The organism is Nodularia sp. LEGE 04288 (genome assembly GCF_963896525.1).
GTDB lineage: Bacteria > Cyanobacteriota > Cyanobacteriia > Cyanobacteriales > Nostocaceae > Nodularia.
This window is the reverse complement of record NZ_CAWQOY010000103.1, coordinates 1-57,671: the sequence shown is the minus strand read 5'-3', so window position 1 is coordinate 57,671 and position 57,671 is coordinate 1. Positions and strand designations below refer to the sequence as shown.

The following is a 57,671-nucleotide window of genomic DNA, read 5'->3' as shown; positions in this document are numbered from 1 at the left end:
AAACTCAAGGGCGGATTATGGCTCGGTTTCATTTTGCTCTTAATGATACAGGGTATCTGTTTTTGGGCAAGGCAGAGATGCTATTAATACATTCCAATTTATTCACCCCCGTAGACTTAAAAAATCGCATATTTAGCAAAGTCACCGTGGGGAATTTACGCGATCGCCTGCTAGTTATGGCAAATACAGTAGACGAAGAATCTAGCCACCGTTTATCTCGGTATATGCGGCTGCGAGAGATGGCTTTTGATTCAGCAACCATCGCCCAAGTCGTAGTGGATATCAATGGGACATTAGTGCTGATGAACTCCCAGGCGCGCACTGTGTTTGGTCTTTCACTCAAGGATTTAAGTCGTCCTTTTCAAGATTTAGAACTTTCCTACCGACCACTAGAATTGCGATCGCTCATTGAACGGGCTTATGCGGAACGCCGGACGATCACCTTGACAAATGTAGAGCGCTATTTATCCAATGCCGAAATGCAATATTTGGATGTGCGAATCATCCCTTTGGAAGATGTTGATAATTCTCTGTTAGGTGTAAGCATTGTTTTTCATGATGTGACTCGTTTTATTCAACTCCAAGAAGCTTTGCAACGCTCTCGACAAGATTTGGAGACTACTAACGAGGAACTCCAGTCTACTAATGAAGAATTGGAGACTACCAATGAGGAACTCCAGTCTACCAATGAAGAATTGGAGACTACCAACGAGGAACTCCAGTCTACCAATGAAGAATTGGAGACCATGAACGAAGAACTCCAGTCTACCAATGAAGAATTACAAACCATTAATAACGAACTCAGCGAACGCACCACAGAACTTAACCGCACTAATGTTTTCTTGGTCTGCATTCTCAAAAGTCTGCAAACAGGCATAGTGGTGATTGATAACAGCTTTAATATCTTAGTTTGGAATTACATGGTAGAGGATTTGTGGGGTTTAAGAACAGACGAAGTATTAGGAAAATCCTTATTTAGTCTAGATGTGGGTCTGCCTCTGGAGCAACTGCGATCGCCTATCCGGGATTCCCTCTCTGGGAAGCAGCAGTTCCAAGAAATGATTTTAGATGCTACCAATCGCCGGGGAAGACAAATAAAATGTTATCTGGCTATTACTCCCTTATTTGGCACAGTCATGGAAGGTGCTGTATTAATGATGACAGATGTAGATCGAGTCAAAAGTATGATTTCTAGCAAAGAAATTGTCCAAAGACGACAGCAACAACAATAGGAGTAATCACAGGAGAAGAAGGTAAATGATCAGAGAAAATTTAGAACAAGCGATCGCCGGGGCGCATCAGCGACTAGATAATTTATCTGAGCGTGCTAGTCAAATCGTACAGCCGAATGCTTCTCTGGAATTGTTGCAAGAAGCGATCGCCGAAACTGCCATTTCTTTAGAAGAGTTACACGTATTGGCTGAAGAGCTAACACAGCAAAACCAGGAATTAGTGGCTACCCGCCATCTTGTAGAAGCAGAACGCCAGTCTTATCAGGATTTATTTAATTTTGCCCCCGATGGATATTTAGTTACTGATGTGACTGGGGTGATTCAAGAAGCTAACTATGCTGCGGCCAAGTTACTGAATGTCCGCCAATCTTACTTGATCGGCAAACCGTTGGCTGTGTTTGTCCATCCGACAGAACTGCCAAAATTTCGCTCCTTGATGGGAAAATTACAAGAGCAGCAAGATCACAAAAGCACCCAAGAGTTACGGATATTTCACAATGAGGGGAAAATAGACTTTCCGGCGGAAGTGACAGTTGTCCTGAATGAAGGTAATTCTGAGGGAAAAAAAGCGGGCTTGAGATGGCTATTTCGGGATATTAGCGATCGCCTCCAAGCACAGCAAAAAATCCGCGAACAGGCGGCGCTGCTAGATATCACCACAGATGCCATTCTGGTGAGAGACTTGCAAAACCAAGTTTTATATTGGAATAAAGGCGCAGAAAATATTTATGGCTGGCGCGCCGTGGAAGCGATCGGCAGAAATACCTGGGAACTGTTAACACCAGAAGCTTCACCTCAACTGGCTGAAGCGCTGAAAAGTGTTTTGGAGAATGGTTCATGGTTGGGGGAGTTACGCAAAGTCACCAGGAAAGGCCAGCCCGTGATTATTAACAGCCGTTGGATACTCATGTATGATGCCGCAGGTGCGCCCAAATCGATCATGACTGTGGACACTGATATCACCAAGAAAAAACAAGTAGAAATGCAGCTGCTACGCGCCCAGCGATTGGAAAGCCTCGGTACTCTCACCAGTGCGATCGCCAATGACCTGAATAATATCCTTTCTCCGATGATGACAGTCGCTCAACTTCTACCCCTAAAACATCCCCAGTTGGGTGAAAGTTCGCTACAGATGCTCAATTTATTGGAAACTAATACCAAACGGGGGACTGATTTAGTCCAACAAATGCAGTCATTTACCCGCAACTTTCAAAGCCAAAGCCCAATTGTGTTAGTTTCACAACTCATCCAAGAAGTTGAGCAAACAATCAAAGGCATATTTCCTAAATCTATCGAAATTGCCACAGATATAGCATCAGACATCGAATTGGTTCTGAAAGATCAAGCCCAACTGCAAGAAGTATTGATCAACTTATTAGTGAATGCTCGTGATGCCATGCCTCAAGGTGGTAAAGTGCGAATTTCCGCGAATAAAGCCGTAATGGATCAAAGCTTTACGAAAACGCATATCGGCGCAAAAGTTGGTAACTACATAGTGATTACAGTTAGTGATACCAGAGATGGCATTGTTTCAGACAACAGCGCTGACGCATTTTTAACTACCAAAGAAAAGCGTAAACATACTGCTTTGAGTTTATCTATAATTATTGATATCATCAACAGCTATGGTGGTTTTGTGGAAGTCTCCAGTCAAGTAGGAGTGGGTAGCCAATTTCAAATTTACTTACCCAGTAGTGACCGCACTCCCCCCACAGTGGATGAAATCAAACTGCCCACAGGCAACGGAGAATTAATTTTAGTTGTAGATCAGGAAGCGGCAATTACTCAAATTACCAAAACCACATTAGAGATTCATAACTACAGGGTATTAATTGCCAACAATGGCATTGAAGCCCTCAGCCTCTATACCCAGCATCAAAAGGACATTCAACTAGTGTTGATAGATATGATGATGTCATCAATGACTGGGGGAACTGCTATTCGCACTTTGCAAATCATCAACCCGCAGGTACAAATTCTGGCTATGAGTGGATTTGCGGCGGCTGAGGCCTTAGTACAAACTACTGTGACGGGAATTCAAGGATTTTTAGCAAAACCTTTTACTGCGGATGAATTATTGAATTGCATCAGTAATGTACTTATGGCGAAAATGACTTCGAGTTAATCAAACAAACCCACCCAGCGATCAGATAAATTTTGGGTTAAAAATGAAACATGAAGATAATCAAGCCGATCACCAACTGGTTAGAAACCCGTGCTATTGCTCCTACATATACTGGGTGGGTGTTAGCAGGAATTGCTATTTGTTTTTTTGGGGCTGCCGTGAATACTATGGCTGGCTGGCTGTATGCCATTAGTGGCATTAGTTTTGCCATTTTAGGTATCTCCGCTTTTTTACCTCCGCGATCGCTAGTGGGTTTAGTTGTAAAACGTCGCCCGATGCAACCTGTCTCAGCAGGCGATGAGTTGACTGTGGAATTAGAAATCTGCAATCAGACGCGGCACGCTGTCAGCTTGTTACAAGCAGAGGATTTATTACCATTTGTCTTGGGTAAACCAGTTAAAACCGCCATTGAGACGATTAACAGTCAAGGCAGTTACCATTGGGTATACTATCAACCAACTTCCCAACGGGGAGTCTATCGCTGGCAGACAGTCGAACTGGCCACTGGTGCGCCTTTAGGATTGTTTTGGTGTCGCCGTCGGCGTGAGTGTACAGCCACAGCCATTGTTTATCCGACTGTGTTACCTTTGACCACTTGCCCCCTAGTGGATGAAATTGGGCAAGAAGAAAGCAAAAGAGGTGATCCCCGTGGAAGACCTTTGCAAACAGCGACTTCGGGGTTAGTGCGATCGCTACGTCCATACCGCATGGGCGATCCCACACGCCTGATCCACTGGCGAACCAGCGCCCGCTACGGGGAATTACGGGTGAGAGAGTTAGAAATAGTTACCGATGGGCAAGATATCGTCATTGCCCTTGACAGTGCCGGTAATTGGAACTCAGAGCAATTTGAGCAAGCAGTAATTGCCGCAGCATCCTTGTACTTTTATGCACAACGCCAACAAATGCAAGTGCAACTATGGACAGCATCCACAGGTTTAGTTCAAGGCGAGCGTGTGGTTTTAGAAACTTTAGCCGCAACCAGATATCAAGAAGAGATTAGCACCAGCGACCAAAGCAATGCCTTAATTTGGCTAACTCAAAACCCCTTAAGCCTGACTTCCCTACCCAAAGGTAGTCGTTGGGTATTGTGGCAAAATCTCACCTCACCAGATGAAGCAGCGGTAGTTAATTGGGATCACCCTGGTATTGTTGTGCAGAACGAACAAGACCTGCAACCGCAACTGCAAAAACTATTACCTTGATCCTGATCTCAAATCAGACTTCAATACTCATCAGTTCAAAAAAGAGGAAAGGGAGGTAATTTCCCACCCCCTGCTCCCTGCTCCCCTGCTCCCTGCTCCCTGCCTTTTCCGTCAGATTGGGGAAATCTCCCCAGTAATAGCCCCGTGAGGCTGAGGTACAATGCAAAGAAATATTTAAATTATGAGCGCCGATATGATCTCATCAGAAAATAACACAACATCCACCGATAAAAGCCTAGAGGCAATGCGGCATTTTTCCGAACAGTACGCAAAACGGACTGGAACATACTTCTGTTCTGAACCTTCTGTCACCGCAGTCGTAATTGAAGGACTAGCCAAACATAAAGACGATTTAGGTGCGCCATTGTGTCCCTGTCGCCACTACGAAGACAAAGAAGCGGAAGTCCATGCTACATATTGGAACTGTCCCTGCGTACCCATGAGAGAACGCAAAGAATGCCACTGTATGCTGTTTCTGACCCCAGATAACGAATTTGCGGGAGAAAAACAAGAAATTACTCTAGAAACCATCAAAGAAGTTCGAGAAAGTATGGGATGAGCGAAATTATCCCCCAAGAGTTTTGGCAAGGGGTAGAACAGTTTAACTCTGGACAGTTCTACGCCTGTCATGACACTTTAGAGGCTTTGTGGATAGAAGCCAGCGAACCAGAAAAAACCTTTTATCAAGGCGTTCTCCAAATTGCTGTAGCGTTGTATCATTTAGGTAATGATAACTGGCGAGGTGCAGTAATTTTACTGGGAGAAGGCAGCAATCGCCTGCGACGTTACCCATCTGTTTACAGCCGCATTGATGTAGACGAGTTATTGAGTCAGAGTGCAGGATTGTTGTCAGCATTACAACAAATGGGAGCAGAAAAGTTTAGTGCTGGTGACTTGAGCGATCGTCATGCTTTGCCTTCACCAAAAATAGTGCTAATCAACGAGTAATATCATGTCCGCCTAATTAATTATCATTGCCGCATCTGTGCAAAAACTGCCAAATCCTCTTTCCCCCTGCTCCCTGCTCCCCTGCGGCCTTCGTCACCGGACACGATATAAAACTACCCCCCTCATGGACTCGTTCCCAGCCCCAAACTGGGAATGCAGGCTTCGGGGCTGCTGTCTCCAAAATAGTCCATTAGTTAAGAGTCTTCCTATTCAAATCAATAGCGGGCTGCTATAAATGTGGATATTGGCGAAACCTTGAGGCTTGACAAAGCGTCAATATTCCCAGCGACCATCTCAACTTACTCCAGAATGTAGATTTTATATCTGGACAAAGAAATTGAGATAATTAGTATACAAGCTGATATCCTAAATCTGTAATTAAAACATCATGTCCTGCTATCAATTACCAGTATCACAAATGCGTCGCGTGGGATTAGCCTTGATGCTACCAGCTGCACTCTTAGGTACATTGACATTTCCTTCTCGGATGCAAACTGCTACTGCACAAACATCTCAGCAAAATACTCCCCTCACAATCAGCGCTGATGTGCAAGAATATAACGCCAACACACAAGTAGCAACGGCTCGCGGTAACGTGCAGATGTTGTATCCGGCTCGCCAGATTAAAGCCACAGCTGCTCAAGCACAATTCTTTAGCAAGGAACGCCGCATTGATTTGATGGGCGGTGTCTATATTTTGCAAGAGGGAGTTAATAGTATCCGTGCAGAGAAAGTGACTTATCTGATTGACGAAGGACGTTTTGTGGCTTTACCTCAATCCAACCGTCAAGTAGAGTCTACCTACATGGTGAATGATTCTGAAGTTGGCGGACAATCTAATTAGCATCAATTACCAACACAGGCGCGACTCGTGAAAATTGTTTTAGAGAATATTCACAAATCTTACGGTAAGCGAAATATCGTCAATCGCGTCAACCTTTCCATTTCTCAGGGTGAAGTCGTCGGGTTACTAGGTCCCAATGGTGCGGGTAAAACGACGACCTTTTACATTGCTACAGGCTTAGAAAAACCCAATCAAGGAAAAGTTTGGCTCGATGGTATAGAAATAACTGGAATGCCTATGCACAAAAGAGCGCAATTAGGCATTGGTTATTTAGCTCAGGAACCAAGTGTTTTTCGCCAACTCTCAGTCCAGGAGAATATTCTCTTAGTCCTAGAGCAAACTAATGTGCCACGATGGGAGTGGTCAAAACGAATTCAAGCTTTACTACACGAGTTTCGTTTGGAAAAAGTAGCGAATAGCAAAGGAATTCAACTTTCTGGTGGGGAAAGACGGCGAACAGAATTAGCGAGGGCTTTAGCTGCGGGACGAGAAGGCCCGAAATTTTTACTTTTGGATGAACCATTCGCCGGAGTTGATCCCATTGCTGTTTCCGAGATTCAGCATATTGTCGCCCAATTAAGCGATCGCGGCATGGGCATATTAATTACAGATCACAATGTCCGCGAAACCTTAGCCATTACAGACCGCGCCTATATTATGCGTGAGGGGCAAATTCTCGCCTTTGGTAATCCTGAAGAACTCTATAATAATCCCCTGGTACGGCAATACTATTTGGGTGATAACTTTCAAGCTTAAATTAGTAATTGAGCATTTATAGCAATTCCCATTCAAGTGAGGTACAAGCAGTAATAATTAAACGCAGATGGACGCAGATAAACGCAGATAATTTTGTACTGTATTAGACTAGGAAATGCTATAACTGTTGATTTTTAGAGATAATTGGTATGACTGAAAATTAGCGGCTTTTGCCATTGATTGAAGTAGCACAAGAAGACAGGAACGACCACAAAATTGTGATATTTATCTAATTTTAAAGCAAATACTCGTGTTTTGCTGGTACTGGGGTGTTTATACTTTATTTTAATAATTCCTTATGATATCAAAGAAGCTCAATTCTTTATACAGCCTCAATTCGCTGTTGCCTTTTACGCTCATGGACCGCTACCTGACCAAGGAATTGGTCGCACCATTTTTATTTGGTGTGGGAGCATTTTCATCACTGGGTGTCACTATTGATGCTGTGTTTGAGCTAGTGAGGAAAATTGTTGAGTCTGGATTGCCAATTAGTATTGCAATTCAGGTTTTCTTGTTGAAATTTCCCAATTTTGTGGTCTTAGCTTTCCCCATGTCTACCCTGCTGGCTACTTTGATGACTTATAGTCGTCTTTCCAGCGAGAGCGAACTAATTGCTATGCGTGGCTGTGGGGTAAGTGTCTATCGCATGGTGCTAACGGCTGTGATGTTGAGTCTGCTGGTGACAGGGATGACATTTATCTTTAATGAGCAAATAGCACCAGCCGCAAATTACCAAGCAACTATGACTCTGGAAAAAGCCCTCAAGTCAGACAGACCGACTTTTCAGCAGTCAAATATCTTCTATCCGGAATATCGAGACATTGAACAGCCAGATGGTAGCAAAAACCGGATACTGGCACGCTTATTTTATGCTGACCAGTTTGATGGTAAGCAGATGAAGGGTTTAACAATTATTGACCGCTCCACGGAAGGTTTAAATCAAATTGTGGTTTCAGACTCTGCGGAGTGGAATGCTTCTGATAACGTTTGGGATTTTTACAACGGTACGGTTTATTTAGTAGCTCCAGATCGCTCCTATCGCAACATTTTACGGTTTGAACATCAACAACTGCAACTGCCGCGCACACCATTAAACTTAGCCGAGAGAAGCCGAGACTATGGCGAAATGAATATTGCTGAATCTTTAGAACAATTAGAAATAGAACGTATTGGTGGCGACAGGCAAAAAATTCGCAAACTGCAAGTCCGGATTCAACAAAAATTTTCTTTGCCATTTGTCTGTGTAGTCTTTGGCTTGGTGGGTGCATCGATGGGAACCAGACCCCAGCGTAGCGGCAAAGGTACAAGTTTTGGTGTGAGTGTCATCGTAATTTTTACCTATTATTTAATTTTCTTTATTAGTGGTGCAATGGGACAAGCTGGTGTGTTCTCTCCCTTCATCGGAGCTTGGCTACCCAATTTCTTGTTTTTAGGAATAGGTTTATTCTTATTGATGCGGGTAGCTGAACGTTGAGGATTACTGGCAAACTGCTGTAAGTTGCATCTTTCTTGCTTTACCCAGAGGGAGTGTCAATATAGAGTATAGATAAATGTTGGCGCGGGTCAATTTTAATCCCACATTTCCTTTTCAGAAAAGCTAAAAACCTGGACAGTTTTTCCAGTAATTTTTAGGAGATTTTAGTCCTCTATGATACATATTTATGTCACATCGTGATTATCCCCCCGCCTATTTACGTTATCTCAAAGCTAGGTTATGGAATTTAGGTAAACCGAGTTTTTGGGTAACAGCAATTTTCTTATCGGTGATTGGACTGGTAATTCGGGAATATTGGTCTAACCCCAATGTGTTTACTTACAAGCAAAACCCAGAAGTTAGTTCCTCTCTTTCGCCAGAAGAAAGAGCGATCGCGGCAGATGTTGATAATTTACCAGCCTTGTTTCGGGATTTTCAACGGGCAAATATGCCTGTGGTCGGTAATATCTCTCGGAGAAAATCTCCTGAGAATAATAATGATAATTTACTCCAGGAACTTAACAAACCAGATTCTGCTAACAGTGACGCACCCATTTCGGAAATAGGCACATTTAATAGCGTTTCCCCAGATCCAGGGAAGAATCCCTTTGTTTCAGAAGCTGAAAATTTATTGCAGTCGGGGGCGTTTAATATTGGTAATCAGTCTTTGGGTATCAGCTCTTTAGCAGGTTCATCTCAACCAATAGAAACAGCAGCAAAATCTGATTTACCGACTATTGGCGTTAATCAAACTAAGAATGGTCAAAATCCTGACTCAATTGGTTCCTCACAAACACCACTTAACCAATCAAGCAACCAAAGTTTGTCTGGTTTAAATGGTGAGACAGCAAATCAATTTAATTATTTAGGACAACCTGCTGCTGCTGGAGTAATGCAGACCCCGCTGAACAACGGTTCACTGCGCCAAAGTTTTTCACCCAATGGGTTAAATACTGCGACTGGTATTCCACCAACTGTAGCTGTACCAAATAACTTACCGCCAAATTCCTGGGATAGTGTCGATAGCATCCAGGGTTTACCTAGCCCCATAGACCCAGTAAACCTGACTTCACCTGTGAACTATGGTGGGGAAACTGGGATACAAAGTAATATGACACCCAATTCTGTCCAGACTCCAGCTGCCAATACAATGACACAGATGTCCCCAGTGGTAGCTGATCAAAATGGTAATTTAATTTGGCGATCGCCTAGTCAACAGATGGAGTCTAATTCCTTAAATTCTCGTCAGATACCAGGACAGAATACAGGTGGAGTTCAGAACAATAATTTTGATTTATCCAATTTTGAATTTTAGGCCTAGCCGCAGATAGCCGGAAAAGTTGGGGGATATCTGGTTTTATCCCCCTCATCCCTAAATAAATATACTTAAAGTTTGCAGACTACATTTTCAACACCCTCACCATCTTTATCTAGAACCGCTCAACTGTGCCTCAGAAACCCAAGTACCGTGGAAGCCATAGGGTACTCTTTGGGGAATTAGTACCCGCGCTACAGGTGCGGCGGTGACATCTTGGGCGTTTACCACTACAAGTTCCGACGTTTCTGCACTCTCATCGTAAACAAAAGTCACCAGCCAGCCATCATCTTCATCTGTAGCACCAAGACTGGGCGCAAACACAGCTTCGCCGCCATAACGTCCTTTGCCAAATTCATGAGTTTGGGATTTCTGATCACTCAGGTCGTACTTAATTAATCCGTCAAACAGTGGTAGGGAACCGTTGCCCATTTTGCCAGCATAACCGTATCGTGTTGGTTGTCCCACCAGGTTTTCGTTAATGCGGGGAAATTCCGCAGGTACATCGTCTAGCATTTCTTCACGCACTTTTCCTGTGCTGAGGTTAAATCGCCAAGAATGTAAACGGGGAATATCTGCATCTGGATCAATTTGGGAATTATCAGCCTTTAAGACTGTGGTGGAACTCATGCGACAAGCTATGAGTACTACTTCATCTTGATCTTCGTAAGCGTTGAGAGTATGGAAGACGTAGCAAGGAGAACTTTCAAACCAACGGATATTACTGTTGTCGCCATGACGTGGAATAATCCCAAAGCGACTGGGGCGATCGCTTTCAAACATGATCAGAGGTTCTCCCCGTTCTAATCTTTCGGCGTTCAAAGTCAAGGGCAGATCCATAAAAATTGTATAGTTTTCAGTGATGGCAAAATCATGCATCATCACCCCCATTGGCAGATCAATTGGCACTGTCCGGACTATTTCACCAGCGGCTGAGACTATGCTGTATTGCAGGTATGGTGGGGTTAATGAGTAACCAAAAAATCTCATCTCACCGTTCTTGGGGTCTACCTTGGGATGGGCTGTAAAGGCAGAAACTAATTGGTTATTATAGGTGTATTCACCTTTTGTCGTTAAATCAGGAAGTTTGATAGCGTGAGGCGCACCGCCTTCATTCAAGGCTAACATTTGACCAGCGTGCCAAACGAGGGCTGTATTTGCAGTGTTTTTGTATCCACCATGAGGATTATCCATCTGCGGCGGTTCAAATATCCCAGACCAGACAGCTTTACCTGCTTTTTGTTCTATTTTCCATCCTCTGGTTTGCACATAGCGATTGCAATAAGTGGCTTGACCGTTGCTAATTCTGACACCGTGTAACATTCCATCGCCGTCAAACCAGTGATACTGACCAATCGGTGACCATTGGGGATTAGGACCATTGCGGACAAACATCCCTGATAAGTTGGCGGGTAATTCACCTATGACTTTGAGGGTATCGGTGGTGATTTCTTCCCGGATTGGCTCAAAGTTGCTATTGAGATAGGGATTGATTGCTGTGATTGTCATTATAATAATAATAGCCTTGCCTTAATTGTGCTTGGCAATATAGATGAGCTTTTCCAATTTAATTTAACACCAAATTCTTTGCTTGTGTATGATTTAGATTTGTATAATATCTAATTAAATCATCAGCAATTTTTTGATAATTCCTGCTATTGAAACAATAGTTAAATTAGGTAGTATCGTTCAATTTGGAGAAATATTGGATCAAATTATTTAATAAACAAAGAAAATTATCAACTGTGATTGATAGCGATGGGGAATAAAATGGATTAGTAGATGATATTTCCATTAATCAAGGTGAATTTGACTGGGGAATTGTGCCATGAATTCTCTTGTATACTTAGAGGCAGATTCACAAAATATTACTTAATCAACTTGACTCACAGAGTAGCAATCCACTTGTGATACTTCCTAATCTTTCTCGGTGCGCCATTAGTAGATTAAACTTGTATCAGGGCAGTGCCTCAAAATGCCAGGGTTAAATTATGTTTGTTGCGTATTTAAGACAAGAATCAACTCATCTGATCTGTAATATATGACGGTGGAGCTAAAGGTGACTAGTATTGATCATAACATCTTCTCTTTTTCAGGAGAAGCATCTATCCCCCAGGCTCCTCCTGAATTTAAATCAGGTTTTGTCGGCATTATTGGTCGCCCAAATGTCGGTAAATCTACTTTAATGAATCAATTAGTAGGGCAAAAAATTGCGATTACATCCTCTGTAGCACAAACTACACGCAATCGTTTACGAGGGATTTTAACTACGCCAGAGGCGCAGTTGATTTTTGTAGATACACCAGGAATTCATAAACCCCATCATCAATTAGGGGAAGTGCTGGTCAGAAATGCCAAAAATGCCATTAATGCAGTAGATGTTGTACTGTTTGTGGTGGATGGATCAGTAGCTTGTGGTTCTGGCGATCGCTTTATTGTTGATTTGCTGACTCGGACTGAAACTCCAGTAATATTGGGTTTGAATAAAATTGACCAACAACCTGCAAATTTTGAGGTAATTGATCATACTTACCGAGCTGTAGCTGAAGCCAATAAATGGCCGATAGTCAAATTCTCCGCCCAGACTAGTTCAGGATTACCAGAACTGCAAGAGTTATTAATCGAACATTTAGAAACGGGGCCGTTTTACTATCCCCCCGATTTGGTAACCGACCAACCGGAACGTTTTATCATGGGTGAATTGATTCGCGAACAGATTTTACTATTGACTCGTGAAGAAGTTCCTCATTCAGTAGCGATCGCTATTGATAGAGTCGATGAAGCGCCGACTATTACCCGTATACTTGCAACCATACACGTAGAACGAGATTCCCAAAAAGGTATTCTCATTGGTAAAGGTGGCTCAATGCTCAAAGCCATTGGTAGCGAAGCTCGCGAACAAATTCAAAAGCTAATTGCTGGTAAAGTTTACCTAGAACTGTTCGTGAAAGTGCAACCAAAATGGCGACAATCGCGCATGACTTTAGCAGAGTTAGGCTACCGTGTAGAAGAGTAAATAGTCATTGGTCATTGGTCATTGGTGATGAGAAAAAACAACTAACTGATGACTGATGACTGATAACTGATTAATTCCAAATTTGCACAACCCGACCATTGAGTTCTTGTCCTAGCCAAGGTGTATTACTAGAAAGTGTATAAAGATTTTTTCTTTCCACCTTCCATATTTCCTGGGGATTAAATAAGGTAAGTTCTGCTTTTTGATTAGGAGTAATTGTACTCGGTTGCTGTTGCAAACATCTTGCTGGTTGGGTGCTTAAAGCCCGCCATAATTCCAAGGCTGTAAATTTCCCAGTTTCGACTAAATGCTGCCATAGTAGGGGTAATGCTAACTCGAAACCAATTGCTCCAGGAGGCGATTCTGCAAAGGCTTGGACTTTCTCCTCATAGGTGTACGGTGCATGATCAATGGCGATCGCATCAATCACACCTGCTTTTACCCCTCCACGTAAAGCCTCTACATCACTGGCATTACCTAAAGGTGGATCTAAATGCAGGCTGGTATTATAACTTTTAATTGCTTTGGTGTCAAGCAACAAATGCATCCAAGTCGTGCTGGCGGTGATGGGTAAACCCGTGGCTTTAGCTGCGGCGATTAGTTCCACACTGCGAGCTGTAGAGACGCGCATGATATGTACTGGCGTACCCGTGGCTGCTACTAATTCTAGCAAAGAAGCGATCGCCGTTGTTTCGGCACTGGCTGGGATTGGTGGTAAACCCAACCGTAGCGCTTCCGTCCCTTCCCGCATGACTCCATTGGCAGATAATAGGCGATCGCATGGACAAAATGCTACTGGTCTCCCGAAAGGTTGGAGATACTCCAAAACCCGCCGCACAAACCCTAAATTTTCCCAAGGCTTACCATCTGTAAAACCAACAACTCCCGCAGCTGCTAAATCTGCGAATTCTGTCAATTGCTTCCCCGCCAAATCCAGAGTCATCGCACCCCAGACGTGAATTTGGGGCAGATTTCCCATATCTCCACCTCTCGACTGCAACTGTGCCACAATCGCCGGGTGATCAATAGCTGGAGATGTATCGGGTAAAATGCTGACTCTAGTAAAACCACCAGCCGCAGCACTTTGTAATAAAGATGATAGAGTTTCTCGTTCTTCAAATCCTGGTTCACTTGAGTGACTATACAAATCTACTAATCCAGTACCAAGAACTAATCCCCGACAATCTTTAATTTGAGTATCAGAATTAATATCAGAAATCTCTGTGGCGACGGCTTGAATTTTACCATCAGCAATTAGGACATCAGCTATTTTGTCAGTTTCTAAACCTGGATCAATTACTCTTACTTGTTGTAGCAGTTCCGTCATACAATTTGGGATTTTAGATTTGGGATTTTAGATTGATTCCACAGATAAATCTAGGGACTGGGATCACGAAGAAAATATTGGTTATATAATTTGAAATTATTATTTATAACCACAGATCAACACAGATAAATTATCGGTATTTATTTATGTATATCTGTGGTTTAATTTTCATTTTTGCCAGAGGTTGATGAGTATTTTACAAAGCCCCAGCAGCAGTTTTATCCAGTACGCCTCCACTCAAATGACTGGTAATGTTCATTGCTTGTAGCACTGGTAAACCATTTAGTCCTGATGGGTAATCGATGACGCTAACTGCACCATTACCTTGGCGGAAATTCCAGAAATTTTCTGTTGATAAACCCAGAACGTGACACAGCAAAGTTTTGTTCGTAGCATCGTGAGCCACTATTAATCCAGTGTTGAGTTTATTTGTTAATGCTGCTTGCACAATCGATTGCCAAGCTGCTACACTCCGCTCCCAAACCTGCTGCAAATTTTCTCCTTCAGGCATTTGTACTTCTGCGGGTACAAGTCGCCAGCGCTGCAAATCTCCGGGAAACTCTTGCTCGATCTCTGTTTCTAGTTTTCCTTCCCAAAGTCCGTGACTGATTTCTCTTAAACCATCTTCTAATTCTAAATTTACACTAGGATGGTAACCCAAGATCAGTTCTGCTGTTTCTTTGGGACGCAGCATGGAACTACTAATAGCAAAGTCAATTACGACATCTTGCAGAAATTCGCCGGCTGTTTGCGCCTGTTTTCTCCCATGATCATTCAGGGGAATATCAATTTGACCTTGAAATCTGGTTTGGCGATTCCATTCGGTTTCTCCATGACGTACCAACAACAATCGTATTCCCTGATGATTCGGTCGCAAGGAAGGAAAAGTCTCTCCCATGTGTTGCGTCTGATTCATCGATTCTAGTTGGACTGGTTCATCTAAACCACCAGCAAAATTCAGTACACTAATGCCACAGTTAGATTGCTGTACGCAATGGTAGCGACTAGGAGGAATCCCCAAGGCTGTACTGATCAGAGCGCGATTAATGCCATTATGCCCCACTATCAGGATAGTTTCTCCTGGATGGCGTGACAAAATTTCTTGCCAAAATAACCGTGCTTGTTCATAGATAGCCAGGACAGGAAAATGTTCTCTTGTTCCTTCTCCATCCTTGACTAACATCCGCAGTTCATGGGGACGTTCTTTCCAGATGCGATAGTCTTCAGTAAACTTTTCCTTGACATCAGCACTAAGCATTTCTGCCCACAAAGGCAAATCAATTTCCATCAACTGATCGGCAATTTGCGGCGCAACAGAATTTGTAGAATCAGTTGCCAATTCACTATAGATAATATCGGCTGTTTTCTTGGCTCGCTGGAGAGGACTGCTATAAATAGCATTAAATGAAATATTGCTGAGGGCTTTTCCTACTTTACTGGCATCTGCACACCCTTTTTCCGTTAATCTTGACACATCGGTGCGTCCCTGGATTCGCCGCTCGGTGTTATAGCTGCTTTGTCCGTGGCGCACAATGATGACACGAGTCATCTATCTTGCCCTCCTATATCTAAAGGACTAATTCTACAACGATTGCAGCAGCTTACTTCAGAATAAATAAATAGCGCTTGTGGAGTGGGCATCCTACCATTGGTGTCAATAATAATATTTTTTATATTCAGCAAGTCCAAAAATTTTGCGGATAGCAAAGGCGATCGCGCAATGCTACCCGTTGTCAATGGTAATGGGGAATTACTTGACTTCGCTAGCTGCAAATTCAGTTACTCTACCTTTTCTCACTGCTAAGACGACATCGTAGGTTGCACAGTAGGCAATTGTCACATTATTAGCTTTATTGTAAAGATTGACTATCATCCCCGCACCACCTGCTTGAACAGCAATCGGTAAAAGGTCACCAAAAAAGAAACGGCGTAGTTGATCACCACTACCAAACTGTCCTTTATTCTTGATCAGTAAGTCAATTTGTTGTTGAGAAGTTAAACCCGTGGTATCTTTTTTTTCTGCGGCTGATGCTTGCACCAGTGAAGGATTCACCGCTTGGATGGGAATATCCCACACGGTTAACATCCCAGCTAGGGCAACACTTGTAAGCAACGATGAGGCAAGTTTCATTTGTTTTTCCTGAACTTTGGCTTTTTGAACTCACCAAAGCATCCCATCTGCACCTGAAGCTCATCTGAGATTCACCTATAATTTGTCTGATTTTATCCCTGCAAAACATTCAGTCTAAACTCAGCATTTTCTCATATTTATCTCACCTAGACTTAATTAACAAAGCCTAGTATCATTAACAGCGTTTTTATTACCGTGGTGTGATTGTGGCTAGTCAGAAGAAATGGCATCGTTTGATCGACAAGATTCCCGCACAAGCCTATCTCTGGCTAGCCATCTTGATTTTTGGAGGCTCTGGTGCAGTTACTCGCAAACTGACAGAAATCGGTTCCCAAAACTTAATAGATGGTCGCAATCCGATTTCGTTGTGTAATGTTTTATTTGTGGGAAATATCTGCGCTTTGATGGTTCTGATGTTGATCTATCGGCGACAGTGGAACAAAGCGACTTTGAGGCAAATATCCCGTCAGGATTGGTTGATTTTGACTGTAGTCGCCATCCTATCAGGAGCTGTTGCTCCTAGTTTAATTTTCCAAGCCTTGGAGTTAACGGAAGTTAACAATATTATTTTGGTTGGTAGATTGGAACCGCCGTTGATTTTGGCTTTATCGTTTTGGTTGCTGAGGGAACGGGTGAATATTTGGGAAATTGTCGGGGCGATCGCTGCATTCATTGGTGTGATTCTCGCTATCTTCCTTCAGACACCAGGACAAGAGATGATGAATATCGGCGGTTTCACTTTAGGACTAGGGGAATTTTTAACGGCGATCGCATCGGTAGCTGTAGCTGTGTCCACAATCATTAGTAAACAACGTCTTTCTCGTATCCCCATCGGAATCTACAACATCTTTCGGACTGCATTGGGAACTGTGATCTTTTTCTTGAGTGCAGTAATGCTTTATGGTATTGAGCATTTTATGGATATATTCTCACCTGTGCTGTGGCAGTGGATGTTGGTTTATGGCGTAGTAATTATCGTTTTAGGTCAATCTTTTTGGGTTCAGGGGTTGAGAAATTCCACTGTGTCTGTAGCTTCCTTAGTTGGCTCATTTACACCCATTGCAGGCATTTTAGCAGCTTATTTCATTTTAGGGGAAACTCCTACTTGGGGTCAATATATAGGCGGTAGCGTCATTTTAGTCGGGATATTTCTCAGCCAATTTGGTATTTGGCAACAGCAGCATCGTAGAGTTACCCCAGATGGCGTGAAATCTGCACCAGCCCAACAAGAGATAGAAGCAGAAATTGGATTTAAAGGAATTTGACATTTTAGTAGACAGATTCAGACCTAGGGCTGAACCGAGTTTTCCAGAGGTAATATAGGCTTGAGTCCAGAACTGATAATTTGTTAAGAAGTTGTATGAATCATGCTGACTCATTCTAGAATGCCTTCACTGCTGCTAACTTTTGCTCCTGGCTACTCAATCCCAAATCAATTCTTAGACCGAGGATCAGGCAGAAAACCGCACCCACGACTAATTTAGTTATTTCCTATGAAGGTGTTGATTCCTGATTTAACATCTCTGGTATTTCTGCACCTGCAACAATGCGATCATCGCGATCATCAGATTGAGAAAAGCCATCTAAGGCATCTTTGATAAATCCAGCTATGGGTACAGCAATTAACAATCCCAATAATCCGCCAATATAGGTTCCCAGCAACAAAGCAACTAATACCCATATTGGCCTCAGTCCTGTAAATCTACCTAAAAGACGCGGTGCGATCGCCTGGTCAATTAACTGGTCAGTGACCACAGCTACAGCTAAGACCTGAACTGCCAACCAAAAATTGTGTGATGCGATGATTAAAGTAATTAAACTGATACTAGCAATATCACCAAAGGGAATTAAGCTCAATATCCCCACGCCCAAACCAAATATTAAACCGAACTGGACTTGGAAAATTAAAAATATAGCTGTGAGTAAAACTCCCATCAGCGATGCCAAAGTTACCTGACCCAGCAAATAATTTTGAAAATTTTGCTGAAGCGATGTTTGTACTTTCCGAGTAAAACTCCAAGGTAATTTTTTAAATATTCCTTCCCAAATTCTTGGCCCATCTAATAGAATGTAAAAAGTCAATACTACTGTAATTAAAATATCAGAAACACTATCAATTGTTTCTATAACAATACTGAAAAGTTTATCAGTAAGATTCTCCAATTCATCTGGTAAACGCTCAGTAAATTGACTGATAATCTGACTAAAATTAATGTTTAATCCGTGGCTAATAGCCCAATTATCGAACAGTTGAATTTTTTGCTGACTGGCATCAATCCATTGCGGCAGTAATTTAGCCATTTCATTGAATTGTGGCAAAATAATGGGTAAGAAAGTTATCCCAAAAACCGCAAAAATTACCAAAGCAGATATCAATACTAAAGCTATTGCATAGTTCCGTTTAACACCAGCTTTTTGGAAAAACGCCACAGGATAATTCAAAATGAAAGCCAGCAAAGTTGCCAATATAAAAATTGTTACCAGAGCTTGAAAAGACTTTAGAAATGTAAATATTAGCCAAAAATTCAGAAATACTAGAGGAAATAGCAAAGTTAATATTAACCATTTCAGCAATTCTTTCAGTGAAATAGACATAACTAATAAGTAGGTGGGCGTAAATAAAGTTAACTAGCGGGGGTCGTCATTTGTCCTTTGTCATTGGTCATTGGTAAGGGTTTTATGGGTGTTTAATTTTCGTAATCTAGTTTGATTTTTCCATACCCACCTACTTATCCTAAATCAACTTAATATAGTAATCCTCTCTTATTTGTTTGACACCGATAGTTCAAATCCCCGACTTATCCAAAAATTCGGTGATATTTAAGAAATATAGTCATTCAAACTAACCTTCACTTTCCTTGAAAGCTAAAAATTGCTCCTGATTAATTCTACCTACCCGATAAAGGGTTTCTGTAATTTCCGAAAGAGTGAAAACTGCATGACCTCGATAACCATTGTCTAACAATCTAGCTTGCACACCATTTTCATGGTCAATCAAAACTACAATATCCTGAATATTCAATCCTGCTGACTTTAACTTCTCAGCACCTTCCATCACACTTTTACCACTGATCAGAATATCATCAACCACCACCACAGTTTCCCCAGGATAAAAATTACCCTCAATTAACCTCCGACTTCCGTGTGCTTTTACCTCCTTACGGGGATAAATCATCGGACAATGGAGACGCAAGGATAAACCAGTCGCAGTTGGCAAAGAACCATAGGGAATACCTGCTAAACGGTCAAAATTCAGAGAATTCAAAATCTCCTCATAAGCACTAAGAACTTGATTAAAAATTTGGGGATTAGAAATAATTTTTCGTAAATCAATGTAATAAGGAAAAGTCGCTCCCGATGCTTGCACAAAATTGCCAAACATAATACAACCAATATCATAAAGTTGTAAAATCAAATCTTGTTGGGGATGCTGATTCACAACATCAACATCAGGCAACCACACAGCACAGGTAGAAGCATCACGAACAATTTCAGTTTTTGCTTGATTAATTTCTGCACATAAAACCTCGATATTTTCCGCTAATTTTGGTTGATTCAACATATCTTGAGGAACAGGAATCAATAAACCATCACCATTAGCACTCAAGCCAGCTGCTAAAATTTGATTCAGATTACACCCCTCTGCCCAAATACTCCGCGCCATAATTATCCTCTCAGGCGCAACTGCCCGAATTAGCGCTAAAACTTCAGGATTTGTAGTACCTACTTCCAACCCCAATTGTTCTGGAGTCCCCCAATTTTTTGACTCCTTGACTACCTGCAAATAAAGAGGTGATTCATTTGTGGGATATTGTTGTAAAGCTTCTGCGCCTACATTAGAAGTACAACATAAAATAAATACCGCTTTATCAGGGTAAACTAAAAACGGTGCTACATGGTCTTGACCTGTATAAGGGCTGAGAGTAATGGCATCTATATTCCATTCTGTAAATACCGCACGAGCAAAAACAGTACTGGTATTTAAGTCGCTATGTTTAGCATCTAAAATAATTGGGATATGACTGGGAATAGCCGCTAAAGTTTTTTGCAGCAGTTCTAAACCCGGAACTCCCAAAGCTTCATAGAATCCTAATGTTGGCTTATAAGCACAGACAAAATCAGCCGTTTCATCAATAATAAATTGTAACCAATTATGCAAATCAGAGATAACATCCTGAGATTTATAATGCCTTGGCATCATCTCTGGATTTGGATCAAGTCCTACAAAAAGTAAGCTTTGATTTTGCAATATACAACCCTGTAATTTATCAAAAAAGTTCATTTTTATGATTACCTAAATTAGGATGTTTTCTGAATTAAAAGTCCCTACAGTCCTGCAAACCAGTCATAACCCTGATCTTCCCAGTAGCCCTTAAACGGGGATAAACTACTCAAAAGCGAGATTTTAGTTACCCACTTACTCTGCTTATAACCAAGTTTAATCGGAGAAGCTAAACGTAAGGGCGCACCATTATCAACTGGTAAAGCTGCACCGTTTTTCTCATAAGCTAACAAAGTCTGAGGATGTAAAGCTGAAGCTATATCCCAACTTTCATAGTAACCATCCGCAGATTTAAAAGAAGCAAACTGGACATTAGCTTGAGGTTCAGCAAGAGCGATAATTTCTCGTAGACATACACCACCCCACTGCACTATGGCCGCCCAACCTTCAACACAAACATGGCGAATAATCATAGAAGTTTGGGGTAAAGCTTGAATTTCAGCCAAGCTGAGGTTAAGAGGATTGTTAACTTCACCATCAATAATTAATCGATATTTATCAGGGTCAATAATTGGCGTATTTCTGAAGGTATTAATGATCAATTCCTCTGGTTTAACTTGACTAAGTGCAAACTCTGGAACAGGCTTTTGGGGTTGAAATATTAATTGTCCAACTTTGCGATTTAGTGGTTCAGAAAGTGGTCCGACTATATCTTCAAATGCTTGTGTACCACAGCTACCTAGCAGTAAACTTATGCTGGATAATCCCGAAATTTTGAGAAATTGACGACGCTGTATGTAATGTAAATTCATATATTTTTGGCTAAGTTAGTAAAATAGGTAAAACAAGATTCATGCTCCCTCTCCTTAATAAGGAGAGGGTTGGGGTGAGGTTTTTTATGACTTTCTAAACAAGTGAGACAAAATTGATGAAATTAATTTACCAAAACATAGATTCGGTAAGTTGAGAACCTCCTGCTTTTCTTCCTAATAATGAGTGAATAATTGTAAAGATAATTACCATTGGCACTGACGAAAAATGCACAATTCTTAATGCTTGCCAATCGCCAAACATATCGACAATCCAGGGAAATTGGGCGGGTTTATACATACCTACCCCTGTAAGTAATGCTAACAGTAAAATGGGAATAATTGCTGTATATATGATGCGATGCCACGCATAAGCTAAACGCTGAGGATTTTGAGCTTTTTGTAATGCTTTGAGGTCTTTCACACCCACAAATCTATGTCGCCAGCGTCGAGTAATTAAGACATAAATTCCGTACCACAGCAGATTTAGTGAGAATAACCACATAGCTGCAAAGTGCCAGTGTCTACCTCCCGCTAACCAACCTCCTAATGTAAATATGGGGGGAATGTGTAAACCAGCACGTCCACCAAATACGGGGTTGGCATTGTAAATTTGTAGCCCACTGGTGAGCATGAGAAATAGGCTAATGATATTAACAGAGTGGAAAATCTTCGCCCCTATGGCTTGATTATGTAATTTTGGTTGGGGAGAGGGCAGGTTTGAAGTCATTGATTAATTAAATATAAAGTTTACTTATCTTGATTTTCTTATCCTACGCTTCAGTGAAGATAATGGGAATTTAATTGAGTGGAAAATCTTCGAGATGCTATCCTAGCAGCTGGTTAGTTAAAACTGATCATAATTCTCAGTCGCCTCTTTTTTGTAAGTTTGTGCCTTTGTGCTGAAAAAATAATAAGATTAACCACTAAGACACCAAGATACTAAGGGACTGACAATTAAAAAAATATTCCATTGCTGAGGTAGGCAGGGGAGCAGGGAGCAGGGGGGATAAAGAACAAAGATGGTCTGATGAAATGGGGCAATTTATTTTCTGGAAATCCCTAAGATACCAAGTTTCAAGAGGTGAGATAATCGTTGGAAAGACTATTAAAGATAGCCAAAATTATTGATGTCTGTACTGAACGCATTGGTAAATTGACCGTTTGGCTGGTGCTTGTCATGGTCATACTTGGCGTATGGAATGTTATGGGACGATACTTGGGGGGGTTTATTGGCATTAATTTAACTTCTAATGCTTACACAGAAGCCCAATGGTATATTTTTGATTTAATTTTTTTGTTGGGTGCGGGCTACACCTTAAAGCACAATGAACACGTCCGCGTTGATGTGTTTTACAGCAATTGGCCGCCTCGGCGAAAAGCGCTGGCAGACTTGCTGGGGACAGTATTATTTCTCATTCCATTCTGTATGATGGTGATATTTTTTTCTTGGGATACCATCTTGGCATCGTGGCAAATTCTCGAAACATCGCCAGATCCTGATGGTTTACCCCGCTACCCCATCAAAACCATGATTATTGTCTCCTTTGTCTTGTTGATTTTCCAGGGAATTTCTCAGGGAATCAAAAATTTGGCAATTATTCAAGGCAGATTAGAACCCCAGGAGGAAAATCATGACACTGGATTATGAATGGCTGGGGCCAGTGATGTTTGCTGGGGCGTTAGTGCTGCTATCGCTGGGATATCCTGTAGCTTTTTCTCTGGGTGGGGTGTCAATTTTATTTAGCATTTTGGGAATTTCACTAGGTGTATTTGACCCGGTGTTTCTCACTGCTATGCCCCAGCGCATTTTTGGGATCATGGCAAATTCCACTCTGTTAGCTATCCCTTATTTTATCTTTATGGGGTCGATGCTGGAGAAATCTGGGATAGCTGAGAATTTGTTAGAAACAGTGGGGATTGTGTTGGGACGCTTACGTGGCGGACTAGCTTTAGCTGTGGTGTTGGTGGGTTCGCTGTTGGCAGCAACTACTGGTGTGGTAGCGGCAACTGTAGTGACGATGGGTTTAATTTCCCTGCCGATTATGCTGCGCTATGGATACAACAAACAATTAGCTACTGGTGTGATTGCGGCATCGGGTACTCTGGGGCAAATTATCCCGCCGAGTGTTGTGTTGGTGGTACTGGGCGATCAGTTGGGGATTTCGGTTGGTGATTTATTTATCGGTTCCCTGATTCCCGGTTTGATGATGTCGGGTGCGTTTGCCCTTCATGTGCTGATTGTGGCATTTTTAAAGCCAGATTTAGCACCGGCTTTGCCGGCTGAGGTGCGAGAAATTGGTGGAAAAGCTTTGGGAAAACGGATAGTTCAGGTGATGCTGCCACCGTTGATTCTGATTTTATTGGTTTTGGGAAGTATCTTTTTTGGCTTTGCTACACCGACGGAAGCGGGGGCTGTGGGTTGTGCTGGTGCGATCGCACTAGCGGCTACAAACGGTCAACTTACCTTAGAATCTCTGCGTCGGGTTTGTGATACGACTTTAAAAATCACTAGCATGGTGCTGTTTATTCTGTTGGGTTCCACAGCCTTTAGTTTAGTATTCCGGGGATTGAATGGCGATCAATTTATGTTCGATGTCCTCGCTAATCTTCCCGGCGGTACCATCGGCTTTTTGATTGTCAGCATGGCAACGGTATTTATTCTCGGCTTTTTTATCGACTTTTTCGAGATTGCCTTTATTGTTATACCTTTATTTGTGCCAGTAGCCCAAGAATTAGGCATTGACTTGGTTTGGTATGGTGTGATTTTGGGAGCAAATCTGCAAACTTCCTTCCTCACACCTCCCTTTGGTTTTGCGTTGTTTTACCTGCGTGGTGTTGCACCGCCAGAAGTCACCACCTCTGACATCTATCGCGGTGTTATCCCATTTATTTTGCTGCAATTACTAGTTTTAGTCTTAATCATTGCTTTCCCCGGTATTGTGAGTTTTTTACCTAACTTGGGCAAGTAAGGATTGGGGATTGGGTACTAGGTTAGAGAATTTTTTCCCCCTGCCCCCTGCACCCTGCCTCTTTTCCACTCCCTAACTATTGGACATGGCAAAATTGGCATAACTCAATTCATTAACACGGTTCCAGTCGAAAACTTGTTTACGGAAGCCTTTCCACTGTTCATAAACTTCTTTGAAAGTTGCGTCTTTACTAGCATTTTCCTCCAAAAATTCAAAGGAGGCTTTTTGAGATGCTTGCATAATTTCTGGGCTGAAGGAAACTAATTTAGTCCCGCCGGCGGTCAATCTCGCCAGTGCTTGACCATTCAAGGCATCGTATTCAGTCAGCATATTTATGTTGGCTTCATGAGTCGCTGTCTTGAATATGGCTTGGTATTCTGGGGGCAATTTGTCCCAAGCACTACGGTTAACTAGTACTTCTAATGTGGGGCCTGGTTCCCACCAGCCTGGATAATAATAAAATTGCGCGGCTTTGTTTAAACCCAGTTTCTCATCATCGTAAGGGCCTACCCACTCGGCTGCATCAATTGCGCCCCGATCTAGTGCTAAGAAAATTTCGCCTCCTGGTAAGACTTGCACACTCACACCCATACGAGATATGACTTGTCCCCCGATTCCGGGAATACGCATTTTTAAACCTTGAAGGTCGGCAACAGTGTTAATTTCTCTTTTAAACCATCCTCCCATCTGCGCCCCAGTGTTACCAGCTGGAAAGTTAATGATATTGAAGTCGCTATAGATTTTTTGCATGGCTTCTAGTCCCCCGCCATGATAAAGCCAAGAGTTCTGCTGTTGGGCATTGAAGCCGAAGGGTACTGAGGTGGCGAAGGCTAAAGCTAAGTTTTTACCGATGTAATAGTAACTGGCTGTGTGTCCGCATTCCACTGTTCCCGCTTGCACCGCGTCCATGACTTGCAACCCTGGAACCACCTCACCCGCGGCAAAGGGTGTAATGGAGAAACGTCCGTTGGTCATTTCTTTGACTCGTTTGGCAAGTATATCTGCACCGCTAAAAATCCCTAGAGATTTAGGCCAGCTGGTGGCCATTCGCCACCGGATATTGGGCTGTCCAGTTTGCACATTGGCGGCGGTTTGGGTGCGCGCACAGGAACCTAATGTGGCAGCAGTTGCAGTGGCGATCGCAGCTGTGTGGAGAATTTTTCGACGTTTCATGATGCTTGGTACTAAATTTTGAGAGTAATACGGTAATTTACCAGTTTTTTGGAGTTGATTGATACTGAAAATCAAAGAACCCCATTGAAGAGGCAGGGGAGCAGGGGGGAGTTAAGAGGCAGGGGTGCAGGGAGCAGGGAGCAAGGGGGAGTTAGAAATTATTTTAAACTTCCGCTTACTTAACAACCTTCCTCTTTTCCCCTGCACCCTTTCCTGTTCTTTCCTTTACGCCCACTGACTTAATGTCACTTTTGCAAAACCAGATGAAAGGAATTTAAATACCCTGTGATGGTTCTGGCTAAAGTTGGCTGCTGTTTTTTGCTGGCGATCGCCATTACTTGATACAAACGACCCTCGGCAACATACATTCTGTTTCTGGTGATTTTGCCGCTAGCGTTGACATACTCAATTTCTTTGCCAGGATGACCATTAGAACTCACAATGTTACGCTGACGAACTAAATTACTGTTCGTCGTTTTTAAAGCCATATCCCTGGCATCATCCAGTATGGTTTGGGGAGCAGTCATTTGAGCGTAACTGTAAGGAAAATCATTATAAACAACCAAGTATGCTACTTCTTGGTTTGGGGGTTCGGCAACAAACATTTCTAAGTTAATTTCCCCCATGTAGGTTTTTTGGATTTGAGTATTCCTGTCTGGCTGTCCGGGCATCAAAACAGTAAAGCGTCCGTCTGGGGCATTGAATACCGCCCATTGTGGCTGTACAACTGGAGGCTGGGGTTTACTTGCTTCTACTAGGGCAGAACCACCACAGATAACAGTGGCGGTGATGAGTGGTAACAAAACTCTAATAGTCATAATTCTAGCCCTCACGTATGCAGATATTACCGATGCTAGTTGTTATAACCTAGCGGCACGTAAAGCTGCACCAATTAGCCCCACTTGTTGATTGAGAATAATATACACGGGTATTTCTTCCAGTAGGGGACGCATTCTGCCTTTTTGGCTGAAGTTTAAGAGAAAATTGCCATTTTGCAGCATAGTTTGGATTTTGGGCGCAATCCCACCAGCAATATATAAGCCGCCGTATGGTAATAATTTGAGGGCTAGATTGCCGGCTTCTGCACCGTAAATGTCTACAAATAATTTCAAGGTTTGTACCGAAAGGCGATCGCTTCCTTGGATTGCAGCTACACCAATAGCCGCACCTGGATCAACGCTTTTTTCCTGCTGTCCGGCTTCTTGTTCCCAGGTTCTGACGATTTGGGCGATTTCTGGGGATTCGCTGGATATTTTGCGATCGCGCAAAAATTGGTAAATTGCCACAACTCCCTGTCCCGAAACTACCCTTTCTACAGAAACACGCTGGATATCATGTTTATCCAGTAAATATTTCAATAGCTGAAATTCCAACTCGCTGCGGGGGGCAAAATCAGCGTGTCCGCCCTCTGAGGGAAAGACTTGATAGTAGTTGCCCTGTTTAATTAAAAATCCTTGTCCTAAGCCAGTACCAGCCCCAATAATCGCAATCGGTGCTTCTAATTTGTGTTTACCAACTTGCAAAGTCAGCAAATCTTGTTTACTCAAACCGAAAATGCCGTAACCCACAGCCGCAAAGTCATTAATTAGGCACATCGAATCAATGCCCAATTCTTGTTTTAAGCGGTCGGTATCGAGAAACCAGGTTAAATTGGTCAGCTTGGCTGTATTATCTACCACTGGCCCGGCGATCGCAAAACAAGCCTTTTGTGGCACAGGCGTATTAGCCTTGATCAGAAACTGCTGCACTAACGGTACTAAATCTGGAAAATCCCCACTGCGGTAAGTTTCCTCATAAATAGTCTGTAACTCTTGTGAGTCTGATGCATCCACCAACCGCAAAATAGTTTTCGTGCCGCCAATGTCTCCGGCTAGTAACAAGGTCATACAATTTTAGATTTTAGATTTTAGATTTTGGATTTTGGTTTGACCCACAGATAAATCTAGTACAAGTCGGCTTAAATAAACAGACTATGCAAAATCAATGAAAAGCCTATTTTCTGTAGAGTAAACCCAGGATGGAGAGAGTTATTATTTAAGCAAATCGAATCACTGACTCGATCTCTGTCAAATGAGAAGTATCTCCCTTTAGTTCTAGCAACCATTCCGGGCCTTGGCGCACCACTTTCACTAGGGAACATAAAGAAGCCTTAACTTCTGTTTTGGCAATATCTCCTACTAGCCCCATAGCTGCCCCCAGTACAGATGCACCATGTCCTACCAGCAAAATATCCTGGGGATAGCATTCAGTCGCCAAGCATCTAGCCGTTTGTCCAGAACGTTCCCGCACTTGTTCGTGAGTTTCCGGATATTGCGCCGTGATCCGCGGGATGTAGGTAGTATCAATTCTGGGGAATAATTCTGCTAAAGCTGGAATTGACAATCTTTCTGGTTCTTCAGTCATCCAGTCCGGATTTAGCCACTCACTCAAACCTGTTTCTAGTTTAATCGGTAAATCTAAAACTTCTGCAACGGCGTTGGCTGTTTGTACAGTCCGCAGAAATGGGGAAGCAAAAATATGAGCAATTTTTTCTACTTGCAAGCGTTGAGCTAACTGCTGTGTTTGCACCATACCATCATCAGACAAGGGTGGATCATAACGTCTTTGGGCGGTGAGAAACCAGTCAGGGTTTACGAAATCGAGGCGATTAGCGTGTCTTGCAATCCAAACTATTTGATTCATGAGAGAATTTAATATATTTCCCGTAGGCTAAAGCCTGGGGCTACACGAAATAAAACCACGCCTGAGCGGGCTTCCAATTCAATATACTCTGATGTTGAGTAACTTTGTCTAGCACCAAGCCACTCAGGATATCAGTCCTAGTTTTATGTTGGTTTTTCATATTAATCGTAAATTAGCAATTTTAATTAGGCTTTTTCAGCTTTTAGCAGTTGTTCTTATAGGCATACAGTTGGGTATTTCGTAATCGGAATTTATGCAAATACCAGGAAAAATTTAATTACCTATTGAGGGCTACATCTTGGTACAAAATCAGGTAATGAGTGAAAAACTCCAAATAAAAAAACACTCCACCAGCTAATACCAATTTAATATAAAGATGCATAAATAGAATTTAATCATAAATCCGGTTCCCCTCCTCGCTTGCGGGGAGGGGCTAGGGGTGGGGTCGAAATAATATGCAGCCTCACAAATAATTGGTATAACGCAAAAAATCTCTCAAACTCTCATAACTCGGTCTCCTCTGTGCCTCTGATGTAGCCTTCGGCAAGCTACGCTAACGTTTCTTTGGGTAATTTATTTTTTGCAATTCCCTTATCTGATTTGACACACAACATTTGATTACCATTCTTTTGAAATTCATAAGCAACTTGCTTAACTTCTACCGCATATCCCCGTTGTTCTAATTCATTGATGATTGGTTGTAGCCAGGGAGATAATTCACCAGATAATTGTAACAGTGGAAAAATGCGTACTTCCTTGGCAACTCGGCACATTTCCCCAATTGATGCTAAATGAAACTCTGCTGAAAGTTGCTCAGAATAGGTAAATAATAAGTGAGAACACAAAGCTAAATCAAATTGATTTGTGGCAAAAGGTAAAACAGGTAATTCATCTTTTCGATAACGGCTTTGATTAATTCCGTTAGGGAAATTTTCTAAAAATTGACCCATTGCTTTCATGCGAATTTCACCCATCATCTCTGGTGACTGAATATTCTGCCAAACATAGCATTCTTGATTGTCTTTCACACCTTGGATAACTATTTCATAAGTGTCTTGAATGCGTTGAGTAATTTCATCAGCGGTGAATTGATAAACCGGGTCACAAGAAATAACTTTGTAGCCTTGAAGTGTCATTTCCGCATTGAAACTAGCAGGACCACCAGCACAATCGAGTATATTCAATTTTAATTCTTCAGGACTTAAATCAAACATCTGGGTATATTCCAGCATTGAACGTCCCCAAGGAATGATGCTTTCTAATTTCATCCCCATTTAGTATTTACCTCTACAACTTTAACTAGCCAAAGTAGGGTGTGCTGTCGCGCAACGCAACGCACAATCAACAGTTTATAGGAATGATGGGCGCTAATTTGCCCAAAAATACAGGAACTACTCCCCTATCTTCTCCCCAAATCGTTGCATAAAGCGGCGGTCAATCCCATCTTTCCAGCACCAGAAGAGTTGATGCGGTGGTGTAGTTAAAGATCCTTTGGAAGCGATCGCACGTTTATTACCAGTACCAATTAAACTGAGATATTGTCGCTGTGGTCGATAGGGTTTGAGTGGCTTACCTAATAAAGTCCTTTGTAAATTCTCAAACAATGGCTGACCTTGGCGCACAGCAAACACTCCAGCTTTGGGACGAGGATGATTTACCATAGTGGCGATGTCACCCGCAGCAAATACTTCTGGGTGAGTTTGAGATTGTAATGTATCTTCTACCAAGATAAATCCTAGCTCATCAGTAGCCAGTCCTGTAGTTTTTAACCATTGGGGTGCAGATGCTTGTGTTACCCAAAATATTTTATGGGACTCTACTAATAACCCAGATTCACATTTAATCTCAAACATTTCTTCAGTTTCTTTGTTAGCTAATGTGCTAGACAGTGGTGCAACTTGGCAAACCGTTTCCTCTAGATGCAAATTGATACCGCGCTTCATTAAAATCTGCTGAAATTGGTACTGCACTGAATGATGATAATTAGGCAACAGTGTTTCATGACGCTGGAATAAATGAACTTTCAAATTTTGAATTGGTTGCTGATTTTGTTGCAAGATTCCATGTAAATGAGTTTGCATCGATAGCGCTAACTCCACACCGCCAGCACCACCACCCACAATAGCTATACTAATCGGTTTTTGGGGATTTTTGGCTACACGTTCTAGTAGCTGATACCAATGTTCCAATAATTTAGGTACTGGTTTAGCCGCAATTGCATATTCTGTGGCACCTAATACAGATATAGTGGCTGGATTACTGCCAATATCAATAGACAAGACATCAAATTTTACGGCTGCACGGTTAGCACAAATCACTTTGTGGTTTTTCAAATCCAGTCCTACTGCTCTATCAATATAGAACTGTGCTTGAGCAAAGTTAGCCAATTTTTGTAAATCAATGTGGCATTCTTCATGTCTATAAAATCCCGCAATGTGTCCTGGTAGCATCCCAGAGTACGGTGTCTCTGGATCTGGGCTAATCAAGGTCAAACCTACTCCAGGCAAAGGATTCATGCCAAACATTTCTAATACAATGGCATGGCTATGTCCGCCACCAATTAACACTAAATTTTTGATTATAGGTTGAGGATTTTTTTGCATCTGTATACTAAGGCTAATTTATTTATTTAGTCATGATTTATATTTGATCCTACCATTGATCATCTTTTTTGCTGTTCATTGATTATTTTGCTATTTAATTTAAAGAATAATATACAGGCTAGTTTTTTAATGCATTTGTTTCCCCTTAAAGCGACAAAATTACTAATATATATAAAACAATTCCTCCGAATTGACTTATACAAATTTATACCATGAATCATGTCTGGAGAAGTTCGTGTTAGTTATATTCATCAAGAAAAATGTGATAAATTCTATTATTTCAAACACAAAAAATCATTAAATTTACTAATGTTTAAATCTATCTTTACCAGCACAATAGTATACATTAGTAAATCTTTTAAAGAATATCTGTATGTTGATGGCAATTATTAATACTTACCAAACAGTAAAACGGCATTTAGCTAGAAATCAGATATCATTTATAAACATCATCCTGGGGATAGTTGTTAGCCAAGAAAAAGCCCTGAATTTGACATTTGCCAGGTTGCAAAACCATTTATTTACAGTAGCGAAACATCTTAATCATGAAAAAATGGAGAACAGACTAGCAGGAATTCATGATTTAGAGCAATTTTCTCAAAATTACCCGCAATATCATTGGGAAATAATGGAACTGCTGACCAATTTTGTGCAAAATTATGCTGCTGAGAGCAATCGCTCACCAACAATTCCTCCAGATATTCAAGTAGCCCTGACGGTAATTGGGAGAAGGGATACTAATCAAGACGAGTCAGACGGACAACTGGATTTGAGTCACACAGATATGAGAGGGGCTAATCTGAATCAAGCAAACTTAGAACTGACAAATCTTTATCAAGTTAATCTCTCTCAAGCTAACCTTTCTGGGGCTAACCTGTCTGGCGCAATTCTCAGTGCTGCTAACCTCTGTGAGGCGAATCTTTCTGGGGCTAACCTGTCTGGCGCAATTCTCAGTGCTGCTAATCTCTCTGGGGCTAACCTGTCTGGCGCTAATTTGCAGCAGGCTAACTTATATCTAGCAAATCTACACGGAGCGACTCTCAGTGATGCCATACTCAAAGGAGCCAATCTCCGAGAAGCCAATTTTGGATGACACAGTGTGCGATCATCGCTTTACCCTCATAGAGGCGATCGCCTGATTAATCTAGCTGATCAATTAATTTACTGTCATATTTAATACAGTTTAACCCATAAAAATAGTATTAGTTAAGTCTGATGGTATATGTTCAAAAATCCGAGGTTATGGGGCATATTCAAATTTTAAGCTAAATGATATACTAATTTTTCCTAAACTCTAAGTAATAATTCTGTGTCGTGAGGAATATTACTGCTATGTCTGCTTATAAGACAGACAAATTCTGGCGTTGGTTGATAGCTATAACAGTTATATTTGTGCTTTCACTGACTCTGATTGTTTTTGCATTGTCCTACCTTGAGGAATTGACAGTTGACCAACGAATTCAATATAGAACTCAGGTATTAACAACCACTGCGATAATTTTTTTGGGATTGACAGTGTTGATTAATGCTTACTATTCAGCAAAGCGTGCGGACGCTATGCACAAAAATACCTTAGCGGTGGAAAAAAGCAACGAAATTAGCATACAAAATTCCCAACACAGTCAAGACAACCTGATTGTAGAACGCTTTATGGGGGCGATTACCCAGCTTGGTCATGAAAAAATTGAAACCCGAACAGGTGCAATTTATGTTTTAGAAAGAGTTGCACAGGATTTTCCTAAAGAACACTGGACAATTATGGAAATCCTCACTGCTTTTGTGCGGGAAAATGCTCCCATTCAAACAAAGGAAGAGCAACAAAAACTGGAAAATTTACAACCAATCTACTTGGGTAGACCCAAAAGCCGGGTGCGTCGGACACAAAAGGAGGACGTGAACAGCGGCGAAGTCATTCCCAAAATGCGTCGGGATATTCAAGCCGCCCTGACTGTGATTGGTAGGCGTAATTCTTTGTTAGAAGAGGAAAATCAAAAACTAGATTTACGTCATACGGATATCCGGCGAGCCGACTTGCTGGAAGCGAACTTAGAAAGAGCCGATTTGCGTGGCTCTAACCTTTGTGGCGCTGACTTGCGCGGTTCTTACCTGTGTGAGGCTAATCTCGACGGCGCTCAACTAACTGGCTCTATTCTTTATGCAGCCAACCTGCTGAAAGCCAACCTGAATCGAGCTAACTTCTGTTGGGCTAACCTGAATCATGCTAACCTTTCTGGGGCAAATTTACGCGGAGCCAATCTTTTGGGAGCAAGTCTGCGTGCTGCTAACCTCTCTGGGGCTAACCTTTATAAAGCCAACTTGCAACAGGCGATATTGAAAGTTGCTAACCTCTCTGGAGCGAAGTTGTTTTTAGCTAACTTGCAATGGGCGAAGCTGGGTAAAGCCAATCTGCAATTTGCCGGTTTAATTGGAGCCAACCTCCAAGGGGCGAACCTGAATGGGGCGAACCTGAATGGGGCGAACCTGAATGCTGCTAAATTGCAACAAACAGAAATCATTTTTGCTGACCTCACCGAAGCCAGTTTTGCTGAAGCTGACTTAGATAAAGCCAATCTGATGGGATCAGACCTGAATAAGGCTAGTCTTTATCAAGCTAATCTCTCGGATGCTAACCTCATGGGAGCGAACCTCTCGGATACTAACTTTTGTGATGTCAAACTGGAAGGGGCAATTCTGACAGGGGCCAAAAATGTCGAGTTACAACAGATGAGGATGGCGGTTGGCGATCGCACAACTCGTCTACCTGATTATTTGGAAGCTCCTGTACATTGGCGGCAATCTGTGTGATCATCCGCAGTATTAGTTATTTGGGTGCATCCTACCATTTATATTTATTCTGGCCTGATTGATTGTTTTTATAGCTTGTATAGTTAATGGTGAACTTTGAGACTTCACTGATTAAGATGAGTAATTTCTCGATCCCCATAGATTATTCGATTGTTTCTCACTCAAGAAAAACCTTTATTCTAAGTTTTTAATAAGTTTTGCTTATAGTATTAATTATTTGCATTAAATTTATTTAACATCCATAACCTTTTGTCTATGAAATCAATTTAATATTTCTTTTATATTTAAGTTAGTCAATGAATCATATTGACCCACGAGGCTGTAAACTATCTTTAACGCCATGAAAATTAGCTGTTAGAAAAACTTGTATTTATGTAAGTTTTTTTGCTCAAGTTTTTTAGATGTCTTGGATCTAAGCTTTGTCTATGAGTGATTCGTATTCAGCGAATCGCCACGTATAAAAAAATAGCGTCTGCTGCTTTGCAAAGAATTAAACCTTTCTTGGCTGAATTTTTCATGCTCATAAAACATCAAACTTCCTGAAAGTAGCTGGCAATTTTCAAAAATCCAAATCTTACTATTTTGCTAACCAAAACCCCAGTATGACATTAACTAATACTATCCATTTTAGAAACTTACGCGGCGATTTATTTGGTGGTCTGACTGCCGCTATTGTTTCCTTACCGCTAGCATTAGCGTTCGGTGCCGCTTCCGGTGCTGGGCCTGCTGCTGGTCTTTATGGTGCAGTTTGTGTAGGCTTTTTCGCCGCCTTATTTGGTGGGACACCAACCCTGATTTCTGAACCCACTGGGCCGATGACCGTAGTCATGACTGCCATTGTCAGTTCCATGATTGCCAATAACCCAGAAAATGGCTTGGCAATGGCATTTACAGTAGTTATGCTAGCCGGGTTATTTCAAATTGTATTGGGAGTATTCAAGCTGGGTAAATATATTACCCTCATGCCCTACAGCGTAATTTCCGGCTTCATGTCTGGGATTGGAGTCATCCTGGTCTTGTTGCAAATTGCTCCTTTTCTGGGTCAATCCAGTCCTAAAGGTGGCGTATTAGGAACGGTGCAAAATTTACCCCAGCTGTTCGCAAATATTAATCCTGTGGAAACAGCTTTGGGAGCGATGACTTTGGCAATTATTTTCTTAATGCCATCTAAAATCAAGCGCCTTGTTCCACCACAATTAGTGGCATTAGTATTAGTAACAATAGTTTCCCTGGTATTTTTCGGGGATGTTGACATCAGACGGATTGGCGAAATCCCAATGGGACTGCCAACATTGCAAATACCTACCTTCAATGCATCACAAATCACAGTGATGCTCGTTAATGCGGCAATGTTGGGAATGTTGGGTTGTATTGATACCTTGTTAACAGCAGTCATTGCAGATAGTTTGACTCGTACTGAACACAAGTCTGATAAGGAATTAATTGGTCAAGGTATCGGTAACGTCATATCTGGTTTATGTGGTGGACTCCCTGGTGCTGGTGCAACTATGGGAACGGTAGTTAACATCCAGACTGGTGCGAAAACGGCTGTATCTGGTTTGACTCGTGCTTTGATTTTACTGGTTGTAGTTTTGTGGGCTGCTGTTTTAACTCAACCTATCCCAATGGCAGTATTGGCTGGTATTGCTCTTAAGGTGGGGATTGACATTCTAGACTGGAGCTTTTTGAAACGCGCTCATCATGTATCCCTGAAGGGTGCGCTGATTATGTACGGTGTCATGTTCTTAACCGTATTCGTTGACTTGATCGTGGCTGTGGGCGTGGGAGTTTTCATTGCCAATATCTTAACTATCGAACGTCTTTCTCAGTTACAGTCTCAGGATGTAAAGACCATTACCGATGCGGATGATGCCATTGTTTTGAACGATGAAGAGAAGCAATTACTTGATCAAGCTAATGGACGTGTCCTATTATTCTACTTGAGTGGACCAATGATCTTTGGAGTTTCCAAAGCGATCGCTCGTGAACATTCAGCAATGGCAGACTCAGATGTGCTGATTTTAGATATCAGCGATGTCCCCATGTTGGGTGTAACAGCTTCCTTAGCAATTGAAAATGCTATCCAAGATGCTCATGAGCAAGGTCGTCAAATATTAGTTGTTGGTGCAGCTGGCAAAGTGAAACGCCGCTTAGAAAAATTTGGCATTGAGAAATTTGTACCTTCACATCATTTCTTTATGAATCGTTCAGAGGCACTTAAGCAAGCTTTGGCTTTAATTGATCCTTCTGCCCTTAATAAAAATGTTGCTGCTATTAGTGAATATGGCTCCACAGCCAGTGAACCTGATACCTACGGATATCAAAGTTAATTAAGCAGGTGGGCGTAACAGAAGTCAAAAGTCAAAAGTCAAAAGTCAAAATTGAAATACTTGCTGTGAATGGGTTTTGGAATTTTGTTATGTCCTAAGCACCTTGGCGGTTGCTATAACTACCCACCCTTTCACTATTACTTTTGGATTTCTTCCAGGACTCTATCTAACCACAGCATTCATCAACACAACAGACAGAAAACATGATGTTCTCCGAATCAATAATTAACCTCGTGTGGCAAAATCCTTTACTTGCAACCACAAACGAAGCCGAAAATGCCCCTATTGTCTTAGCTGGTGTATTACTCAGTTTAATAGTCATTTATCTTGCCAGTAAAATTGGCGGTGAATTGTCCAAAATGATCGACTTACCTCCCGTTTTAGGTGAGTTAATTGGTGGCGTGGTGGTAGGTGCTTCGGCACTAAATTTAGTTGTATTTCCTGATAGTGGTGCAGCAGCTTCAGACTCCACCATTATGACTATCCTGCAATTTATTAACGACATCAGTCCCGAAGCAGTCACATCAATTTTTCAAAGCCAGAGTGAAATCGTTTCCGTTCTCGCTGAACTGGGTGTGATTATTCTGTTATTTGAAATTGGGCTAGAATCAGACTTAAAAGAATTGCAAAAAGTCGGTTCTCAAGCGGTAGTCGTCGCTTGTGTTGGAGTGGCTGTTCCGTTTGCGGCTGGGACTACAGGATTAATGTTGCTCTTTCATGTCCCAGTCATTCCAGCGATTTTTGCTGGTGCAGCACTGACAGCTACTAGTATTGGTATTACCTCCAAAGTCTTGTCAGAAATTGGTCAATTAAAATCTCGTGAAGGTCAAATTATTGTCGGTGCAGCAGTCATTGATGACATTTTAGGCATCATTGTGTTGGCAGTAGTTGCGAGTTTGGCTAAAACTGGTGAAGTTGACATTCTAAACGTAATTTATTTGATTGTCAGTGCTACAGTCTTTCTCATTGGTGCGATTTTATTAGGCAAATATTTCAATCAAACTTTTGTGGCCATTGCCAATAAATTGCAAACGCGAGGAAACTTAATTATCCCGGCTTTAATCTTTGCCTTCTTCATGGCTTTTCTGGGTAATGCCATTCATTTAGAAGCTATCTTGGGTGCATTTGCGGCTGGTTTAGTGTTGGATGAAACCGATAAACGCAAAGAGTTAGATGAACAGGTTAAACCAATTGCTGATATCTTAGTTCCAGTTTTCTTTGTGACAGTGGGCGCGAAAGTTGATTTAGGTGTTCTGAATCCTTTCATTCCAGAAAATCGCGAAGGATTAATTATTGCTACCTTCTTACTGGTGATAGCAATTATCGGCAAAATTGTTACAGGTTGGGCGGTTTTTGGCCCAGTTAAAATTAACCGTTTAGCGGTTGGTACAGGAATGATTCCCCGTGGTGAAGTTGGGCTAGTGTTTGCAGGGATTGGTGCAGCTAGTGGTACTCTGGATAAACCATTACAAGCGGCGATCATTATTATGGTGATTTTAACAACCTTCTTCGCACCGCCTTTATTGCGGTTTGCATTTAAACAATCGCCAGAAGAAAAAGAATCTTTAGAAAAAGCCAATTTAATAGGCTAGCACCGCTACGCGGAAGTCAAAAATCAAAAGGTTTTTATTTAGATATTTTGCAATTTTTGCAATGTATCCTTACTTACAGCAGGTTGTAGGTAATTGAAGTACAAATTCTGATGTTGAAACTCTTGTGGGGGAGGGCAAAGATGCCCTCCCCAGTGTACTTCACCCAAATGAAATATGCTGTAATACGTGCCGTAATAACTAATTTTATCCCACTACCCAACAGGCAATTTCCGTGTTAGAAGCGTGTATATTCGCAACAATATTGTGTGGCTTTTTCGGCATTATCCTGAAAAAAAATCTGGTGATGAAGATCATCTCTATGGATGTGATGAGTACGGGTGTGATCGCCTATTATGTGCTGATTGCATCACGAAATGGCTTTTTTACCCCCATTATTGTCAACAGCGAAAATCGCGCTTATGCTGACCCGGTTCCCCAAGCGGTGATATTGACGGCAATTGTGATTGGATTTTCGATTCAGGCCATAATGCTGGTGGGTGTGATGAAGCTAGCACGGGATAATCCAACTTTGGAAAGCAATGAGATTGAGAAAAATAACACGCCATGAATAACATTACTATTGCATGGATCGCATTACCGTTGTTTTTGGGATTCGTTATTTATCTGCTTCCCAAGCTTGACCGATACCTCGCCCTGAGTGTAGCTGTGGTTTCGGGTGGATATGCGTTGTCGCTATTTTTAAATCAGTCCCAGTTAACACTAAATTTACTGGATAATTTCGGTGTCACCTTAGTAGTTGATCAATTAACTGGCTACTTTATATTGACAAATGCGCTGGTCACTGCTGCGGTCATTCTCTACTGTTGGCACACTGATAAGTCGGCTTTCTTTTATACGCAGATTATTATTTTGCATGGCAGCGTCAATGCCGCTTTTGCCTCTGCGGATTTCATTAGTTTATATGTGGCGTTAGAGGTAATTGGGATTGCGGCGTTTCTCTTGATTGCCTATTCCCGAACCAATCGGTCGATTTGGGTGGCCTTGCGCTATATGTTTGTCAGTAATACGGCAATGCTGTTTTATCTGGTGGGGGCGGTGTTGGTCTATCAGGCGAATCATTCCTTTGCTTTTGCAGCTTTGCGTGGCGCACCGAAAGAGGCGATCGCCTTAATCTTTCTAGGACTCTTGACAAAAGGGGGAATATTTGTATCCGGCTTGTGGTTACCATTGACGCACTCCGAATCAGAAACCCCAGTTTCGGCTTTGCTATCAGGAGTTGTGGTTAAAACTGGCGTTTTTCCCCTGGTGCGCTGTGCTTTGATGGTGCCTGAAATTGATCCAATCGTCAGGATTTTTGGAGTTGGGACAGCACTTCTGGGCGTATTCTATGCAGTCTTTGAAAAGGATACCAAGCGGATGCTGGCGTTTCACACGGTTTCGCAATTAGGCTTTATCCTCGCCGCACCTAGCGTCGGTGGTTTTTATGCCCTGACGCATGGTCTGGTAAAATCCGCGCTCTTTTTAATAGCAGGTGTCTTACCGAGTCGAAACCTGAAGGAATTGCAACATCAGCCGATCCATACCCCGCTATGGATTGCCTTGGTCATAGCCAGCTTCTCGATATCCGGCTTTCCCTTGTTATCCGGCTTTGGGGCGAAGGTGTTGACGACGAAGAATCTGCTGCCTTGGCAAGTGATCGCCATGAATGTTGCAGCCCTCGGAACAGCAATATCGTTTGCCAAATTCATATTTCTCCCACGCGGGGGAAAAGCGGATGTACAGCGAGGTTTCTGGGCAGCAGTGGTCTTGTTACTTGGTGGGCTGATTCTGGCCAATGTTGTGTATTACGAGGCGTATACCGTTACAAATCTCATCAAACCCCTCGCAACCATCGGCATGGGATGGTTGGCTTACTTTGTGATTTTTAAACGTTCCGTAATCAAGCTACCCCGTGTCCTTGAGCAATTTGAGCATCTGATCGGGGTGATGAGTTTGATGTTGCTTTTGCTATTCGGGATGGTATTAGCATGATTGGGCATCTGAATCTGATATTACGACTAACTATTTGGTTTCTGCTCACCTCTGATGTGAGTCTGCCTAATATCATCATTGGTGTCAGCGTCGCACTCCTATTACCGGGTCGTCAAAAAGTCCCGGAAGCCTTAAGGGATTGGTTACGTGTGCTGGGTGAGGTTTTAGTGGCGATTCCCCAGGCCTATATTGAGGCATTTGAAATCATTTTCCGTCCCCATAACCACGAAGATGTGATCATGGAACGAGTCAAACCTCAACGCACGCCGGGACTGATATTCCTGGATATATTCTTGATTACCTTTACGCCCAAAACCATTGTCTTGAAATACCACGAAAAGGGCTTGTACGAAGTACACCGGGTGAGACGGAGGAAAAAGTCATGAATGTGGTAATGATTGCCATGATTCTAGCGTTGCTCATACCCATGTATGAAGCTTGGCAAGATGATGATATTTGGCAAAAAATGTTGGCATTTGCCAGTATTGCCACCAAAACGTCAATTATGATCCTGATGGTATCCGTGTTACGGGATGATTGGATGATTGGTGTTGTGGGGATAATTATTCTCAGTGTGGGTAATGCCGGATTAATGTTATTGGCACATCTACTTAAGCGAATGAACGATTTATGATCGACCTGTTTAGTTATACCTGCTTATGCTTAGGAATCTTCTTCTGGTTTTGGGGAACTTTTCCCCTACTCGGTAATCGTTCGGTATTATTCAAGTTGCATAGTCTTTCAGTTGCAGATACCCTCGGATCGATGAGTATCATTATCGGGCTACTCCTGAAGATACCCAGTGAATGGCCGCTACTCCTTCTGGGCATCATCTCTTTGGCTATCTGGAATACAGTGCTGGGTTATGTTTTGGCATATTGTTCTAGTCCCAATGATCGCCATGAATGATAATAGTTATGTGTATATAATCACCGCGTTGTTGCCGTTATCTGCGTTAATGCTGGTAATTCAGGTCAATCCATACAATGCCCTGGTAGTTCAGGGAATACTGGGAGCTGTAGCGACATTGGTATTTGCCGTTTTGGGGGCGGCGGATGTGGCTTTGACTCAAGCATTAATGGGGACTTTGCTGGGGATTACGCTGTATGCGATCGCCGTTCGTTCTTCCTTAGTGATGCGTCTGGGTGTCCTGGAATACGAGTCACAGGAGGCAGATGCCGAATTGAAATCTGAAGGTCATTTTGGGCAACTGCTGGAAGACTTACGCCGAATTTTTAGCAAATACTATCTGCGTCTTGAGGTAGTGCCATACATGAATATCCAGGCTTTGCAGCAAGCACTTATAAATAAAGAAGTTCATGCGACTTGTGCCAGGAGTGATCAAAATAGCTCCCTATCTGGGGACGAAAGGCAAATCTATCATACTGCGACTAGAGTTCAACGGTTATATGACATCATGGAGTCTGAACTTTTGTCACCTGCAACAATCATTACTTATGTAAATACACCAGATTCAGGGGAGAAGCATTAATGAAATGGGTCTACATTGCCGCAGGGATAGCGCTTTACATGATCTTCCTGGTTATGCCCAATCAGACACAGGAGTTATCGGATATCTCTATCGTCAAATCAGTTGTACAAGATAGTGGAGTACCCAATGCAGTTACAGCTATCATTCTCAGGAATCGGCTGTATGACACTATCTTTGAAGTTGTAGTATTTACAATCGCAGTCATGGGTGCGCGTTTTCTGCTGGCTGATGAAAGACCGTTCTGCACTATTTATCAGTTTACAGATGAACCATCAATTATTTTGGCGCGTCTGGGAGCGACTATTTGCTCATTGGTGGGGATTGAACTGGCGATTAGGGGTCATTTGAGTCCGGGCGGTGGTTTTGCTGCTGGGGTGGCGGGTGGTACGGCCATCGGACTGATTGCGATTACCTCATCATCGGAGTGGATGCAGGCGATTTACACGCGCTGGAATGCCGCTAGATGGGAAAAGGTTTCGGTGCTGGTTTTCATTGTCCTGGCGGTGATAACTCTGGCAGGATTTGAGTTACCCCACGGAGAGTTGGGCGCACTTGTCAGTGGCGGAGTGATACCTTTGCTGAATATCTTAGTTGCAGTTAAAGTGGCGTTGGGGTCGTGGTCGGTGATGTTAGTTTTTATTCACTATCGCGGATTGTTGTGAGGTTAAGTGAAAGGCGATATCTAAGCTGTTACGCCTACTCTTGGGGGAGCGCGATCGCCTTTTTTCTTCCCCTAATTACAGTTAAATTTTATACTTATTAAGCAAATATTATATTTAACTAGATAGACTGTTCGTGATCACAGTCAAAAGAATGAGAACAAGTAACTTGATACATGGTTACTTTTCATACAGTCCTTTTTATGCAATAATTAAGAATATTTCTTATTTAAATAACTGATTAGAGAGCTAATCCGGAAAAGAATGTAGAGACGTTCCATGTAACTTCTCTACAAGGTTTCTAGAAAACGCATATTTAATGTTTACCAGTATAGTTTTGCCTTTCGGGTAACTTCCAAGCAGTGCCTTAACCCAAAACATATATCAACTTGATAATGACAGCAATTATTATTAAACCATGACAAAAATTCTTACAGATACAAACTGGCAAGAACTAAAGGCAGAAAGCGAGCAAAAGGGTATACTTTCCATTCAATCAAAGGGAGTTGAAACTATCCGCCAAGGAAAGATTCTAGATGTCTGTAATATGTATCACTGCTGGACAAAGTTACGCAATGGATTATCTATTTGGATACACGAACAAGAGTTTACTGATGACCTGGTGTGGATGAGAGATAGTTTCGATGAATCTCAATTTGGGTTGAGTTTTTTTCTCTCAGGAAAAGTGAGAATTGAACGCCACGGTTTAACAGATAAGACTGACGAATCAATAGGCAGATATTATTCAGAATGTAACTGCGATATCAAAGAAACTGAATACTGGAAAGCCGGAGAGAAATTTTCCCGCATTTATCTGGAAATCGAACCGCAGGAATTTTTCTCAAGTTTTGGCTATGAAGACTTAGAACACATCCCAATTTCTCTGCGTCAAGCCTTAATGGGCGATAAATTACAGCCTTATTACCAGCAAGGAGAAATCACACAGGAAATGTGGGTTATATTATCTCATATTCTCCAGTGTCCCTATCAAGGCTATCTGAAGCAGATGTATCTGGAAAGTAAGGCTGTGGAATTGATTACCCTTCATTGTCAGCAATTCCATGAGGAGGATATTCATAATTATCGCTCACCAGTCAAGGATTTGAGGGATGTAGACAAAATTTACCAAGCCAAGGAAATTTTATTAGGTAATCTAGAAAATCCACCCAGCCTGATGGAGTTAGCACGGCAAGTAGGGTTAAATGATTTCAAATTGAAACGTGGTTTTCGTGAAGTTTTCGGCACATCTGCATTTAAATATTTGCACGACTATCGACTAGAAAAAGCCAAACAACTTTTAGTATTAGGAGAAATGAAGGTTGAAGAAGTGGCATTTAGGGTTGGTTTTGACAGTCGCAGTTATTTTGCCTCTGCATTCCGCAAAAAGTTCGGCTTAAATCCGAAACAATACTTTCAGCATCAGCAAAAATCCGTCTAGCGTTCAAAAAAAATCCGTCTACCGTTCAAAATCAAAATCCGCATCCCATATCATACATGAGCTGCTAGTTTAGTTAGGAAGATTTCTTAATACTGCCAAGTGGTGTCAGGGAGTGTAGGTAAAAAAATGAAGTTAGATAAATTGTTTCAAAGTCTGTTGCTGACGGGTGCAGTTGTGGTGTTGATTAGCACTCCTGCTAGAAGTGAGGTAAATCAAGGTGAATCTTCTACGGCGAGGGTAGGAGAATCTACATTCAAGGACACCCTGGGAGTGAGAAATAGTAAATCTCCAAGATTGACTTCCAGTCACAGGAAGCACCGATATTTTCCGTCTCAAGTTGCAAGTTCTTTGCAAAGAGCAAAGTCAGAGAAATTAAACAGAACGATTCTTCAACTGAATGAGATTTCGCAGGTTTCCCAGAGTGCAGAATTACTTGTACAGTCGCCAGCATCTTCTGAGGTAATACAGGTGACGGGGGTGCAAGCAAATCCCACAGAGAAAGGTGTGGAGGTGATTTTACAAACCACACAAGGGGAACAGCTACAAATCACTAATCGCAGTGCTGAGAATAATTTTATTGCTGATATTCCCAATGCTCAATTGCGTTTAGCCAATGGCGATGGGATTACATTCCGCTCCGAAAAACCTGTTGCGGGAATTACTGAAATAACAGTTACGAATTTTGATGCCAATACTGTGCGGGTGACGGTAATCGGTGAAAAAACTTTACCAACAGTTGAGCTATTTGATGATCATGTCGGGTTGATTTTTGCTGTTGCATCTGCGGAAGTAGCCACGCAGCCACCACAAACGCCACCAGATCAAGAACAGCCGACAAGTGAGACACCCCAAGAGCAACCAGCAGCACAACAGGATGAACCGATTGAGTTAGTAGTAACGGGACAACAGGATGGGTATCGCGTACAGGATGCGGCGACTGCAACAAAGACAGATACACCTTTGCGCGATATTCCCCAATCTATTCAGGTAGTGCCGCGAGAAGTGCTGGAAGATCGCAACGTGAGAAGTCTAGCTGAGGCAGTAGAAACGGTTAGTGGCGTGGTTGACGGTGCTGACTACAACGGTTCGCCTGCACAAGACTTCATTATCAGAGGATTTGAACAGGGTGGAAGTTTCCGAAATGGCTATCGAGATGTAAATTCTTATGGCTTGACAGGAGTGGGGACGATTGAGCGAGTGGAAGTTTTGAAAGGGCCTGCTTCAGTTTTGTTTGGGGCTGTAGAACCTGGTGGAATCATCAACGTCGTCACTAAACAACCCTTGAGTGAACCCTATTATCAGCTGGGATTTGAGGTAGGGAACAGGGCATCTTATCAGCCTAGTATTGATTTCTCTGGCCCTTTAAACGCCGATAAAACTTTGCTTTATCGCTTCAATGCTAGCTATCAAAGTTCAGATGGTTTTCAAGATTTTGTCAATACAAATCTGACTACGATCGCACCAACAATCGCTTGGGAATTGGGTGATAGAACGGACTTGACTCTATATTATGAGTATATTAACTTCAAAGGAACTTTTGAACAGTATACTTCCATTCTTAGCAATAATACGTTTCTGCCTCGAAACTTCTATCAGGCATATCCTAACGATGCTTACGTAGATAATACTACCCAAAAGTTGGGTTACACATTGAGTCACGAATTTAGTGATAACTGGCAAATTCGTAATAACTTTTCTGTGGTTACTAGTAAAAATGCTGAAGAATATACTTTAGCAACAGGGGTAATGAATGATCAGTTTTTACGGCAATTTGCTCAAGATCGTGAATTTACCCAAGACAACTATTTTGGACAGATAGACTTGCTAGGAAAGTTTAATACGGGATCAATTTCTCACCAAATATTGATGGGTTTTGATTTCAATCATAATATTGATACTTTTGCAAGGGTAGTTCAAAGGAATGTTCCTAATCTAGATATTTTCAATCCCAACTATAATATTCCCAGCTTCGACTATGGCCCACGTTCTAGTTCTACCGAACGTTTTCAAACCTACGGGATTTACCTTCAGGATCAGATTAGCTTTCTAGATCATCTGAAGCTATTGATTGGTGGGCGCTTCGATTGGATTTCCAGCGATAATACAGATAACATTACAGATAATACGACACAAAACCCTGATAGTAGTGCTTTCAGCCCCCGAATCGGGTTAGTGTATCAGCCTAGCAAATCTGTTTCTCTCTACACCAGCTACAGTCAATCTTTCGTCCCTGAAACGGGAATCAACCCTGATGGTGAAATATTTGAGCCTACAAAAGGAAGACAATATGAAGTAGGTATTAAAGCTGATTTTCTAGAAGGTAGACTTTCGACAACACTGGCAGCCTATCAGATCACCAAGTCAAATATTCTCACCCCCGATCCTGATCCTGAAAGAGCTGCGCTTGATTACTTAATTCAGGTAGGGGAACAAAGAAGTCGAGGGATTGAGTTAGATGTTGCGGGGGAGATTTTACCCGGTTGGAAAGCGATCGCTTCCTATGCTTACACTAATGCAGAAGTAACTGAAGATAACGATATTCCTGTAGGCAATCGATTGGTGAGTGTGCCAGAAAATCAAGCTAGTCTCTGGACAACCTATGAGTTTCAGAATAGCGATTTGAAGGGTTTGGGATTTGGACTGGGGCTGTTTTATGTGGGTACGCGATCGGGAGATTCCGCTAACTCCTTTGAAATACCCGATTACTTGCGTACTGATGCGGCAATTTACTACCGTAGAGATGGTTTTAAAGCTGGTATCAATATCCGTAATCTATTTGATACAGACTATATTAGAACCTCTGACGATGGCAGAACATTCTTACGAAGAGGTGCGCCTTTTACAATTATCGGCTCCATTAGCTGGGAATTTTAACTCTCTCTTCTGTAGAGCCTGAATATAATATCAGTCTTCTGAACAACCTGCCAAATATTAGTTAAAGAAAAATATTCCACAATGACAAAGAAAGCCATTAGTACAATTATGCGGTTGTTACTTGGTCTTAAAGCTGTTTGCCTTTTGACTTTTGCTAAGTTTGTTTGGGTTGTCAAGACTGTTTTTTCTAGCTTGCGGATCTTATGGCAACCTCGGCAGATTTTGAGTAATTACAAATTTTTACCATTCTTTCTGACAATAGTTTTGGTTTTAGCGATCGCAGCCTGTAACAACAACATACCGCAGCTAGAGAAAAGGCAAACAACGAAAAACTGTCGAATTGTACACCATGCAATGGGAGAAATTTGCGTTCCTAATCATCCAAAACGGATTGTAACTTTAAACCCTGCTGCCTTGGGCAATGCGATCGCGCTTGGCATTCAACCTACCGGAAGTGCTACTGAAGAAATTAATCAGTTGCCGCCTTATCTTCAAGACAAAATTGAGGGAATCAAGTTTTTAGGTACTTGGGGAGAGCCTAACTTAGAAAGTATTGCCTTGCTTAAGCCTGATGTTATTATTGGCTGGAAACATAACCAGCAATCAACCTATTCTCAACTGTCTTATATTGCACCAACAACTTTATACGACTGGGTAGTTAATATAAACCATCCAGATAATTGGAAAGAGTATTTTAATTTTATAGCGAAAGTACTAGGCAGAGAAGATATTGGTCAGCAACTTTGGCAACATTACTATCAGCGCATTGAACAACTAAAAAGCGCAATAGGCAATCGCTATAAGAATAAAACAATTTCTGTCATCGTATTTAATGCTGGTACGATTTACAGTGTGGGAGAAAATTCATTTATTGGTTCTATATTGAGTGATGTTGGATTAAATCGTCCAGAATCACAAAAAATTTCCTCAAATGGGTCTTTTAGTCTCTCTGAAGAAACTTTAGAAATGGCTGATGGCGATGTGATGTTTATTGCAGACCATGATGGTAAACACAACTTAAGTATTCTCAATAAAAAGCCGCTGTGGAAAAAGCTGAAAGCATTTCAACAAAATCATATTTATTTTGTTGAATCTACTAACTGGGAATCATCAAGAAATCTACTAGCTGCCGATACTGTCATTGATGACTTATTTAAATATTTAGTGAATAACCCTTAAAATCACGTCTAAACACACCTGATTAGTTCGTAAATCCTGCCAACGTTCATCTGAGCAACAACCAGAAGATGAACCTTGCTACACTACAATTTACTTGTTCAAATCAACACTTTATGCACGAAACAATTCCCAGATAATCAAGTAGAAATTTAAGCAGTGGGATGTTGATAGGCGTGCAATCATGGCTGTGTTGTCATCCAGATCAACCCACTGACCTTTTTTGAATTGGAGCGTTCGCGTAGCGTCTCGTAGAGAAGCGACTTGACAGTACTGCGATGCAAGCGATCGCACAAGGACTAAATCGAGAAGAACAGCTAAACAGGCGATCGCAGAAACAACTAAACGGAAGTTTGATCAGATTTTCCAGTAGATTAATTTTTGAGCAAAATTAGCGGTAACAAGTTTATTTCTCTATCGCCAGACACTTTAAATGTTCTCGGCAGGAATAAGACTCATTACCGCTATTCAGGCATCCCCTTGATGGGTATGGCTTGCTAGTTTTCGCGAATTATGCTGAAAAACTTAAAAAACCAACTTCTAACCTTCGACAACTAATTTGCCAACCATACCAGCACCACGGTGAGGTTCGCAATAGAAGGTGTATTCACCAGCAGGTGCGTCTGCGGGAATGGTTGTGGTTTGGGTTTGACCAGGACTCATCAGCAATTGCTTGTGAGACAGACTTTTTGCCAAATCAGCACTCTTAGCGGGGTTTAGCGCCGCATCAAACACAACGTTATGGGGAGGAACTTTGTTGTTCACCCACTCAATTGTGTCACCTGGTTTAACTGTCAACTTTTTAGGCTCAAATGCTAGCATTCCTTTGTCACTACCCAGTTTGACCTGGAAGGTTTCAGCTGAAGCGCTGGGTGTGAAAATGACAAAGCTGCTAACAACTAAAATAACTGTCAACACCGATAGAGTCAAACGTCGCCAGCTTGCAGCAAACAATTTCATGGCTTTCTCCTAACTATAGTTTTTATTTCCCTCTCCCATTTTAAATAAAATCAACGCCAAAATATGACAATCTGTCGTAGATAAAATTTTTTTTTTACAATTGAGCCTAAATCATGAAGAAATCTGGTGCAATTGGCGATCATCTTAGGCTGCATTACACCCAAAAGTTTATGGGTCAAACTATTTTGGATTTTGGATTTTGGATTTTGGATTGATTCTACAGATAAGTCAAACCTCAGAGTCCTGAGTCCTGAGTAATCAAGAGGTGAGGGAGTTCCAAGGCATAAAATCCCCAATTAATTTGTAGTAACCCACCATAAACTTAAGGATAATAGTGGGTTACGCGATCGCTTTCCCACCCTACAATTTTTGGGTAATTTATTTTTTGGTGTCCATCCACTGATCTATACTCAGTACCCAGGAATTAGCTATCTGTGAGGAGTTTAGTAGTAAATTTTACCGCCGCCCCACTTGTCGCCAACTACTTTTGGTTGTAATAAAATATGACCAGCAGTGGCTACTAAGTCATCTTCTGTGAAAACTCTCATTTCCGTGAAAATATCTGCACTCTTGAGGCTGGGGTGTAACTCAGAAATTTCCTCTTCCCCGTCATAGGTAGTAGGATTTTTCATGTAGTCCACCAATCCTTCAATATTATTCCGGTTTGGTGTTGCCAGTGCCAGAGTTTCTGGTTCTAGTCCCACGTTTTGGTTAGTCTTGGTAACTCCGCCAGCATGACACTGGGCGCAAGCATATTGAAATAAGCGTTTACCTTCTTTGACTTGTTTAAGGCTGAGTACAACGGTATCACCCTGATCATTTAATGGCACTGTTCTGATTGCTTCGTCCAGTTCTACGGCTGTAGCGCTACCGACAACCAACTGAAATGTCAGCAAAATGGTAGCAACAACAACGCCAAATAGTCTTCTAAACATGATTCCCCTTAAAATTTTTGACGCTCAACACAGCTAATAAAGCGATGCTCAATCTCCATGTTGCTAATGACTTGCTTTTTGCCATTAGCTAAAGTCTGAAATAGCCCTTGACGTGACTTAGGTCTCATTCTTTGAGTTCCTAGTGACCTTTGGGTATGTTTCCGACAATATGTGGGAAATAATTGCCTTTGCATTTTTGCCAAATCGGTCTTTTGGCGTTTTTTGGCAATTTTCAGTTGGTTACACCGAGAGAACACTCTTTCCACAGGAATACTGTAGTCTGCTGCTATCTCTGCGCTCAGTAGGTTTGCAAAACCCATAATAGTGATTAACTGACAGATAGAGATTGAGTCACTGTAATACCAATATCATGTTAGGAGTGCAATTTGTCGCCCAAAATCTGGTGACGGTTGAGGTGGGGATCAACGGCTAGTAAGTCAATATAGACTTAATATTATTTAATATAAAAAGCTGAACATTCAACCTTTTCCTCCTGTGAATGTGGCACCTTGAATAAAGTAGCGGTTAAAAAAGGCATAAATCCCTAAAGCTGGAAGGGTAAACATCATCGAAGCAGCCATAATGTAGTTCCAATAGCTGATATATTGACCTTTAAAGCTATTCAGCCCCAAGGGTAGGGTAAACATCTCTGGGTCAAAGAGGATGACGATAGGGAGTAAAAAATTATTCCAACTACTCATGAAGACAAAAACCGCTTGTGCTGCGAGTGCAGGTTTTGCTAGAGGTAAGACAATATGCCGAAAAATTCCCCAGGTATTTAAACCATCTAGTTGACCGGCTTCTTCTAATTCTTTAGGAAAATTTACAAAAAACTGCCGCATCATAAAAATGAAGGTGGCGTTAACCATACCAGGAACAATCATGCCTTGGTAGGAATTTAGCCAGCCAATGGCTTTCAAAATCAAGAATGTGGGAATGAGGGTGATTTGTGTCGGTACTGCTAGCAATGCCAAAATTAAGAAGAACCAGAAGCGTTTGCCGACAAAACTCAGCCTGGCTAAAGCGTATCCAGCCATTGAATTGAAGAGTAAATTTAATAGGGTGACGCTAACGGCGATGAAGACACTGTTGAAAAACCACCGCCAAAATAGCGGTTCTTGCACAAATATCTGTTTGTAATTATCAAGCGTAAAATTTTGGGGAAAGAAATTTAATTCCCCACTGATAATCTCTGAGAGCGGTTTAAATGATGCTGAAAGCGCCCAAAGGAAAGGAATCAAGGTGATGACTGCATACAGGGTTAGCACGAGGTATAACAGTAATTTCAGCCAAGGTAAGCGCGAGATATTATTCATGTCCTTTCGCTGCCAAAAATTCGCTGCTGAATCAATGTCACAGCAATAATTATGACTGTCAGCAAAAAGGCGATCGCAGCGGCATATCCCATCTGTAAATTCCGAAATACAGCCTGGTAAATTAGTAGTACCATAGTCAGAGTGGCGTTGTTCGGCCCACCAGTGCCACCAGAAAAGATATAAGACTGGTCAAAAAGTTGAAATGTCCCAATTATCCCGATCGCCACTACAAAAAAAGTGACGGGTTTGAGCAAGGGAATGGTAATATAGATAAACGTTTGCCACCAATTCGCTCCATCCAGTTCTGCGGCTTCGTAGAGTTTTTGAGGGATATCTTGCAAAGCTGCTAAGTAGATCACCATATAAAATGGTGCAGTTGACCAAATATTCATCATCATAATTCCCCTGAGTGCCACGGCTGGATCACCTAACCAGTTATAAGTAGGTAGTCCGACAAAGGCGAGAAGATTATTTAATAGTCCATCGGTGTTATAAATCCACATGAATATCAGCGTTAGCACAGCTGAAGATGTGACTGTGGGTAAAAAGAATAAGATTCGCCATGAGTTTCTGCCCCGAATACCAGAATTAAGGGTTACTGCCAGTAATAAAGCTAAAATTGTTTGAGTTGGAACAACGATGGCGACATATTCGGCTGTATTTCTCAAAGCAATTCCGACACGTTCATCTTCAACTAAGCGGGTAAAGTTGCGAAAGCCGATGAAGTCGTAGTCAATAGTGCCGAGAAGTTGGACTTTGTGCAGGGAGAGAAAAACGGCGTAGACTATGGGCAGGATGACAAAACCCCCCAAAACCAATATTGTGGGCATCATGAATATGTACCCAGCGAAGGTTTCGGTAATATTCCATCTGGGGTTCATTCGCCGTCTCCGATTTTGCAGCACCATTGAACCTTCCTGTAGTTTATTCTCAAACTGGTGATGGCGATCGCGCAAGCGCTGACAAGTCAGTTCGCTCGTAGATAGTTTTCGATGGTAGCTTGAGTCAGAAGCCCAGAAATATATCTAAGTGCTGTTTTTGCTATGGTTGGAAGTAGGTATTTTTGGTTCATTCAGCGTCAACCAGTAGGTGTTTTTTTGAACATTGAAAATTTTCCGCCTGAAATCCTTATCTCATCTGGTTTTGAACCCTCTCACACCTAAATTGAGGTTGACGCAAACTCCCAAACCTTTGCTATTAAAGCTTTTGAGCTATTTTTAAAGTTTCTATCTTGACAACCCAATCGCTGAAAAGCTATATTCACTTTAGGTTGACGAAACAGCACCTTGAAAACCAAATATATCAATGCTTCCAGATGCAGGCCATTGCAATTACAAATAATCCCTATCAGGGATTGAAACTTATGATTCTCAAACTTAGAGAAATCATAAACCGTAAATTGCAATTACAAATAATCCCTATCAGGGATTGAAACGCTATGGACTGAGAGGCTATGCCCCATCTGCTGTGATTGCAATTACAAATAATCCCTATCAGGGATTGAAACTTGCAGGGGAAAACCGGATTTCGGCAGGTGTGTCCATTGCAATTACAAATAATCCCTATCAGGGATTGAAACATACATTTCAAAAATGCCTAACGAAATACATCTCATTGCAATTACAAATAATCCCTATCAGGGATTGAAACTTCGTCCCTTGAAGAACTTTTGCTAGCTCGGTGTTGATTGCAATTACAAATAATCCCTATCAGGGATTGAAACCCAGTAATGGCATCCTAAGAATAAAAATATCTCCTTATTGCAATTACAAATAATCCCTATCAGGGATTGAAACTCACTGCTTTAAACTTCTCACCAGCATTTTCGACTTATTGCAATTACAAATAATCCCTATCAGGGATTGAAACATTGCCGAGGCTATTAATTTCACCAAACCAACGAAATTGCAATTACAAATAATCCCTATCAGGGATTGAAACTAACAAATATGTATCACAGGATTGTTTAACAAAACATTGCAATTACAAATAATCCCTATCAGGGATTGAAACCCATACTGAATATCTCCTTTGGTGTTCTTAGAATGATTGCAATTACAAATAATCCCTATCAGGGATTGAAACGTGGCATCTACAGCAGACACATGGATAGCAGAACAATTGCAATTACAAATAATCCCTATCAGGGATTGAAACAAATATCTGCAAAGCAAGAATTTTCAGTACCAATTGCAATTACAAATAATCCCTATCAGGGATTGAAACTTCCCAGTCTTCCGGGTCGGCTGCAAGGATTTCTGCATTGCAATTACAAAGAATCCCTATCAAGGATTGAAACGGCACTTCCGGCGCTTTTGGAATCAATCCTTCAATTGCAATTACAAAGAATCCCTATCAGGGATTGAAACTTGCTTCTCCCCGCTCTTATGCCAACTCTGTACATTGCAATTACAAAGAATCCCTATCAGGGATTGAAACCCCCACTGTATTGATTTATTCATTATTTGCCTTATTTGATTGCAATTACAAAGAATCCCTATCAGGGATTGAAACTGGATGATATTTATCTAGAGTTAGCACCAGCAATTGCAATTACAAAGAATCCCTATCAGGGATTGAAACATTGTCCCCAAACGCCGACTTAGATCCAAAATCATTGCAATTAAAAATAATCCCTATCAGGGATTGAAACGCTGCTTGCGACGCTGAAAAGATTTATCAATCTATTGCAATTACAAATAATCCCTATCAGGGATAGAAACACAACCGTTACACCAGAATCACTTAAACCCAATAATTGCAATTACAAATAATCCCTATCAGGGATTGAAACTTATTACTTCTCGCACAGCGTTTAAAGTAAAAACAGCAATGCAGCTAACACAGAGAAAAGAATGACAGTAACTATACCCATTCAAGCCATAGAATTAGCTCCCGGTAGCCACATCGCCATTCATAACCTCTCCTGGGACGACTTTGAGGGACTTCTCTCGGACTTAGGTGAAAAACGTCACACCCGCATTGCTTACTACCGAGGAACTTTAGAAATAATTTCCCCCCTAGCATTACATGAGCGTCCCCACCGGATTATTGCTTACATCATCACCACAATCTTAGAAATTCAAGGACGCAACTGGGAGGACTTCGGCTCTACAACCTTTAAACGTCCAGATATTGCGGGAATTGAACCAGATACCTGCTTTTATATCCAAAATGCTCACCAAGTCAAAGGATGTACCCAAATGGACTTAAGTATCTATCCTCCCCCTGACTTGTCCATTGAATCTGATGTCACCTCAAAAACCACCCTTGATGCTTACACAGCCCTGGGGGTTCCCGAAGTATGGATATACAGTAACTCTCAGTTAAAAATTTACATCCTTCAAAGTGACAGATATTTAGAATCTTCTATTAGTCCCACTTTTCCCAACTTACCCATCACAGAAATTATTCCCCATCTGGTGCAAAAAGCCATTGATGAGGGAACAAGTCAAATGTTGCGACAACTCAAAACCTTAGTGAGTCAGTCAGAAAAATAAGAATAGTATTCTATTTTAAGCAAACAAAACCAATACCCAAAAATCCAGGAATTACGCATTGACAATATTTCGGAAAATTTTTTGCGGTTTTGAGATGCCGACAACATTTTAATCTGTGAGAAAATTAATAAAACACAGGATAATCATTCACCATGACAGAATTACTCGAACAAGCGATTATCAAACTCAAAAGCTTACCAGCCAGTCAACAAAATTCTATGGCTACGATGATTTTAGAAGAACTGGAAGATGAACAGCGATGGGATGAAGCTTTTGAGCGTTCTCCAGATGCACTAGCTCTCCTAGCAGCCCAAGCGATGGCTGAATATCGCGCAGGTAAAACTCAACAGTTAGATCCAGATACATTGTGAATTCTCTTATTACTTCTCAGTTTCGCCAAGCTTTTGGTAATTTACCTGAAAATGTGCGAGAGCAAACCCGCGAAGCATATCGCCAATTTAAACAAGACCAAAACCATCCCAGTTTACGTTTCAAAAAAGTGCATCCAGAATTACCTATTTATTCTGCAAGAGTCAGCAGAAGCTATCGAGCCGTTGGACAGTTAGAGGGAAATACAGTTATTTGGTTTTGGGTGGGGTCACATACAGAGTATGAAAGGCTACTATCTCAGATGTAGTAACGAAACAGTTTCTAAACAATTAGGACTAGCCTTTTCAAGGTGGTGAGATTTAGAACGAGAATTGCGCCTCTGCGCCTCTGCGTGAGGTAAAAAAAAACTTATTCCCTAGCACGAATTTGGCGATTAGCTGCATTTTCCGCCCGTACCATAGCTGAATTTAAAGATTGTTGCCCAAGTAAAGCACTAATAAACTGATTATCAAAATTATCAGCGATCGCACCTGGATAAATACCTAACTGCCAGCTTGTAGCATCATCCAACCCAGCGACTAAAGGCGATCGCAAAGTATCCTGATCATAACCTAACTTTGCCGCCACCGATGTTCGTGTAGGCAATGCAAACCCTGTACCCGTCCATTTTGCCATTCCTTCCTTACCTGTAAGAAAAGAAATCAACTCCCAGGCTTCAGCTTTATGCTCTGATTGCTTATTCATCACGTAGGCAACAGTAAAAACCATCGTACCTTTTTTGTCATTAATAGTAGGCACTTCTGCGGTGGCAAATTCCAATTGCGGAAAAGTCGTCTCCAAATAAGGAATAGCCCAATTACCTTCAATTACCATTGCTACCCGGCTTTGACCAAACATTTCCGTACCTGAGTTAGTGCCGACATCAGTTGCTTGGGCAGAGGTGCGGTCTTTTTGATACTGGTCTACCACTAACTGCAATCCCCGCAAACCTTCAGGACTAGCAAAAGCAGCATCACCATTTTCGTTAACTACTTTTCCCCCAAAGGCGGCAATTTTGTAAGCTTGATTACTCAACTTAGGCGTAAATCCCAAGCCGTATCTGCTAACTTTGCCTGTCAACTGCTGGGAGTAGGTACGTAATTCATCCCAAGTTGTGGGCGGACTGCTTAAACCTGCGGCGGCGAAGGCTTTTTTGTTATAAAACAGCGCCAGGGTAGAATAATCTTTAGGCAGACCATAGATATCATTTTGGTATTTAAAATTCTCCAGTAAGCTCGGTTCAAAGTCCTCTATGTCAAATTCGGGTGTAATGTAATTATTCAATGGTTCCAGGACATTCTGACTCATAAAGAAAGGAGCTTCTAATGATTCCAGATAGAAGACATCTGGCGCAGCTTCACCGATTAAGCGGGTGGTGATTACATCCATGTATTGGTCAGAAATTACCTCATATCTCACCTTGATATTTGGATGTTGTATTTCAAAGTCTTGTAATAACTGTCTTAATAATTTTTGTTCCACCGGATTACCAGCCCAACCGCTGAGTTTGATGGTGACGGCGGTGGTGGAGTGCTTTGGTAGTTGAAAATTTTGGTAACTTATAACAGCGATCGCGATCGCCATTACCAGACCGAAAAATTTAATCCAGCTTTTTTTGCTCACAACAGATGCCAAGCTCTTTCATCTAGCTTATAAGGGTATGGGGAACTGGGGATTGGGATTGAGAAGTTTCTTCATCACCCCGGCTCCCGGCTCCCTAGTACAAGTCGGCGGAAATAAACAGACCATTCAAAATCCATGAAAAGCCCATATTATAAGCTTTTTGATTTTTGACTTTTGACTTTTGACTTCCGCCTTGCGGTACTAGTCCCTGCTGCCTTTTATTCAGCGGCTGTAGAAGTCAAGCTCATGGTTTCCCACAACACCATAGGATGTGTAGTTGGTATGGGTTGGTGCAAAGCAATTAGCTGGGCTAAAGTGTTCTTTAATTGCGTGCGGGATACAATATCATCTACAAAACCATGCTTTAACAAATCTTCTGCGGTTTGAAAATCTTCTGGTAGTTTTTCGCGCAGGGTTTGCTCAATCACTCGCCGACCTGCAAAACCAATGGTTGCTTTGGGTTCTGCAATGATAATATCTCCCAACATGGCAAAACTAGCGGTAACGCCGCCTGTGGTGGGATTTGTCAAAATGGGAATATAGAGTAATTTAGCCTGACGATGGCGTTCTAAGGCTGCGGAGATTTTCGCCATCTGCATTAAGGAGAGCATTCCTTCTTGCATTCTCGCCCCACCAGAGGTACAGATGATAACTACAGGATAGCGTCGCTGAGTGGCTTGCTCAATCAAGCGGGTCAGTTTTTCTCCGACGACTGAACCCATACTACCGCCCATGAAGCGGAAATCCATTACGCCCAGGGCTATGGGTAAACCGTTGATTTGACCCAATCCAGTTTTAACTGCGTCTACTAAACCAAGTTTATCTTCCATTTCGCGCAGGCGATCGCTATAGAGTTTGCGATCGCGAAATTGCAGGGGATCTGTTGGGCGCAGATGCTCATCTATTGGTTGCCAAGTATTGATATCTATCAATTGGCGGATACGCTCATCGCTATCCACCCGATTATGATGTCCACATTCAACACAGACCATCTGGTTGGCTTTCAGGTCTTTTGTATAGGACAATACGCCACATTTAGGACACTTGTGCCATAGCCCATCAGCAATTTCCCGTTCTTGGGGTTCTAAGTTGGTAGATCCTGATTTCCGTCGATTTGCAAACCAATCTAACAGAGACTTTAAACCACGTGATTCTTCGTTGTTTGCCATTTTTATCTTTTTTTAAGTGGGTATGAGGTTGAAAACATATCAAGCCACTATGGGATGTCCAGGTGAAAAAGTTGTCTAGAGCAACTTAGTTGTGACTCTTGACCTCCGCTTTCAAAGTCTCCAGATTTGCTCTTGTACAAATGCAAGTAACACCCCATTTTAGCTTTTTGACTCTTGACTACATCTCAAATTACGTTTATAAGCAATTCAGACCTGATGAAAGCATCTTTGGTTGCCAGCTTAACGAAAATGCTGATGCGAACACAAGCCTTTTGCTAGTGTGAATCTTGTAAACTGATTGTCAGAGTCAAGGTCATGGAAATATCAACCCCGAAACCAGATGCTCTTTCGTCAACCCAACGGAAACCACTCGCCCCAAATCAATTATTCCCGTTGGTAGTTTGTGAGATGATACCAGTCACCAGCTGATATTACCAAAAGGTAAAAGGGATATGGGGTAATGACGGCTACAAAGAGGGGGAGTCGGGAGTCGGGAATGGGATGGAAAAGTTTCTTCCCCCCTGTACCCTGCACCCATTCGGCTACGCTCACGGCAAGCCTGCACCCCTGCCTCTAATCTTCCCCCCTGCACCCTGCACCCTGCCCC

51 protein-coding genes and 1 CRISPR repeat array (1 of these 52 running past the window's edge) are annotated in these 57,671 nt (G+C 41.9%); of the genes, 30 read left to right on the top strand and 21 right to left on the bottom strand.

Going from position 1 to position 57,671, the window contains the following annotated elements:
- From AACX33_RS10785 to AACX33_RS10745, 9 genes are all read left to right on the top strand, one after another.
- Nucleotides 1-1,232, top strand: partial view of a CheR family methyltransferase gene (locus AACX33_RS10785; RefSeq protein ID WP_193998504.1) — the 3' portion only. It extends 667 nt beyond the left edge of the window; 1,232 of the gene's 1,899 nt are visible here — the last part of the coding sequence; its start codon lies beyond the left edge, outside the window; the stop codon is at nt 1,230-1,232.
- 25 nt (nt 1,233-1,257) lie between these two features.
- Nucleotides 1,258-3,357: a PAS domain-containing hybrid sensor histidine kinase/response regulator gene (locus tag AACX33_RS10780; protein ID WP_193998505.1), complete on the top strand. Its 2,100-nt coding sequence runs from the start codon at nt 1,258-1,260 to the stop codon at nt 3,355-3,357.
- A gap of 50 nt (nt 3,358-3,407) precedes the next feature.
- Nucleotides 3,408-4,562 carry a DUF58 domain-containing protein gene (locus AACX33_RS10775; protein ID WP_193998506.1) on the top strand — a complete coding sequence of 385 codons (1,155 nt, stop codon included), beginning with the start codon at nt 3,408-3,410 and terminating at the stop codon, nt 4,560-4,562.
- A 193-nt stretch (nt 4,563-4,755) separates the two neighbouring features.
- Entirely contained in the window at nt 4,756-5,121 is a 366-nt protein-coding gene (locus tag AACX33_RS10770) for a ferredoxin thioredoxin reductase catalytic beta subunit (protein WP_193998737.1), read from the top strand.
- Nucleotides 5,118-5,510 carry a DUF309 domain-containing protein gene (locus AACX33_RS10765; RefSeq protein WP_193998507.1) on the top strand — a complete coding sequence of 131 codons (393 nt, stop codon included), beginning with the start codon at nt 5,118-5,120 and terminating at the stop codon, nt 5,508-5,510. Before AACX33_RS10770 ends, AACX33_RS10765 begins: the two co-directional genes overlap by 4 nt.
- 385 nt (nt 5,511-5,895) lie before the next feature.
- A complete protein-coding gene (locus AACX33_RS10760; protein WP_193998738.1) occupies nt 5,896-6,354 on the top strand; it encodes an OstA family protein in 459 nt (152 codons plus the stop codon).
- A gap of 27 nt (nt 6,355-6,381) precedes the next feature.
- Nucleotides 6,382-7,110 carry an LPS export ABC transporter ATP-binding protein gene (lptB, locus tag AACX33_RS10755; RefSeq protein WP_193998508.1) on the top strand — a complete coding sequence of 243 codons (729 nt, stop codon included), beginning with the start codon at nt 6,382-6,384 and terminating at the stop codon, nt 7,108-7,110.
- 358 nt (nt 7,111-7,468) lie between these two features.
- Nucleotides 7,469-8,584: an LptF/LptG family permease gene (locus tag AACX33_RS10750; protein WP_193998509.1), complete on the top strand. Its 1,116-nt coding sequence runs from the start codon at nt 7,469-7,471 to the stop codon at nt 8,582-8,584.
- A 187-nt stretch (nt 8,585-8,771) separates the two neighbouring features.
- The gene (locus tag AACX33_RS10745; RefSeq protein ID WP_193998510.1) at nt 8,772-9,899 is read left to right on the top strand and encodes a hypothetical protein; all 1,128 of its coding nucleotides are present in this window, start codon (nt 8,772-8,774) and stop codon (nt 9,897-9,899) included.
- A gap of 111 nt (nt 9,900-10,010) precedes the next feature.
- Here AACX33_RS10745 and AACX33_RS10740 read toward each other — a convergent pair whose 3' ends face one another.
- Complete coding sequence (locus AACX33_RS10740; RefSeq protein ID WP_193998511.1) at nt 10,011-11,408, bottom strand: carotenoid oxygenase family protein; 1,398 nt, start codon at nt 11,406-11,408, stop codon at nt 10,011-10,013.
- 532 nt (nt 11,409-11,940) lie between these two features.
- Between AACX33_RS10740 and era the strand changes: the two genes are divergently transcribed.
- Nucleotides 11,941-12,915, top strand: a complete 975-nt coding sequence (gene era, locus AACX33_RS10735; RefSeq protein WP_193998512.1) for a GTPase Era — start codon at nt 11,941-11,943, stop codon at nt 12,913-12,915.
- A gap of 70 nt (nt 12,916-12,985) precedes the next feature.
- Here the strand turns inward: era and AACX33_RS10730 are convergent, their stop codons facing one another.
- The 3 genes from AACX33_RS10730 to AACX33_RS10720 all read right to left on the bottom strand — a co-directional run bounded on the left by AACX33_RS10730 (nt 12,986) and on the right by AACX33_RS10720 (nt 16,373).
- Entirely contained in the window at nt 12,986-14,242 is a 1,257-nt protein-coding gene (locus AACX33_RS10730) for a dihydroorotase (protein ID WP_193998513.1), read from the bottom strand.
- A gap of 196 nt (nt 14,243-14,438) precedes the next feature.
- Nucleotides 14,439-15,791 carry a histidine phosphatase family protein gene (locus tag AACX33_RS10725; RefSeq protein ID WP_193998514.1) on the bottom strand — a complete coding sequence of 451 codons (1,353 nt, stop codon included), beginning with the start codon at nt 15,789-15,791 and terminating at the stop codon, nt 14,439-14,441.
- A gap of 201 nt (nt 15,792-15,992) precedes the next feature.
- Nucleotides 15,993-16,373, bottom strand: a complete 381-nt coding sequence (locus AACX33_RS10720) for a hypothetical protein (protein ID WP_193998515.1) — start codon at nt 16,371-16,373, stop codon at nt 15,993-15,995.
- Between the two features lie 206 nt (nt 16,374-16,579).
- Between AACX33_RS10720 and AACX33_RS10715 the strand changes: the two genes are divergently transcribed.
- On the top strand, nt 16,580-17,638 hold the full coding sequence (locus AACX33_RS10715) for an EamA family transporter (RefSeq protein ID WP_193998516.1): 1,059 nt from the start codon (nt 16,580-16,582) through the stop codon (nt 17,636-17,638).
- A 226-nt stretch (nt 17,639-17,864) separates the two neighbouring features.
- Here the strand turns inward: AACX33_RS10715 and AACX33_RS10710 are convergent, their stop codons facing one another.
- From AACX33_RS10710 to AACX33_RS10695, 4 genes are all read right to left on the bottom strand, one after another.
- Nucleotides 17,865-18,968, bottom strand: a complete 1,104-nt coding sequence (locus AACX33_RS10710; protein WP_193998517.1) for an AI-2E family transporter — start codon at nt 18,966-18,968, stop codon at nt 17,865-17,867.
- A gap of 247 nt (nt 18,969-19,215) precedes the next feature.
- A complete protein-coding gene (locus AACX33_RS10705; protein WP_193998518.1) occupies nt 19,216-20,655 on the bottom strand; it encodes a bifunctional orotidine-5'-phosphate decarboxylase/orotate phosphoribosyltransferase in 1,440 nt (479 codons plus the stop codon).
- Nucleotides 20,656-20,699: 44 nt separating this feature from the next.
- Nucleotides 20,700-21,407 carry a molybdopterin-dependent oxidoreductase gene (locus tag AACX33_RS10700; protein WP_193998519.1) on the bottom strand — a complete coding sequence of 236 codons (708 nt, stop codon included), beginning with the start codon at nt 21,405-21,407 and terminating at the stop codon, nt 20,700-20,702.
- A gap of 127 nt (nt 21,408-21,534) precedes the next feature.
- On the bottom strand, nt 21,535-22,134 hold the full coding sequence (locus AACX33_RS10695) for a cytochrome b/b6 domain-containing protein (RefSeq protein WP_193998520.1): 600 nt from the start codon (nt 22,132-22,134) through the stop codon (nt 21,535-21,537).
- Between the two features lie 366 nt (nt 22,135-22,500).
- On the opposite strand from AACX33_RS10695, the gene AACX33_RS10690 reads away from it, so the two are divergent.
- A complete protein-coding gene (locus AACX33_RS10690) occupies nt 22,501-23,055 on the top strand; it encodes a TRAP transporter small permease subunit (protein ID WP_193998521.1) in 555 nt (184 codons plus the stop codon).
- Nucleotides 23,039-24,376 carry a TRAP transporter large permease gene (locus tag AACX33_RS10685; RefSeq protein ID WP_193998522.1) on the top strand — a complete coding sequence of 446 codons (1,338 nt, stop codon included), beginning with the start codon at nt 23,039-23,041 and terminating at the stop codon, nt 24,374-24,376. Before AACX33_RS10690 ends, AACX33_RS10685 begins: the two co-directional genes overlap by 17 nt.
- Nucleotides 24,377-24,448: 72 nt before the next feature.
- On the opposite strand, the gene AACX33_RS10680 is transcribed toward AACX33_RS10685, so the two are convergent.
- The 6 genes from AACX33_RS10680 to AACX33_RS10655 all read right to left on the bottom strand — a co-directional run bounded on the left by AACX33_RS10680 (nt 24,449) and on the right by AACX33_RS10655 (nt 30,834).
- On the bottom strand, nt 24,449-25,549 hold the full coding sequence (locus tag AACX33_RS10680; protein WP_193998523.1) for a TRAP transporter substrate-binding protein: 1,101 nt from the start codon (nt 25,547-25,549) through the stop codon (nt 24,449-24,451).
- A gap of 245 nt (nt 25,550-25,794) precedes the next feature.
- Complete coding sequence (locus tag AACX33_RS10675) at nt 25,795-26,367, bottom strand: hypothetical protein (RefSeq protein ID WP_193998524.1); 573 nt, start codon at nt 26,365-26,367, stop codon at nt 25,795-25,797.
- 42 nt (nt 26,368-26,409) lie between these two features.
- Complete coding sequence (locus tag AACX33_RS10670) at nt 26,410-27,435, bottom strand: glucokinase (protein WP_193998525.1); 1,026 nt, start codon at nt 27,433-27,435, stop codon at nt 26,410-26,412.
- Nucleotides 27,436-27,583: 148 nt separating this feature from the next.
- Nucleotides 27,584-28,231 (bottom strand): histidine phosphatase family protein, encoded by a 648-nt coding sequence (locus AACX33_RS10665; RefSeq protein ID WP_193998526.1) that lies wholly within the window; start codon nt 28,229-28,231, stop codon nt 27,584-27,586.
- 548 nt (nt 28,232-28,779) lie between these two features.
- Nucleotides 28,780-29,505 (bottom strand): SAM-dependent methyltransferase, encoded by a 726-nt coding sequence (locus AACX33_RS10660; protein WP_193998527.1) that lies wholly within the window; start codon nt 29,503-29,505, stop codon nt 28,780-28,782.
- A 117-nt stretch (nt 29,506-29,622) separates the two neighbouring features.
- Nucleotides 29,623-30,834 carry an FAD-dependent oxidoreductase gene (locus tag AACX33_RS10655; protein ID WP_193998528.1) on the bottom strand — a complete coding sequence of 404 codons (1,212 nt, stop codon included), beginning with the start codon at nt 30,832-30,834 and terminating at the stop codon, nt 29,623-29,625.
- Between the two features lie 373 nt (nt 30,835-31,207).
- On the opposite strand from AACX33_RS10655, the gene AACX33_RS10650 reads away from it, so the two are divergent.
- From AACX33_RS10650 to AACX33_RS10585, 14 genes are all read left to right on the top strand, one after another.
- Entirely contained in the window at nt 31,208-31,927 is a 720-nt protein-coding gene (locus AACX33_RS10650) for a pentapeptide repeat-containing protein (protein WP_193998529.1), read from the top strand.
- A 239-nt stretch (nt 31,928-32,166) separates the two neighbouring features.
- A complete protein-coding gene (locus AACX33_RS10645) occupies nt 32,167-33,639 on the top strand; it encodes a pentapeptide repeat-containing protein (RefSeq protein WP_193998530.1) in 1,473 nt (490 codons plus the stop codon).
- Nucleotides 33,640-34,241: 602 nt separating this feature from the next.
- Nucleotides 34,242-35,969: a bicarbonate transporter BicA gene (gene bicA / locus AACX33_RS10640; RefSeq protein WP_193998531.1), complete on the top strand. Its 1,728-nt coding sequence runs from the start codon at nt 34,242-34,244 to the stop codon at nt 35,967-35,969.
- A 203-nt stretch (nt 35,970-36,172) separates the two neighbouring features.
- A complete protein-coding gene (locus tag AACX33_RS10635) occupies nt 36,173-37,561 on the top strand; it encodes a cation:proton antiporter (RefSeq protein WP_193998532.1) in 1,389 nt (462 codons plus the stop codon).
- Between the two features lie 232 nt (nt 37,562-37,793).
- A complete protein-coding gene (locus AACX33_RS10630; RefSeq protein ID WP_193998533.1) occupies nt 37,794-38,129 on the top strand; it encodes an NADH-quinone oxidoreductase subunit K in 336 nt (111 codons plus the stop codon).
- Nucleotides 38,126-39,553, top strand: coding sequence for a cation:proton antiporter (locus AACX33_RS10625; protein ID WP_193998534.1), 1,428 nt, complete (start codon nt 38,126-38,128; stop codon nt 39,551-39,553). The genes AACX33_RS10630 and AACX33_RS10625 overlap by 4 nt, the downstream gene beginning before the upstream one ends.
- Complete coding sequence (locus tag AACX33_RS10620) at nt 39,550-39,939, top strand: Na+/H+ antiporter subunit E (RefSeq protein ID WP_193998535.1); 390 nt, start codon at nt 39,550-39,552, stop codon at nt 39,937-39,939. Before AACX33_RS10625 ends, AACX33_RS10620 begins: the two co-directional genes overlap by 4 nt.
- On the top strand, nt 39,936-40,187 hold the full coding sequence (locus AACX33_RS10615) for a hypothetical protein (RefSeq protein WP_193998536.1): 252 nt from the start codon (nt 39,936-39,938) through the stop codon (nt 40,185-40,187). Before AACX33_RS10620 ends, AACX33_RS10615 begins: the two co-directional genes overlap by 4 nt.
- On the top strand, nt 40,184-40,462 hold the full coding sequence (locus AACX33_RS10610; RefSeq protein ID WP_193998537.1) for a monovalent cation/H(+) antiporter subunit G: 279 nt from the start codon (nt 40,184-40,186) through the stop codon (nt 40,460-40,462). Before AACX33_RS10615 ends, AACX33_RS10610 begins: the two co-directional genes overlap by 4 nt.
- Entirely contained in the window at nt 40,455-41,045 is a 591-nt protein-coding gene (locus tag AACX33_RS10605) for a DUF4040 domain-containing protein (protein WP_193998538.1), read from the top strand. Before AACX33_RS10610 ends, AACX33_RS10605 begins: the two co-directional genes overlap by 8 nt.
- The gene (locus AACX33_RS10600) at nt 41,045-41,707 is read left to right on the top strand and encodes a Na(+)/H(+) antiporter subunit B (protein ID WP_193998539.1); all 663 of its coding nucleotides are present in this window, start codon (nt 41,045-41,047) and stop codon (nt 41,705-41,707) included. The genes AACX33_RS10605 and AACX33_RS10600 overlap by 1 nt, the downstream gene beginning before the upstream one ends.
- A gap of 415 nt (nt 41,708-42,122) precedes the next feature.
- Nucleotides 42,123-43,142, top strand: coding sequence for a helix-turn-helix transcriptional regulator (locus AACX33_RS10595; protein ID WP_193998540.1), 1,020 nt, complete (start codon nt 42,123-42,125; stop codon nt 43,140-43,142).
- A 126-nt stretch (nt 43,143-43,268) separates the two neighbouring features.
- The gene (locus AACX33_RS10590) at nt 43,269-46,016 is read left to right on the top strand and encodes a TonB-dependent siderophore receptor (RefSeq protein ID WP_227789012.1); all 2,748 of its coding nucleotides are present in this window, start codon (nt 43,269-43,271) and stop codon (nt 46,014-46,016) included.
- 81 nt (nt 46,017-46,097) lie between these two features.
- On the top strand, nt 46,098-47,195 hold the full coding sequence (locus AACX33_RS10585) for an ABC transporter substrate-binding protein (RefSeq protein WP_227789011.1): 1,098 nt from the start codon (nt 46,098-46,100) through the stop codon (nt 47,193-47,195).
- A 537-nt stretch (nt 47,196-47,732) separates the two neighbouring features.
- On the opposite strand, the gene petE is transcribed toward AACX33_RS10585, so the two are convergent.
- From petE to AACX33_RS10560, 5 genes are all read right to left on the bottom strand, one after another.
- Nucleotides 47,733-48,152, bottom strand: a complete 420-nt coding sequence (petE, locus tag AACX33_RS10580) for a plastocyanin (RefSeq protein ID WP_193998541.1) — start codon at nt 48,150-48,152, stop codon at nt 47,733-47,735.
- Between the two features lie 443 nt (nt 48,153-48,595).
- The gene (gene psbV, locus AACX33_RS10575; protein ID WP_193998542.1) at nt 48,596-49,087 is read right to left on the bottom strand and encodes a photosystem II cytochrome c-550; all 492 of its coding nucleotides are present in this window, start codon (nt 49,085-49,087) and stop codon (nt 48,596-48,598) included.
- Between the two features lie 8 nt (nt 49,088-49,095).
- The gene (locus tag AACX33_RS10570; RefSeq protein WP_227789010.1) at nt 49,096-49,407 is read right to left on the bottom strand and encodes a hypothetical protein; all 312 of its coding nucleotides are present in this window, start codon (nt 49,405-49,407) and stop codon (nt 49,096-49,098) included.
- A gap of 159 nt (nt 49,408-49,566) precedes the next feature.
- Entirely contained in the window at nt 49,567-50,403 is an 837-nt protein-coding gene (locus AACX33_RS10565; RefSeq protein ID WP_193998543.1) for a carbohydrate ABC transporter permease, read from the bottom strand.
- Complete coding sequence (locus AACX33_RS10560) at nt 50,400-51,311, bottom strand: carbohydrate ABC transporter permease (protein WP_193998544.1); 912 nt, start codon at nt 51,309-51,311, stop codon at nt 50,400-50,402. Before AACX33_RS10560 ends, AACX33_RS10565 begins: the two co-directional genes overlap by 4 nt.
- A 416-nt stretch (nt 51,312-51,727) precedes the next feature.
- A CRISPR array of direct repeats spans nt 51,728-53,197; the repeat unit is 37 nt; unit sequence ATTGCAATTACAAATAATCCCTATCAGGGATTGAAAC.
- Between the two features lie 61 nt (nt 53,198-53,258).
- On the opposite strand from AACX33_RS10560, the gene AACX33_RS10555 reads away from it, so the two are divergent.
- The 3 genes from AACX33_RS10555 to AACX33_RS10545 all read left to right on the top strand — a co-directional run bounded on the left by AACX33_RS10555 (nt 53,259) and on the right by AACX33_RS10545 (nt 54,540).
- Entirely contained in the window at nt 53,259-53,903 is a 645-nt protein-coding gene (locus tag AACX33_RS10555; RefSeq protein WP_193998545.1) for a Uma2 family endonuclease, read from the top strand.
- 152 nt (nt 53,904-54,055) lie between these two features.
- Nucleotides 54,056-54,274, top strand: coding sequence for a hypothetical protein (locus AACX33_RS10550; protein WP_193998546.1), 219 nt, complete (start codon nt 54,056-54,058; stop codon nt 54,272-54,274).
- The gene (locus AACX33_RS10545) at nt 54,271-54,540 is read left to right on the top strand and encodes a ParE family toxin-like protein (protein ID WP_193998547.1); all 270 of its coding nucleotides are present in this window, start codon (nt 54,271-54,273) and stop codon (nt 54,538-54,540) included. Before AACX33_RS10550 ends, AACX33_RS10545 begins: the two co-directional genes overlap by 4 nt.
- 101 nt (nt 54,541-54,641) lie before the next feature.
- On the opposite strand, the gene AACX33_RS10540 is transcribed toward AACX33_RS10545, so the two are convergent.
- Nucleotides 54,642-55,856, bottom strand: a complete 1,215-nt coding sequence (locus tag AACX33_RS10540) for an ABC transporter substrate-binding protein (protein WP_193998741.1) — start codon at nt 55,854-55,856, stop codon at nt 54,642-54,644.
- A 257-nt stretch (nt 55,857-56,113) separates the two neighbouring features.
- Nucleotides 56,114-57,064 (bottom strand): acetyl-CoA carboxylase, carboxyltransferase subunit beta, encoded by a 951-nt coding sequence (gene accD / locus AACX33_RS10535; protein ID WP_193998548.1) that lies wholly within the window; start codon nt 57,062-57,064, stop codon nt 56,114-56,116.
- Nucleotides 57,065-57,671 lie beyond the last annotated feature (607 nt).

Coding starts and splice junctions, on each gene's coding strand:
- AACX33_RS10780 (WP_193998505.1), top strand. CDS start 1,258: ATGATCAGAGAAAATTTAGAACAAGCGATCGCCGGGGCGCATCAGCGA.
- AACX33_RS10775 (WP_193998506.1), top strand. CDS start 3,408: ATGAAGATAATCAAGCCGATCACCAACTGGTTAGAAACCCGTGCTATT.
- AACX33_RS10770 (WP_193998737.1), top strand. CDS start 4,756: ATGATCTCATCAGAAAATAACACAACATCCACCGATAAAAGCCTAGAG.
- AACX33_RS10765 (WP_193998507.1), top strand. CDS start 5,118: ATGAGCGAAATTATCCCCCAAGAGTTTTGGCAAGGGGTAGAACAGTTT.
- AACX33_RS10750 (WP_193998509.1), top strand. CDS start 7,469: ATGGACCGCTACCTGACCAAGGAATTGGTCGCACCATTTTTATTTGGT.
- AACX33_RS10745 (WP_193998510.1), top strand. CDS start 8,772: ATGTCACATCGTGATTATCCCCCCGCCTATTTACGTTATCTCAAAGCT.
- AACX33_RS10740 (WP_193998511.1), bottom strand. CDS start 11,408: ATGACAATCACAGCAATCAATCCCTATCTCAATAGCAACTTTGAGCCA.
- era (WP_193998512.1), top strand. CDS start 11,941: ATGACGGTGGAGCTAAAGGTGACTAGTATTGATCATAACATCTTCTCT.
- AACX33_RS10730 (WP_193998513.1), bottom strand. CDS start 14,242: ATGACGGAACTGCTACAACAAGTAAGAGTAATTGATCCAGGTTTAGAA.
- AACX33_RS10725 (WP_193998514.1), bottom strand. CDS start 15,791: ATGACTCGTGTCATCATTGTGCGCCACGGACAAAGCAGCTATAACACC.
- AACX33_RS10720 (WP_193998515.1), bottom strand. CDS start 16,373: ATGAAACTTGCCTCATCGTTGCTTACAAGTGTTGCCCTAGCTGGGATG.
- AACX33_RS10710 (WP_193998517.1), bottom strand. CDS start 18,968: ATGTCTATTTCACTGAAAGAATTGCTGAAATGGTTAATATTAACTTTG.
- AACX33_RS10705 (WP_193998518.1), bottom strand. CDS start 20,655: ATGAACTTTTTTGATAAATTACAGGGTTGTATATTGCAAAATCAAAGC.
- AACX33_RS10700 (WP_193998519.1), bottom strand. CDS start 21,407: ATGAATTTACATTACATACAGCGTCGTCAATTTCTCAAAATTTCGGGA.
- AACX33_RS10695 (WP_193998520.1), bottom strand. CDS start 22,134: ATGACTTCAAACCTGCCCTCTCCCCAACCAAAATTACATAATCAAGCC.
- AACX33_RS10685 (WP_193998522.1), top strand. CDS start 23,039: ATGACACTGGATTATGAATGGCTGGGGCCAGTGATGTTTGCTGGGGCG.
- AACX33_RS10680 (WP_193998523.1), bottom strand. CDS start 25,549: ATGAAACGTCGAAAAATTCTCCACACAGCTGCGATCGCCACTGCAACT.
- AACX33_RS10675 (WP_193998524.1), bottom strand. CDS start 26,367: ATGACTATTAGAGTTTTGTTACCACTCATCACCGCCACTGTTATCTGT.
- AACX33_RS10670 (WP_193998525.1), bottom strand. CDS start 27,435: ATGACCTTGTTACTAGCCGGAGACATTGGCGGCACGAAAACTATTTTG.
- AACX33_RS10665 (WP_193998526.1), bottom strand. CDS start 28,231: ATGAATCAAATAGTTTGGATTGCAAGACACGCTAATCGCCTCGATTTC.
- AACX33_RS10660 (WP_193998527.1), bottom strand. CDS start 29,505: ATGGGGATGAAATTAGAAAGCATCATTCCTTGGGGACGTTCAATGCTG.
- AACX33_RS10655 (WP_193998528.1), bottom strand. CDS start 30,834: ATGCAAAAAAATCCTCAACCTATAATCAAAAATTTAGTGTTAATTGGT.
- AACX33_RS10650 (WP_193998529.1), top strand. CDS start 31,208: ATGTTGATGGCAATTATTAATACTTACCAAACAGTAAAACGGCATTTA.
- AACX33_RS10645 (WP_193998530.1), top strand. CDS start 32,167: ATGTCTGCTTATAAGACAGACAAATTCTGGCGTTGGTTGATAGCTATA.
- bicA (WP_193998531.1), top strand. CDS start 34,242: ATGACATTAACTAATACTATCCATTTTAGAAACTTACGCGGCGATTTA.
- AACX33_RS10635 (WP_193998532.1), top strand. CDS start 36,173: ATGATGTTCTCCGAATCAATAATTAACCTCGTGTGGCAAAATCCTTTA.
- AACX33_RS10625 (WP_193998534.1), top strand. CDS start 38,126: ATGAATAACATTACTATTGCATGGATCGCATTACCGTTGTTTTTGGGA.
- AACX33_RS10620 (WP_193998535.1), top strand. CDS start 39,550: ATGATTGGGCATCTGAATCTGATATTACGACTAACTATTTGGTTTCTG.
- AACX33_RS10615 (WP_193998536.1), top strand. CDS start 39,936: ATGAATGTGGTAATGATTGCCATGATTCTAGCGTTGCTCATACCCATG.
- AACX33_RS10610 (WP_193998537.1), top strand. CDS start 40,184: ATGATCGACCTGTTTAGTTATACCTGCTTATGCTTAGGAATCTTCTTC.
- AACX33_RS10605 (WP_193998538.1), top strand. CDS start 40,455: ATGAATGATAATAGTTATGTGTATATAATCACCGCGTTGTTGCCGTTA.
- AACX33_RS10600 (WP_193998539.1), top strand. CDS start 41,045: ATGAAATGGGTCTACATTGCCGCAGGGATAGCGCTTTACATGATCTTC.
- AACX33_RS10595 (WP_193998540.1), top strand. CDS start 42,123: ATGACAAAAATTCTTACAGATACAAACTGGCAAGAACTAAAGGCAGAA.
- AACX33_RS10590 (WP_227789012.1), top strand. CDS start 43,269: ATGAAGTTAGATAAATTGTTTCAAAGTCTGTTGCTGACGGGTGCAGTT.
- AACX33_RS10585 (WP_227789011.1), top strand. CDS start 46,098: ATGACAAAGAAAGCCATTAGTACAATTATGCGGTTGTTACTTGGTCTT.
- petE (WP_193998541.1), bottom strand. CDS start 48,152: ATGAAATTGTTTGCTGCAAGCTGGCGACGTTTGACTCTATCGGTGTTG.
- psbV (WP_193998542.1), bottom strand. CDS start 49,087: ATGTTTAGAAGACTATTTGGCGTTGTTGTTGCTACCATTTTGCTGACA.
- AACX33_RS10570 (WP_227789010.1), bottom strand. CDS start 49,407: ATGGGTTTTGCAAACCTACTGAGCGCAGAGATAGCAGCAGACTACAGT.
- AACX33_RS10565 (WP_193998543.1), bottom strand. CDS start 50,403: ATGAATAATATCTCGCGCTTACCTTGGCTGAAATTACTGTTATACCTC.
- AACX33_RS10560 (WP_193998544.1), bottom strand. CDS start 51,311: ATGGTGCTGCAAAATCGGAGACGGCGAATGAACCCCAGATGGAATATT.
- AACX33_RS10555 (WP_193998545.1), top strand. CDS start 53,259: ATGACAGTAACTATACCCATTCAAGCCATAGAATTAGCTCCCGGTAGC.
- AACX33_RS10550 (WP_193998546.1), top strand. CDS start 54,056: ATGACAGAATTACTCGAACAAGCGATTATCAAACTCAAAAGCTTACCA.
- AACX33_RS10540 (WP_193998741.1), bottom strand. CDS start 55,856: ATGGCGATCGCGATCGCTGTTATAAGTTACCAAAATTTTCAACTACCA.
- accD (WP_193998548.1), bottom strand. CDS start 57,064: ATGGCAAACAACGAAGAATCACGTGGTTTAAAGTCTCTGTTAGATTGG.